53 protein-coding genes and 7 tRNA genes (2 of these 60 cut by a window edge) are annotated in these 56,055 nt (G+C 71.6%); 39 read left to right on the top strand and 21 right to left on the bottom strand.

All coding sequences use genetic code 11. The features are described from left to right. From ACIRDU_RS32400 to ACIRDU_RS32410, 3 genes are all read right to left on the bottom strand, one after another. A protein-coding gene (locus tag ACIRDU_RS32400) for a L,D-transpeptidase (protein ID WP_403586196.1) crosses the window boundary here: on the bottom strand, positions 1-191 show its beginning. Its footprint begins 511 nt before the window's first position; 191 of the gene's 702 nt are visible here — the first part of the coding sequence; its start codon is at positions 189-191; the stop codon falls past the left edge of the window. Between the two features lie 3 nt (positions 192-194). After that, on the bottom strand, positions 195-782 hold the full coding sequence (locus ACIRDU_RS32405; RefSeq protein ID WP_403586199.1) for a pyridoxamine 5'-phosphate oxidase family protein: 588 nt from the start codon (positions 780-782) through the stop codon (positions 195-197). A gap of 140 nt (positions 783-922) precedes the next feature. Beyond that, a complete protein-coding gene (locus tag ACIRDU_RS32410) occupies positions 923-1,783 on the bottom strand; it encodes a hypothetical protein (protein ID WP_403586202.1) in 861 nt (286 codons plus the stop codon). 292 nt (positions 1,784-2,075) lie between these two features. Here ACIRDU_RS32410 and argH point away from each other — a divergent pair, with 292 nt between their 5' ends. The 4 genes from argH (at position 2,076) to ACIRDU_RS32430 (ending at position 6,788) form a co-directional block, all read left to right on the top strand. Further along, positions 2,076-3,509, top strand: coding sequence for an argininosuccinate lyase (gene argH / locus ACIRDU_RS32415; RefSeq protein ID WP_403586205.1), 1,434 nt, complete (start codon positions 2,076-2,078; stop codon positions 3,507-3,509). Positions 3,510-3,643: 134 nt separating this feature from the next. Beyond that, complete coding sequence (locus ACIRDU_RS32420) at positions 3,644-4,615, top strand: aldo/keto reductase (RefSeq protein ID WP_403586207.1); 972 nt, start codon at positions 3,644-3,646, stop codon at positions 4,613-4,615. Positions 4,616-4,704: 89 nt separating this feature from the next. Continuing rightward, positions 4,705-5,256, top strand: coding sequence for a TetR/AcrR family transcriptional regulator (locus ACIRDU_RS32425; protein ID WP_403586209.1), 552 nt, complete (start codon positions 4,705-4,707; stop codon positions 5,254-5,256). After that, entirely contained in the window at positions 5,253-6,788 is a 1,536-nt protein-coding gene (locus ACIRDU_RS32430; protein ID WP_403586212.1) for an MFS transporter, read from the top strand. Before ACIRDU_RS32425 ends, ACIRDU_RS32430 begins: the two co-directional genes overlap by 4 nt. Positions 6,789-6,956: 168 nt before the next feature. On the opposite strand, the gene ACIRDU_RS32435 is transcribed toward ACIRDU_RS32430, so the two are convergent. Beyond that, positions 6,957-7,631, bottom strand: coding sequence for a lysophospholipid acyltransferase family protein (locus ACIRDU_RS32435; RefSeq protein ID WP_403586215.1), 675 nt, complete (start codon positions 7,629-7,631; stop codon positions 6,957-6,959). Between the two features lie 384 nt (positions 7,632-8,015). On the opposite strand from ACIRDU_RS32435, the gene ACIRDU_RS32440 reads away from it, so the two are divergent. The 3 genes from ACIRDU_RS32440 (at position 8,016) to ACIRDU_RS32450 (ending at position 10,332) form a co-directional block, all read left to right on the top strand. Next, the gene (locus ACIRDU_RS32440; protein WP_403586218.1) at positions 8,016-9,176 is read left to right on the top strand and encodes a glycerophosphodiester phosphodiesterase; all 1,161 of its coding nucleotides are present in this window, start codon (positions 8,016-8,018) and stop codon (positions 9,174-9,176) included. A 106-nt stretch (positions 9,177-9,282) separates the two neighbouring features. After that, positions 9,283-9,777 (top strand): sigma-70 family RNA polymerase sigma factor, encoded by a 495-nt coding sequence (locus tag ACIRDU_RS32445; RefSeq protein ID WP_403586221.1) that lies wholly within the window; start codon positions 9,283-9,285, stop codon positions 9,775-9,777. A gap of 57 nt (positions 9,778-9,834) precedes the next feature. Next, complete coding sequence (locus tag ACIRDU_RS32450) at positions 9,835-10,332, top strand: GNAT family N-acetyltransferase (RefSeq protein WP_403586356.1); 498 nt, start codon at positions 9,835-9,837, stop codon at positions 10,330-10,332. 68 nt (positions 10,333-10,400) lie between these two features. Here ACIRDU_RS32450 and ACIRDU_RS32455 read toward each other — a convergent pair whose 3' ends face one another. Both ACIRDU_RS32455 and ACIRDU_RS32460 read right to left on the bottom strand, forming a co-directional pair. Further along, positions 10,401-10,829 (bottom strand): hypothetical protein, encoded by a 429-nt coding sequence (locus ACIRDU_RS32455; protein ID WP_403586223.1) that lies wholly within the window; start codon positions 10,827-10,829, stop codon positions 10,401-10,403. Continuing rightward, positions 10,810-11,169 (bottom strand): hypothetical protein, encoded by a 360-nt coding sequence (locus ACIRDU_RS32460; RefSeq protein WP_391004754.1) that lies wholly within the window; start codon positions 11,167-11,169, stop codon positions 10,810-10,812. Before ACIRDU_RS32460 ends, ACIRDU_RS32455 begins: the two co-directional genes overlap by 20 nt. Positions 11,170-11,238: 69 nt before the next feature. On the opposite strand from ACIRDU_RS32460, the gene ACIRDU_RS32465 reads away from it, so the two are divergent. The 10 genes from ACIRDU_RS32465 to ACIRDU_RS32510 all read left to right on the top strand — a co-directional run bounded on the left by ACIRDU_RS32465 (position 11,239) and on the right by ACIRDU_RS32510 (position 24,172). Further along, positions 11,239-11,889 carry an HAD family hydrolase gene (locus tag ACIRDU_RS32465; RefSeq protein WP_403586226.1) on the top strand — a complete coding sequence of 217 codons (651 nt, stop codon included), beginning with the start codon at positions 11,239-11,241 and terminating at the stop codon, positions 11,887-11,889. A 377-nt stretch (positions 11,890-12,266) separates the two neighbouring features. After that, positions 12,267-13,301 carry a methionine ABC transporter ATP-binding protein gene (locus tag ACIRDU_RS32470; protein ID WP_403586229.1) on the top strand — a complete coding sequence of 345 codons (1,035 nt, stop codon included), beginning with the start codon at positions 12,267-12,269 and terminating at the stop codon, positions 13,299-13,301. Further along, positions 13,298-14,005: a methionine ABC transporter permease gene (locus tag ACIRDU_RS32475; RefSeq protein ID WP_403586231.1), complete on the top strand. Its 708-nt coding sequence runs from the start codon at positions 13,298-13,300 to the stop codon at positions 14,003-14,005. The genes ACIRDU_RS32470 and ACIRDU_RS32475 overlap by 4 nt, the downstream gene beginning before the upstream one ends. 117 nt (positions 14,006-14,122) lie before the next feature. Next, a complete protein-coding gene (locus ACIRDU_RS32480; RefSeq protein WP_403586234.1) occupies positions 14,123-14,941 on the top strand; it encodes a MetQ/NlpA family ABC transporter substrate-binding protein in 819 nt (272 codons plus the stop codon). Between the two features lie 141 nt (positions 14,942-15,082). Further along, on the top strand, positions 15,083-15,715 hold the full coding sequence (locus tag ACIRDU_RS32485) for a GNAT family N-acetyltransferase (protein ID WP_403586237.1): 633 nt from the start codon (positions 15,083-15,085) through the stop codon (positions 15,713-15,715). A gap of 144 nt (positions 15,716-15,859) precedes the next feature. Beyond that, complete coding sequence (cbiE, locus tag ACIRDU_RS32490) at positions 15,860-17,080, top strand: precorrin-6y C5,15-methyltransferase (decarboxylating) subunit CbiE (protein ID WP_403586240.1); 1,221 nt, start codon at positions 15,860-15,862, stop codon at positions 17,078-17,080. Positions 17,081-17,447: 367 nt separating this feature from the next. Then, complete coding sequence (gene cobT, locus ACIRDU_RS32495) at positions 17,448-21,545, top strand: nicotinate-nucleotide--dimethylbenzimidazole phosphoribosyltransferase (RefSeq protein WP_403586243.1); 4,098 nt, start codon at positions 17,448-17,450, stop codon at positions 21,543-21,545. A 183-nt stretch (positions 21,546-21,728) separates the two neighbouring features. Further along, positions 21,729-22,970 (top strand): uroporphyrinogen-III C-methyltransferase, encoded by a 1,242-nt coding sequence (cobA, locus tag ACIRDU_RS32500; RefSeq protein ID WP_403586246.1) that lies wholly within the window; start codon positions 21,729-21,731, stop codon positions 22,968-22,970. Between the two features lie 64 nt (positions 22,971-23,034). Next, a complete protein-coding gene (locus tag ACIRDU_RS32505) occupies positions 23,035-23,853 on the top strand; it encodes a TrmH family RNA methyltransferase (RefSeq protein ID WP_403586249.1) in 819 nt (272 codons plus the stop codon). A 10-nt stretch (positions 23,854-23,863) separates the two neighbouring features. Beyond that, a complete protein-coding gene (locus ACIRDU_RS32510; protein ID WP_403586251.1) occupies positions 23,864-24,172 on the top strand; it encodes an NUDIX domain-containing protein in 309 nt (102 codons plus the stop codon). A gap of 131 nt (positions 24,173-24,303) precedes the next feature. Here the strand turns inward: ACIRDU_RS32510 and ACIRDU_RS32515 are convergent, their stop codons facing one another. Beyond that, positions 24,304-25,758, bottom strand: a complete 1,455-nt coding sequence (locus tag ACIRDU_RS32515; RefSeq protein WP_403586254.1) for a protein kinase — start codon at positions 25,756-25,758, stop codon at positions 24,304-24,306. 195 nt (positions 25,759-25,953) lie between these two features. Between ACIRDU_RS32515 and ACIRDU_RS32520 the strand changes: the two genes are divergently transcribed. The 4 genes from ACIRDU_RS32520 (at position 25,954) to ACIRDU_RS32535 (ending at position 28,081) form a co-directional block, all read left to right on the top strand. After that, positions 25,954-26,244, top strand: a complete 291-nt coding sequence (locus ACIRDU_RS32520; RefSeq protein ID WP_403586359.1) for a hypothetical protein — start codon at positions 25,954-25,956, stop codon at positions 26,242-26,244. 117 nt (positions 26,245-26,361) lie between these two features. Beyond that, positions 26,362-26,568 carry a hypothetical protein gene (locus tag ACIRDU_RS32525; RefSeq protein ID WP_030842984.1) on the top strand — a complete coding sequence of 69 codons (207 nt, stop codon included), beginning with the start codon at positions 26,362-26,364 and terminating at the stop codon, positions 26,566-26,568. 201 nt (positions 26,569-26,769) lie between these two features. Beyond that, entirely contained in the window at positions 26,770-27,711 is a 942-nt protein-coding gene (locus ACIRDU_RS32530) for a phosphotransferase family protein (RefSeq protein ID WP_403586257.1), read from the top strand. A gap of 79 nt (positions 27,712-27,790) precedes the next feature. Then, positions 27,791-28,081: a zf-TFIIB domain-containing protein gene (locus ACIRDU_RS32535; protein ID WP_107458274.1), complete on the top strand. Its 291-nt coding sequence runs from the start codon at positions 27,791-27,793 to the stop codon at positions 28,079-28,081. A gap of 46 nt (positions 28,082-28,127) precedes the next feature. On the opposite strand, the gene ACIRDU_RS32540 is transcribed toward ACIRDU_RS32535, so the two are convergent. The 5 genes from ACIRDU_RS32540 to ACIRDU_RS32560 form a co-directional block, all read right to left on the bottom strand. After that, positions 28,128-28,199 (bottom strand) — tRNA-Val (locus ACIRDU_RS32540). A 43-nt stretch (positions 28,200-28,242) separates the two neighbouring features. Continuing rightward, positions 28,243-28,314 (bottom strand) — tRNA-Val (locus ACIRDU_RS32545). Between the two features lie 22 nt (positions 28,315-28,336). Further along, positions 28,337-28,408: transfer RNA gene (locus tag ACIRDU_RS32550), tRNA-Val, on the bottom strand. A 1-nt stretch (position 28,409) separates the two neighbouring features. Then, positions 28,410-28,483: transfer RNA gene (locus ACIRDU_RS32555), tRNA-Cys, on the bottom strand. Between the two features lie 37 nt (positions 28,484-28,520). Continuing rightward, positions 28,521-28,593: transfer RNA gene (locus tag ACIRDU_RS32560), tRNA-Gly, on the bottom strand. Positions 28,594-28,771: 178 nt separating this feature from the next. On the opposite strand from ACIRDU_RS32560, the gene ACIRDU_RS32565 reads away from it, so the two are divergent. From ACIRDU_RS32565 to ACIRDU_RS32575, 3 genes are all read left to right on the top strand, one after another. Continuing rightward, a complete protein-coding gene (locus tag ACIRDU_RS32565) occupies positions 28,772-29,815 on the top strand; it encodes a chorismate-binding protein (protein ID WP_403586260.1) in 1,044 nt (347 codons plus the stop codon). Beyond that, complete coding sequence (locus tag ACIRDU_RS32570) at positions 29,812-30,633, top strand: aminotransferase class IV (protein ID WP_403586262.1); 822 nt, start codon at positions 29,812-29,814, stop codon at positions 30,631-30,633. Before ACIRDU_RS32565 ends, ACIRDU_RS32570 begins: the two co-directional genes overlap by 4 nt. 68 nt (positions 30,634-30,701) lie before the next feature. Next, positions 30,702-31,526 (top strand): GNAT family N-acetyltransferase, encoded by an 825-nt coding sequence (locus ACIRDU_RS32575; protein ID WP_403586265.1) that lies wholly within the window; start codon positions 30,702-30,704, stop codon positions 31,524-31,526. Between the two features lie 32 nt (positions 31,527-31,558). Here ACIRDU_RS32575 and ACIRDU_RS32580 read toward each other — a convergent pair whose 3' ends face one another. Continuing rightward, entirely contained in the window at positions 31,559-32,083 is a 525-nt protein-coding gene (locus ACIRDU_RS32580) for a DsbA family protein (RefSeq protein WP_403586268.1), read from the bottom strand. 175 nt (positions 32,084-32,258) lie between these two features. Here ACIRDU_RS32580 and ACIRDU_RS32585 point away from each other — a divergent pair, with 175 nt between their 5' ends. Both ACIRDU_RS32585 and ACIRDU_RS32590 read left to right on the top strand, forming a co-directional pair. Next, positions 32,259-32,699 (top strand): hypothetical protein, encoded by a 441-nt coding sequence (locus tag ACIRDU_RS32585; protein ID WP_403586362.1) that lies wholly within the window; start codon positions 32,259-32,261, stop codon positions 32,697-32,699. A 158-nt stretch (positions 32,700-32,857) separates the two neighbouring features. Further along, positions 32,858-33,055: a hypothetical protein gene (locus ACIRDU_RS32590; protein ID WP_403586271.1), complete on the top strand. Its 198-nt coding sequence runs from the start codon at positions 32,858-32,860 to the stop codon at positions 33,053-33,055. An 83-nt stretch (positions 33,056-33,138) separates the two neighbouring features. On the opposite strand, the gene ACIRDU_RS32595 is transcribed toward ACIRDU_RS32590, so the two are convergent. Together ACIRDU_RS32595 and ACIRDU_RS32600 are read right to left on the bottom strand one after the other, a co-directional pair. Further along, a complete protein-coding gene (locus ACIRDU_RS32595) occupies positions 33,139-33,699 on the bottom strand; it encodes a CGNR zinc finger domain-containing protein (protein ID WP_403586274.1) in 561 nt (186 codons plus the stop codon). A 290-nt stretch (positions 33,700-33,989) separates the two neighbouring features. Beyond that, positions 33,990-34,403 (bottom strand): SsgA family sporulation/cell division regulator, encoded by a 414-nt coding sequence (locus ACIRDU_RS32600; RefSeq protein ID WP_004002642.1) that lies wholly within the window; start codon positions 34,401-34,403, stop codon positions 33,990-33,992. Between the two features lie 191 nt (positions 34,404-34,594). Here ACIRDU_RS32600 and ACIRDU_RS32605 point away from each other — a divergent pair, with 191 nt between their 5' ends. The 7 genes from ACIRDU_RS32605 (at position 34,595) to ACIRDU_RS32635 (ending at position 42,983) form a co-directional block, all read left to right on the top strand. After that, on the top strand, positions 34,595-35,053 hold the full coding sequence (locus ACIRDU_RS32605; RefSeq protein ID WP_403586277.1) for a TIGR02611 family protein: 459 nt from the start codon (positions 34,595-34,597) through the stop codon (positions 35,051-35,053). A gap of 46 nt (positions 35,054-35,099) precedes the next feature. Continuing rightward, positions 35,100-35,171 (top strand) — tRNA-Val (locus ACIRDU_RS32610). A 1,150-nt stretch (positions 35,172-36,321) separates the two neighbouring features. Next, on the top strand, positions 36,322-37,611 hold the full coding sequence (locus tag ACIRDU_RS32615; protein ID WP_403586280.1) for an ABC transporter substrate-binding protein: 1,290 nt from the start codon (positions 36,322-36,324) through the stop codon (positions 37,609-37,611). After that, positions 37,611-38,618, top strand: a complete 1,008-nt coding sequence (locus tag ACIRDU_RS32620; protein WP_403586282.1) for a carbohydrate ABC transporter permease — start codon at positions 37,611-37,613, stop codon at positions 38,616-38,618. Before ACIRDU_RS32615 ends, ACIRDU_RS32620 begins: the two co-directional genes overlap by 1 nt. After that, positions 38,615-39,538, top strand: coding sequence for a carbohydrate ABC transporter permease (locus ACIRDU_RS32625; RefSeq protein WP_403586285.1), 924 nt, complete (start codon positions 38,615-38,617; stop codon positions 39,536-39,538). The genes ACIRDU_RS32620 and ACIRDU_RS32625 overlap by 4 nt, the downstream gene beginning before the upstream one ends. A gap of 7 nt (positions 39,539-39,545) precedes the next feature. Next, positions 39,546-40,136 carry a hypothetical protein gene (locus tag ACIRDU_RS32630; RefSeq protein WP_403586287.1) on the top strand — a complete coding sequence of 197 codons (591 nt, stop codon included), beginning with the start codon at positions 39,546-39,548 and terminating at the stop codon, positions 40,134-40,136. Positions 40,137-40,247: 111 nt separating this feature from the next. After that, the gene (locus ACIRDU_RS32635) at positions 40,248-42,983 is read left to right on the top strand and encodes a Tat pathway signal sequence domain protein (protein ID WP_403586290.1); all 2,736 of its coding nucleotides are present in this window, start codon (positions 40,248-40,250) and stop codon (positions 42,981-42,983) included. A 55-nt stretch (positions 42,984-43,038) separates the two neighbouring features. Here ACIRDU_RS32635 and ACIRDU_RS32640 read toward each other — a convergent pair whose 3' ends face one another. The 4 genes from ACIRDU_RS32640 to ACIRDU_RS32655 all read right to left on the bottom strand — a co-directional run bounded on the left by ACIRDU_RS32640 (position 43,039) and on the right by ACIRDU_RS32655 (position 49,048). Beyond that, complete coding sequence (locus ACIRDU_RS32640) at positions 43,039-43,245, bottom strand: hypothetical protein (protein WP_391299414.1); 207 nt, start codon at positions 43,243-43,245, stop codon at positions 43,039-43,041. 11 nt (positions 43,246-43,256) lie between these two features. Beyond that, positions 43,257-44,612 carry a diaminopimelate decarboxylase gene (locus ACIRDU_RS32645; RefSeq protein ID WP_403586293.1) on the bottom strand — a complete coding sequence of 452 codons (1,356 nt, stop codon included), beginning with the start codon at positions 44,610-44,612 and terminating at the stop codon, positions 43,257-43,259. Between the two features lie 252 nt (positions 44,613-44,864). Then, a complete protein-coding gene (locus ACIRDU_RS32650; protein WP_403586296.1) occupies positions 44,865-46,526 on the bottom strand; it encodes a helix-turn-helix domain-containing protein in 1,662 nt (553 codons plus the stop codon). A 101-nt stretch (positions 46,527-46,627) separates the two neighbouring features. Beyond that, complete coding sequence (locus ACIRDU_RS32655; RefSeq protein WP_403586298.1) at positions 46,628-49,048, bottom strand: SCO7613 C-terminal domain-containing membrane protein; 2,421 nt, start codon at positions 49,046-49,048, stop codon at positions 46,628-46,630. A 62-nt stretch (positions 49,049-49,110) separates the two neighbouring features. Between ACIRDU_RS32655 and ACIRDU_RS32660 the strand changes: the two genes are divergently transcribed. Both ACIRDU_RS32660 and ACIRDU_RS32665 read left to right on the top strand, forming a co-directional pair. Beyond that, entirely contained in the window at positions 49,111-49,557 is a 447-nt protein-coding gene (locus tag ACIRDU_RS32660; protein WP_403586301.1) for an SRPBCC family protein, read from the top strand. A 39-nt stretch (positions 49,558-49,596) separates the two neighbouring features. Continuing rightward, a tRNA-Val gene (locus ACIRDU_RS32665) sits at positions 49,597-49,668 on the top strand. Between the two features lie 68 nt (positions 49,669-49,736). Here ACIRDU_RS32665 and ACIRDU_RS32670 read toward each other — a convergent pair. After that, complete coding sequence (locus tag ACIRDU_RS32670) at positions 49,737-50,465, bottom strand: 3'-5' exonuclease (protein WP_403586365.1); 729 nt, start codon at positions 50,463-50,465, stop codon at positions 49,737-49,739. A 170-nt stretch (positions 50,466-50,635) separates the two neighbouring features. On the opposite strand from ACIRDU_RS32670, the gene ACIRDU_RS32675 reads away from it, so the two are divergent. The 4 genes from ACIRDU_RS32675 to ACIRDU_RS32690 all read left to right on the top strand — a co-directional run bounded on the left by ACIRDU_RS32675 (position 50,636) and on the right by ACIRDU_RS32690 (position 55,124). Next, positions 50,636-51,202: a DUF4365 domain-containing protein gene (locus ACIRDU_RS32675; RefSeq protein WP_384168882.1), complete on the top strand. Its 567-nt coding sequence runs from the start codon at positions 50,636-50,638 to the stop codon at positions 51,200-51,202. Further along, a complete protein-coding gene (locus tag ACIRDU_RS32680; RefSeq protein ID WP_403586304.1) occupies positions 51,199-52,428 on the top strand; it encodes a hypothetical protein in 1,230 nt (409 codons plus the stop codon). Before ACIRDU_RS32675 ends, ACIRDU_RS32680 begins: the two co-directional genes overlap by 4 nt. A 92-nt stretch (positions 52,429-52,520) precedes the next feature. Continuing rightward, positions 52,521-54,497 (top strand): threonine--tRNA ligase, encoded by a 1,977-nt coding sequence (thrS, locus tag ACIRDU_RS32685; protein ID WP_403586307.1) that lies wholly within the window; start codon positions 52,521-52,523, stop codon positions 54,495-54,497. A gap of 66 nt (positions 54,498-54,563) precedes the next feature. Further along, a complete protein-coding gene (locus tag ACIRDU_RS32690; RefSeq protein WP_403586309.1) occupies positions 54,564-55,124 on the top strand; it encodes an HIT family protein in 561 nt (186 codons plus the stop codon). Between the two features lie 136 nt (positions 55,125-55,260). Here ACIRDU_RS32690 and ACIRDU_RS32695 read toward each other — a convergent pair whose 3' ends face one another. Next, positions 55,261-56,055, bottom strand: the final stretch of a protein-coding gene (locus tag ACIRDU_RS32695; RefSeq protein ID WP_403586311.1) for a hypothetical protein. The gene runs 873 nt beyond the window's last position; 795 of the gene's 1,668 nt are visible here — the last part of the coding sequence; its start codon lies beyond the right edge, outside the window; it ends in the stop codon at positions 55,261-55,263.

Below are 56,055 nucleotides of genomic sequence, written 5' to 3' on the forward strand. Positions count from 1 at the left end.
CCGTCCGGCCCGCGGTCCCACCAGGTGACCGTGCCGGTCGTCGAGGCCCGCCTCGGAGCCACCGCGGTGATCAGCTGGGTGCCGCCGCCGGTGTCCGCCATCCGGGACGGCAGCGCAGGCACGGGGGCGGGCGGCCCGGCGCCGAGCACCACGAGGGAGGAGACGGCGAGGGCGACGGCACCAGGGCGCATGCCTCAGACCGTAGAGGGGGGCAGCGGCAACGGCAGCCCGGGTAGTCCGTCCAGGCTGGTGGCGATGTGCTCCTTCTTGGTGAAGTACGCGCTCAGCGACGCGTCGTCCTCACGGGCGAACCGCTTGCCGTGCAGCTCGCGGTCCGCCTCGTACGCCATGAAGGGCACCGCGTAGCCACAGGAGTCACGGACGAGTTCGGCCGTGACGACGATGATCGCGCGCAGGCCGTGCCGCGTCGGGTCGATGTCCGGGAAGTGCGCGAGCAGTTCCGCGAAACGGGGGTCGTCGCGGAAGACCGGCTCGCCCCTGCCGTGCACGCGGACGATGTTCGGCGGGCCCTGGAAGGCACACCACATCAGGGTGATCCGACCGTTCTCCCGCAGATGGGCGATGGTCTCGGCAGTGGAACCGGCGAAGTCGAGGTAGGCCACCGTGAGCTCGTCGAGTACGGCGAAGGAGCCCCTGAGGCCCTTGGGGGAGAGGTTGACCGTGCCGTCGGCGGCCAGCGGGGCGGTGGCGGTGAAGAAGACCGGCTGCGCCTCGATGAAGGTGCGGAGCCGGCCGTCTATGCGCTCATGAGTCTTTCCCATGTCGAACGATTATGGTCGCAAGTCTTTCGACTGTCTAAGGAATTGCGGGATCCGGTCACCTCTGCCGGATCCCGCGTGCAGGCGCTTTCCGTGGCCGCCCCGGCCGGCGCTCCCACGGGGCGGCCACAGCGCCTGTCACCTCACTTGGTGAGCGTGCAGGCGGCGAGGGAGTCCAGGCCCTGCGGCTTGGCGGCGGTGCGGCCGATGGCGGTGGCGATGCGGTTGACGGTGGCGACGCGCTTGTCCTTGAGCGGGCCGAGGATGGCGTTCTGGACGAAGTTCGGGCCGCCCTGGCCGACGGTGTCGACCAGACGCTTGTTGGCCTCCTGGATCTGCGTGTTGAGCAGGGTCAGGTTGCGGTCGACCTCGGCCTTGGCGGAGGCGGGGACCGCCGGCAGCTTCGACCTCACGTCCGGGCAGGTGATCGTGCCTGCGGCGGTGTTGCCGCCGTTGCCCGCGTTGCCGCCGTTGCCCGCGTTGCCCGCGTTGCCCGCGTTGCCCGCGTTGCCGCCCGTCGGCGGCTTGGCGGCCGCGCCGCCGCCCGCGTTGGTGCCCGCGCCGTTGAGTGTGCAGGCGGCGAGGGAGTCCAGGCCCTGCGGCTTGGCGGCGGTGCGGCCGATGGCGGTGGCGATGCGGTTGACGGTGGCGACGCGCTTGTCCTTGAGCGGGCCGAGGATGGCGTTCTGGACGAAGTTCGGGCCGCCCTGGCCGACGGTGTCGACCAGACGCTTGTTGGCCTCCTGGAGCTGCGTGTTGAGCAGGGTCAGGTTGCGGTCGACCTCGGCCTTGGCGGAGGCGGGAACCGCCGGCAGCTTCGACCTCACGTCCGGGCAGGTGATCGTGCCGGGGCCCGCGAGCGTCCGGGCGCTGGTCCCGTTGCTCTTGGAGCCCTCCCCGGCGAGGGCGAACCCGGCGATCACCGTGCCGGACAGCGCCACCGCGGCGGCGCCGCCGATGAACGTGACGCGACGCTTGTTGTACTTCGGAAGAGCCCTGGACATGCGGATGCCTCACTAGGGGGTCGGGGAATTCGTCGGTCTCGAAACGCGGCGCCTGCGTTCGGCGAGAGGTACGGGTAAGCGGTTTCCCGTGTTCAACGGATCTTCAAATTCTTCTCGCGCCGTCCGGAATCCGACCCTCACTCCGAGGCAGATTGACGATTCATGCGGAGCTCTGCATACTCATGCATACCGATCGCGGCCGGGCGCGACCTCGCGCAAGCAGTAGCGTGACGACCGCCTCCCCGGTGCGGGGAAGCGGTGGCACATCCACACCCATAGAGGAGTGCAGCAGGTGAGCAGCAACAGCGGTGACGTCCGGCTCTGGGGCGGTCGATTCGCCGACGGTCCCGCCGAGGCCCTGGCGAAGCTGTCCGCGTCCGTCCACTTCGACTGGCGGCTCGCGCCGTACGACATCGCCGGTTCGCGTGCCCACGCGCGCGTGCTGCACAAGGCGGGCCTGCTCACGGACGACGAGCTGACCCGCATGATCGCCGGGCTCGACCAGCTGGAGGGGGACGTCGCCGACGGCTCCTTCATGGGCACGATCGCCGACGAGGACGTCCACACCGCCCTGGAGCGCGGCCTCCTGGAGCGCCTCGGCCCCGACCTCGGCGGCAAACTGCGCGCGGGCCGCTCCCGCAACGACCAGGTCGCCACGCTCTTCCGCATGTACCTGCGCGACCATGCCCGCATCGTCGGCGGTCTGATCGCCGAGCTCCAGGACGCGCTGATCGGCCTCGCCGAAGCGCATCCGGACGTGGCCATGCCCGGCCGCACGCACCTTCAGCACGCCCAGCCGGTCCTGTTCGCCCATCACGTCCTGGCCCACGTCCAGTCCCTCTCCCGGGACGCCGAGCGGCTGCGCCAGTGGGACGCGCGCACGGCGGTCTCGCCCTACGGCTCGGGCGCCCTGGCGGGCTCCTCCCTCGGCCTCGACCCGGAGGCGGTGGCGAAGGACCTCGGCTTTGAACACGGCTCGGCCGGCAACTCCATCGACGGCACGGCCTCCCGGGACTTCGTCGCCGAGTTCGCCTTCATCACGGCGATGATCGGGGTCAACCTCTCCCGGATCGCCGAGGAGGTCATCATCTGGAACACGAAGGAGTTCTCCTTCGTGACCCTGCACGACGCGTTCTCGACGGGCTCGTCGATCATGCCGCAGAAGAAGAACCCGGACATCGCGGAGCTGGCCCGCGGCAAGAGCGGCCGTCTCATCGGCAACCTGACGGGCCTCATGGCCACCCTCAAGGCCCTTCCGCTCGCGTACAACCGCGACCTCCAGGAGGACAAGGAGCCGGTCTTCGACTCCATCGACCAGCTGGAGGTCCTGCTCCCCGCCTTCACCGGCATGATGGCCACCCTCACCGTCCACCGTGAGCGCATGGAGGAACTGGCCCCGGCCGGCTTCTCCCTCGCCACGGACATCGCCGAGTGGCTGGTCAAGCAGGGCGTCCCGTTCCGCGTGGCCCACGAGGTCGCCGGCGAGTGCGTGAAGGTCGCCGAGGCCGAGGGCAAGGAACTGGACGAGCTGACGGACGAGCAGTTCGCCAAGATCTCCGCCCATCTGACCCCCGAGGTCCGCACGGTCCTCAACGTCCCCGGTGCCCTGGCCTCCCGCAACGGCCGGGGCGGCACGGCCCCGAGCGCGGTGGCGATCCAGCTGGCGGAGGTGAAGGCGGACGTGGCGGCCCAGCACGCCTGGGCAACGGCGCGGCAAGGTTCCTGAGGGACGCGGGGAACTGCGCGGGCAACCACGCACCACCTGCACCCGCCGCAACACAGGGAGTCCGAGCTCAGAGGCGAAGGTCATCGCGGGCGTTACGTTGGTCGAAAGCCACAGCCGACCGAACGGAGCCCCCGATGCCCTTCGCCCGCCTGGCCGCAGCCACAACCCCCACCTGCCACATCGGCCTCGGCCTCGCCGCAGTCGGACGCCCGGGCTACATCAACCTGGGGCGAGACGAGGACCTCCCTTCAGAGCGCACGGTCGACGCACTGCGCAACCGCACCCACGAACTCCTCGACGCCGCCTACGCCCAGGGCGTCCGCTACTTCGACGTCGCCCGCTCCTACGGCCGCTCGGAGGAGTTCCTCGCCGACTGGCTGAGAGGCAGGCCCGGCCTCGACGACATCGTCGTGGGCAGCAAGTGGGGCTACACCTACACCGCCGACTGGTCCACCGACGCCGAGCAGCACGAGGTCAAGGACCACACCCTCGCCACCTACGAGCGGCAGCGCGCGGAGAGCGACGCCCTGCTCGGCGACCGGCTCGACCTCTACCAGATCCACTCGGTGACCCCGGACAGCCCGGCCCTCACCGACAAGGAACTGCACGCCAAGCTCGCGGAAGCCGCCGCGCAGGGCCTCACGGTCGGCTTCTCCACCAGCGGCCCCGCCCAGGCGGAGGCGATCCGCGCGGCCCTCGCCGTGACGGTCGACGGCGAGCCCCTGTTCCGTACCGTGCAGTCCACGTACAACGCGCTGGAGACCTCCGCCGCCCCCGCCCTCGCCGACGCGCACGACGCCGGGCTCACCGTCATCGTCAAGGAGGGCATGGCCAACGGCCGCCTCGCCGGGCAGCACGCCCCGGACGCCCTGAAGGAGATCGCCGAGCAGACCGGACTGGGCTGCGACGCGGTCGCCCTGGCCGTGATCCTCAGGCAGCCCTGGGCCGGCGTCGTCCTCTCCGGCGCCGCCACCACGGGCCAGCTCGCCTCGAACCTGCACGCCGCGGTGGTCGACCTCGACGACGACCAGCTGACCCGCCTCGCCACGCTGGTGGAGGAGCCGCAGGCCTACTGGGAGCGGCGCGGGCAGCTGCCCTGGCACTGATCACCACGTTGCGCACGCCGACACGGCAGCCGTGAGTCACGCATGCCCAGGATGAGACACTCATGTCTCATATGGTTTATGGTTGTCTCATGGCTGTCGATCCTGAGCACGTGCTGCGCGCCGCCGCCGCCCTGCTGGCCCGCAAATCCACCGCGACGATGGACGAGGTCGCCAAGGCCGCCGGAATCAGCCGGGCCACGCTGCACCGGCACTTCGCCGGACGTGACGCCCTCGTCCGGGCGCTGGAGGCGCTCGGCATCGCGGAGTGCGAGGCCGCCCTGGACGCCGCCCGGCTCGACGAGGGCACGGCGAGCGAGGCCGTACGCCGGCTGGTCGGGGCCGTCGAGCCCGCCGCCGGGCTGCTCGCGTTCCTCTACACCGAGAACCAGCTGTTCGAGGGCGAGGAGCAGAACGCCGGCTGGGCCCTGATCGACGACCGGATCTCCGCCCTGTTCCGGCGCGGCCAGCTCAGCGGAGAGTTCCGCATCGACCTCACGCCTGCCTGGCTCACCGAGGCGCTGTACGGCCTGATGGCCTCCGGCGCCTGGATGGTGCACAGCGGCAAGGGCGCCCCCAAGGACTTCCAGCACATGATCGTCGAGCTGTTGCTCGGCGGCGCACTCAGAAGAGAGGAATCATGACCAGCACCCTGCAGCCGGCGGACCGTACCGAGGCGGTGGAGCGCCCGGGCCGCTGGCTCGCGCTCGGCGTTCTCGTGCTCGCCGTGCTGCTGGTGGCCGTCGACGCGACCGTTCTCGGTCTCGCGACCCCCTACATCAGCGAAGACCTCAAGCCCTCCGGCACGCAGCTGCTGTGGATCGGCGACGTCTACTCGTTCGTCATCGCCGGTCTGCTCGTCTCCATGGGCAGCCTCGGAGACCGGATCGGCCGCAAGCGGATCCTGCTGGTCGGTGCCACGGCGTTCGGCGCGATATCCGTGTTCAACGCTTACGCCACGACCCCCGAGACGATGATCGTCGCCCGGGCGCTGCTCGGCGTCGCCGGTGCGACCCTGATGCCGGCCACACTCGCCCTGATCCGCAACCTCTTCCACGACCCGCGCGAACGCAGTCTCGCCGTCGGCATCTGGGGCGCCACCGCCTCCGCCGGTACGGCCGTCGGCCCGATCGTCGGCGGATTCCTGCTGGAGCACTTCTGGTGGGGCTCGGTCTTCCTGATCAACCTGCCCGTGATGGCCGTGCTGGTCCTCGTCGGAATCAAGCTGCTGCCCGAGTCGCGCACCGCGAACCCCGGTCCCTGGGACGTGGTCAGTGTCGTGCTGTCGCTGGTCGGCATGATCGGCGTCGTGTACGCGATCAAGGAGGCCGCCACCCACGGCTTCGCGTGGAGCACCCTGGTCGCGGGTCTGCTGGGCGCGGCCGCCCTGTACGGCTTCGTCCGCCGGCAGCTCAGGCTGCCGACCCCGCTGCTGGACATGCGGCTGTTCCGCAACCGCGGCTTCAGCGGGGCGGTGCTGGCGGACCTGCTGACCATCCTCGGCCTGTCCGGCCTGGTGTTCTTCCTGTCCCAGTATCTGCAACTCGTCCAGGGCAGGCGCCCGTTCGAGGCCGGTCTGGCGGAACTGCCCGCGGCGGTCGGCGCGGTGGTGGCCGGACTGATCGCGGGGCGTGCGGCCCGGCGCTTCACGGTGCGGGCCGTCGTCTCCGGGGGGCTCGCGGCGATCGGCTTCGCGCTGGCCGCGCTCACGGTGCTGGGCCAGTCCACCGGCTATCCGCTGCTCGGGACCGCGCTGCTGGTGGTCGGCGTCGGCGCCGGCCTCTCGTTCACCGTGACCGCCGACGTGATCCTCTCCAGCGTGCCCAAGGAGCAGGCGGGCTCCGCGTCCGCCGTGTCCGAGACGGCGTACGAACTCGGCGCCGCGCTGGGTATCGCCGCGCTCGGCTCGATCGTGACCGGCGTCTACCGCGACTTCACCGGCCCCGCCGGCACACCGGCCGCGGCCCACGAGTCGCTGGGCGGCGCCGTCGAGGCGGCCGCGGGCATGCCGACGCGCAGCGCCGCCGTGATGCTGGACGCGGCCCGCACGTCCTTCGTCGACGGCCTGGCTCTCGCGGCAGGAGTGGGCGCGGCGGTCCTGCTGGCCGCGGCGGTGGCGGCGTGGTTCCTGCTACGAGGCCAGAAGCTGGAAGGCGGCGGAACGGAACACGCGTGAGGGTCACGCCTCAGGGGCGCGGGGAACTGCGCGACACGGGCACGGGGTTCCACACAGCCACGCCCTCGAGGGTCACGCCTTCGGGGGCGCGGGGACGCGACAAGCCCGCCACAACCCGCAGCCGCCCACGGTCCACGACCCCCCGAGCCCAGAGGCGCCCCGGAGAATCTACGCCGCTTCCTTCGCCTTGCTCGCGTACATGTCCACGTACTCCTGTCCGGACAGCCGCATGACCTCGGTCATCACCGAGTCCGTCACCGCCCGCAGCACATACCGGTCCCGGTCCATCCCCTCGTACCGGGAGAACTCCATCGCCTCACCGAACCGCACGGTGACCTTGCCGGGGCGGGGCAGTCCCGCCCCTCCCGGCTGCAGCTTGTCCGTGCCGATCATGGCGAAGGGCACCACCGGCGCACCCGTCATCAGGGTCAGCCGGGCGATCCCCGTCCGCCCCCGGTACAGACGCCCGTCGGGCGACCGCGTCCCCTCCGGGTAGATGCCGAACACGCGGCCTTCCTCCAGCACCCGCCGCCCCGTCATCAGGGCGGCCACACCGCCCCGGCCACCGTCACGATCCACCGGGATCATGCCGACGCCCGTGAAGAACCAGGCCATCAACCGGCCCTTGAGGCCCTTCCCGGTCACGTACTCGTCCTTGCCGATGAAGAAGACCTGACGGTCGCAGACCAGCGGAAGGATCATCGAGTCGATGAACGTCAGGTGGTTGCCGGCCAGAATCACCGGACCATGGCCGGGAATGTGCTCCGCACCTTCCACCTGTGGGCGGAACATCAGGCGCATGATCGGGCCGAGCACTGCCTTGATGAGCGCGAAGCGGGACAACGGACCCTCCGGTGTCAAGGGGTTCGATATGAGTATGTGCAGGTGAGGACGATACTCGTGGCCCCGGCCATCGCGCACATCGGGCACGGCGACTTCACCGAGGCCTTACGCACTGTTGACGCGTGTTTACCTGCGGTGGCGTGCCGCCGACGGTGTGTAACGCGGCCGACATGATGTGACGCACATCGCCCCGAGCACACCGCACGCGTTCCCAGAACGGGCGGACCGAATCGAAGGTTCACGACGAACCGTCAATTCGTCCTCCTCACCAGCCACTACGACATCCGACATCACCCGCGTGTTCCGCCCGGGGTCTCCCACCCGTCATGTACGCGCCCCTACGATCAGCCCGCACTGACGAGCCGAACGGCAGGGAGGACGCTCATGGGAACGCAGGAGTCGAACGAAGAAACGAGCGGTACCGGACGGCGGGCCCTGCTCGGCGCGGCCGTGCTCGGCGCCGGCGGAGCGGTCCTCGGCATGGCCGGCACGGCGCGAGCGGACGGCGCCCGGCACGGCGGCGGAGTGCGCGGCCTGCCCAAGCCGACGATCATCGGCCACCGCGGGGCCAGCGGCTACCGCCCGGAGCACACCTTCGGCTCCTACCAGCTGGCCCTCGACCTGGGTGCCGACATCGTCGAGGCGGGCGACCTGGTGCCGACCAAGGACGGGCACCTGGTCTGCCGTCACGAGCCGGAGATCGGCGGCACGACGGACGTCGCCGACCATCCCGGGTTCGCCGATCGCAAGAAGACCAAGCTGCTCGACGGCGTCTCCACCACCGGCTGGTTCACGGAGGACTTCACGCTCGCCGAGCTGAAGACGCTGCGCGCGGTGGAGCGCATCCCGGCCAACCGCCCCCACAACACCCTCTACAACGGCCGCTGGGAGATCCCCACCTTCGAAGAGGTCCTCAGGTGGCAGGACGAGCAGACCCGCAAGCGCGGCAAGCAGGTGTGGATCTACCCCGAGCTCAAGCACCCCACCTACTTCCGCAAGCAGGGTCTCCCGCTCGAGGAGCGCGTCGCCAAGCTGCTGCGCAAGTACCGCAAGGACCGGCGCACCTCCCCGGTCATCCTCCAGTCCTTCGAGCCGACCAGCATCCAGCGCCTGAACAAGCTGGTCGACAACCCGCTGGTCGTGCTGTTGTCGTCGGCCGATTCCCGCCCCTGGGACTTCGTCGAGACCGGCGACCCGCGCACGGTCGCCGACCTGGTCAAGCCGGCCGGCCTCAGGGAGATCGCCTCCTACGCGCAGGGCATCGGCCCGACCCTGGACCTGATCATCCCCCGCGACGCCCAGGGCAACCTCACCACGCCGACGACGCTGGTCTCCGACGCGCACAAGGTGGGCCTGATCCTGCACCCGTACACCCTGCGCAACGAGAACCCCTTCCTGCCCGCGAACTTCCGCAAGGGCTCGGAGGCGGACGCCTACGGTGACGTCTTCGGCGCGTACCGGGCGTACTTCGCGACCGGCATCGACGGCGTCTTCACGGACCAGCCCGACACGGGACTGCTGGCCCGGGCGGACTTCAACGGCTGAGCTCGTCCCCACCCGAGCGCGTCAACACCTGAGTTCACACCCCCCGGTCGAGTGAGCTTCGGCCGTCCGGGCAACCCGCCGCCCGGGCGGCCGCGTCGCTCCGCATATGACGCACGACCTGGTCACCGCCCTGCACCCGCTGCTCAGCGCCGAGGCCTCCGCGGAGGCACATTCCACCGGAACCGAGCCGGGCGACCTGGAACAGGCGGTCTGGCTCCGCCTGCTGGAGCGCCTCGACGCCGAGGGTCCGCCGCTCGACCCCGAGGAGTGGCTCCGCCGGGCCGTCCGCTCCGAGGCGCGCCGCACCCGCCGTACGAGCCGTCTCGAACGGCCGTACGCCGGTGAACCGGTCGACGCCGCAGACCACGACCCCGAAGAGCTCGCCCTCGCCGCCGCCCGCGGCCGGGCCCTGCGCGAAGCCGTGCGCCGCCTCCCGGGCCGCTGCCCCCGGCTGATGGAGGCCCTGCTCTCACCGAATGACCTGACATACCGGGAAATCGCAGGGGAGTTGGGTATCTCACAGGGGAGTCTTGGCCCGGAACGTTCCAGATGCCTGGGATGTCTGCGGAGATTGCTCACGCCGGAGGTTGCGGCCCGCTGAGGACGGGGATAGGAGTGAGGGACGACAGGTGATCAGATGAGCGGGAGGCGTGCGCACATGGGCATGAGCGTGACCATCTCTGCGGCGACCGAGCAGGACGCGGAGCAGATCTTCAGGCTGCAGTACCTGTGCTTCCAGCCGGAGGCGGCGCTGTACGGGAATTACCGCATCGACCCGCTCGTCCAAACCCTCGACTCGGTCCGCGAGGAGGTCACCCGCGACTGTGTCTTCGTGGCCAGGCTCGGCGAGGAGGTCGTCGGCTCGGTCCGAGGCTCGGTCACCGAGGACGGCGCCGCCGCCATCGGCAAGCTCTGCGTCCACCCCCGCCTCCAGGGCCACGGCATCGGCGCGCGCCTTCTGCGAGCGGCCGAGGCGGCCCTCGCCGGCCGGCACGGCGCCACCCGCTTCCGCCTCCACACCGGCCACCGCAGCGAGGGCAACCTCCGTCTCTACCGCAAGGTCGGCTACGAGACGGTGGGCACGTCCCAGGGCGCGGACGGCATCCCCATGATCATCCTGGAGAAGCCGGCCGGTACGTACGCGGCGACAGCTTGATCTTCGCCCTTTCCGGGGCGCGGGGACCCGCGCGCAACCAGTCACGGCCCGCGGCCGCCTGAGGAACCTCAGGCGCCGCCCTCCTCGGGCGCACCCTTCCGCAGCCAGTAGATGGCGGTCAGCGGGAGCAGTACGGGAATGAAGACGTACCCCATCCCGAAGTCCGACCACACGGTCGCGTCCGGAAACGCCGACGGCTCGATCAACGTCCACGTCCCCACCGTCAGCACCCCCACCAACTCCGCGACACAGCACGCCAGCGCAGCCTTCCGCGCCGTCTCCCCGCCCCGCACCAACGAGTACGTGATGAAGCCGTACACCACGCCCGCGACGGCCGACAGCGCGTACGCCAGCGGCGCCCGGTCGAACTCCGTTGCGATCTGATACGCGGAGCGCGACACCGCCCCCACGACCATCACGCCGTACAGCCACACCAGCAGCGTGCCCGGCCCACTCGTCAGCCGGCGCCGGCTCACCTCAGCCTCCCCAGATGTCATAGAGCCGCACCTCCAGCACCGCCAGCACGACACCGCCGGCGGCCACCGTCACCGAGCCCCACCGGGTCCGCTCGGCCAGCGACATGAACCCCGCCGCCGGGACGCACGCGAACGCCCCCAGCAGATACGCCACGAAGATCGTCGTGCCCTGTTCCGGCTTCTCGCCCTGCGCCAGCAGCACGATCCCCACCACCAGCTGGATCAGCGACAGCAGCGTGACCACGGCCATGCCGATGAAGTGCCAGTCCTTCGTAGGCTGGTCACGGTAGGCCGCCCAGCCGCACCAGGCGGCGAGCAGCAGCGCGGCGACGCCGGTCACCAGCGTCAGGGCATCAAGCATGCTGCGACCTTATTACGGCCGAAAAGGCCCGATGCTTCCGGCCCTGGCCTGCACCGTAGGGTCGACGGCATGACGATCCACGCGCAGGCCCTGCTCTTCGACAATGACGGAACCCTCGTCTCCTCCCTCGCCTCGGTGGACCGCTGCTGGACGCGGTGGGCCGGGGAGTACGGGATCACGGCCGAGGAGTTCGCGCGGGTCGAGCTGCACGGCCGGCCTGCCGCGGAGATAGCCGCCGACCTGCTCCCCGCGGAGGTCGTTCCTCAGGCAGTGGCGCGGATCGAGGACCTTGAGGTGGACGACGTACCCAACGGCGGTGTGCACCTGCTGCCGGGCACCCGGGCCTTCCTCGACGCCCTGCCCGCTGACCGCTGGGCCGTCGTCACCTCCGCCACCCGGCGGCTGGCCGAGGCCAGGCTCGACGCCGTCGGCATCCTGCCCAAGACGCTCGTCGCCGCCGACGACATCACGCGCGGCAAGCCCGACCCCGAGCCCTACCTGCTCGCCGCCCGCGCGCTCGGCGTGGACCCGGCGCACTGCGTCGTCTTCGAGGACGCTCCCGCGGGCCTGACGGCCGGCCGCGCCGCCGGTATGACCACCGTGGCGTTGACCACAACCCACCAGGCCCACGAACTCCACGCCGATCTGGTCGTCGAGAACCTGTCGGCCCTGTCCGCACTGGTCACCGAGCAGGGCGTGGAGATCTCCCTGCGCGGCTGATCGGCCCCCGGCCCTGTCCACCGCTGTCCAGCATCCGGACAGCGGAGGGCCGGTCAGGACCGTACGCGTGTTTTACTGACGGCATGACCACGACGAGCGACCGCATCCCCGCGACCGAGGCGACCCTGACGCCCGGTGCTCGTTGTATGTGTCGAATGTGCGCCTTCTAGAGGGCCCCCGCACCACCCCCTGAGCTCGCGCCCCGAAGCGAGACCGCGGCCTGTCCGCACGCCCTGAGCGCGGCGTGACGCGAAGCCGCCCCGCGCACATGTTCTCCCCGGTTCCACTTCCCAGCGAGAACCGTGTCGCGTCCCTGACCGAATGCACCTGTGCCCGGGCACACCCACGCCCGCGCACTCGACAGTGACGGAATCCCAGTGATCACCACCTCGGGCCTGACCAAGGTCTACCGTGCACGCGGCCGCGAGGTCACCGCCCTGGACGGCGTCGACCTGCACGTCCGCGAAGGCGAGGTGTACGGCGTCATCGGCCAGTCCGGCGCCGGCAAGTCCTCGCTCATCCGCTGCGTCAACCTGCTGGAACGCCCCACCTCCGGCACCGTGACCGTCGCCGGGCAGGACCTCACCGCCCTGGCCGGCCGCGGCCCGCGCGCCGGGAAGGAACTGCGACAGGCGCGCAGCCGTATCGGCATGGTGTTCCAGCACTTCAACCTGCTGTCCTCCCGGACCGTCCAGGACAACGTCGAGCTGCCGCTGGAGATCCTCGGAAAGTCCGGGAAGGAGCGCTCCCGCAAGGCGCTGGAGCTGCTCGACCTGGTCGGCCTCGCCGACAAGGCCAAGGCCTACCCGGCCCAGCTGTCCGGCGGTCAGAAGCAGCGCGTCGGCATCGCCCGGGCCCTGGCCGGCGACCCGAAGGTGCTGCTGTCCGACGAGGCCACCAGCGCCCTCGACCCGGAGACCACCCGCTCGATCCTGGCGCTGCTGCGCGACCTCAACCGCCAACTCGGCCTGACCGTCCTGCTCATCACCCACGAGATGGACGTCGTGAAGTCGGTCTGCGACTCGGCCGCGCTGATGGAGAACGGGCGCATCGTCGAGTCCGGCACGGTCAGCGAACTCCTCGCGACCCCCGGCTCCGAGCTGGCCGCCGCGCTGTTCCCGCTCGACGGCGAGGCCTCCGGCGAGGACCGCACCGTCCTGGACGTCACCTTCCAGGGCGAGAGCGCCACCCAGCCCGTCATCTCGCAGCTCGCCCGCACCTACAACATCGACATATCGATTCTCGGTGCCGCCATCGACACCGTGGGCGGCCTCCAGGTCGGCCGGATGCGCATCGAACTGCCCGGCCGCTACGAGGACAACGTCGTGCCGATCGGCTTCCTGCGCGAACAGGGCCTCCAGATCGACGTCCTGGGCCACGAGTCCGTACTGGTGAAGGAGAGTGCCAAGTGACCTGGTCCGAGATGCAGCCCCTGCTGGAGCAGGCGTGTTGGGACACGCTCTACATGGTCGGCTGGTCCACGCTCATCGCCGTCGTCGGCGGACTGCCGCTCGGCATCCTGCTGGTCCTCACCGACCGCGGCGGCCTCCTGCAGAACCTCGCCGCCAACAAGGTCATCGGGCAGATCGTGAACATCGCCCGCTCCCTGCCGTTCATCATCCTGATGGTCGCGCTGATGGGCTTCACCCGCTCCGTCACCGGTACGACCATCGGCGTCGAGGCGGCCATCGTGCCGCTCGCCGTCGGCGCCATCCCGTTCTTCGCGCGCCTGGTCGAGACGGCCGTCCGCGAAGTGGACCACGGGCTCGTCGAGGCCGTGCAGTCCATGGGCGGCAACACCTGGACCGTCGTCCGCAAGGTCCTCGTCCCCGAGTCCCTGCCGTCGCTGATCTCCAGCACCACCACCACGATCGTCGCCCTCATCGGCTACTCGGCCATGGCGGGCACCGTCGGCGCCGGAGGCCTGGGCGACATCGCCATCCGCTACGGCTACCAGCGCTTCGAGACCCAGCTGATGTGGATCACCGTCGCGATCCTCGCCGTCGTCATCTCGGTCATCCAGTTCGCCGGCGACTACGCGGCCCGCTCCCTGCACCGCCGCGGCGCCCACTCGGGCCCCGCGCCCCGGCTGCGGCTCCTCAAAGCCGCCTCCTGAACCCCCCGTTCGCCCACCCGTCGCCGACCACCACCCCTCACCGACGGCGCTTCGCGCCCACACCCCTTGATTCCAGGGGTCGCACCACTCGCAAGGTCATAAGGAAAGGCACTTTTCGTGCGTAACACCGCCAAGATCACCACCGCCGTCCTCGCCGCCGGAGCCCTCACCCTCGGGCTCAGCGCCTGCGGCGCCGGCAGCTCCGGCACCGACGGGCCCCTGATCGTCGCCGCCAGCCCCGTCCCGCACGCCGAGATCCTCACCTACGTCAAGGACAACCTGGCGAAGAAGGAGGGCCTCGACCTGCAGGTCAAGGAGTTCACCGACTACGTCACGCCGAACACGGCGACGCAGGACGGCTCCGTGGGCGCCAACTACTTCCAGAACAAGCCGTACCTCGACGACTTCAACAAGAAGAACGGCACCGACATCGTGCCCGTCGTCACGGTCCACCTGGAGCCGCTCGGCCTCTACTCCCACAAGGTCAAGAAGGCCGACGACCTGAAGAGCGGTGCGACCGTCGCCATCCCGAACGACACGGTCAACGAAGCCCGCGCCCTCAAGCTCCTCGCGGCCAACGGACTCATCACCCTCAAGGCGGGCGTCGGCAACGAGGCGACCCCCTCCGACATCACCAAGAACCCCAAGAACCTCAAGTTCAAGGAGCTGGAGGCGGCTCAGACCCCGCGCTCCCTCGACGACGTGGACGCCGCCGTGGTCAACGGCAACTACGCCATCGAGTCCGACCTCAAGCCGTCCAAGGACGCCCTCGTCCTGGAGTCCCCCAAGAACAACCCCTACGGCAACTTCCTCGCCGTGAAGAAGGGCAACGAGGACGACCCGCGCGTGAAGAAGCTCGCCAAGCTCCTCACCTCGCCCGAGGTGAAGAAGTTCATCCAGGACAAGTACGCCGGCTCCGTGCTCGCCTCCTTCTGAGCCCACGCCCGGCACCCGCGCACACGGGGCCCTTCCCCACCCGGTGGGGGGAGGGCCCCGTGATGCGGATGAGTGCTTTCATGCTGCATGCTGGGCAGTTCAGCATGCCCTGAAGGTTCACCGATGGTTACGGAGCGGCGGATGACGAGCACCTTCCCCAACATCTCCATCAGCACGGAGCGGTTGGTGCTGCGTCCCCTCGACGAAGACGACGTCGCCGCACTGGCCGCGATGATGAACGACGAGCAGGTGGCGGCCTGGACCTCCGTCCCCCAGCCCTTCACGGAGAGCGGCGCCCGCACCTGGATCACCGAGTACGCCCCCACGCAGCGCACCGAGGGACACGGAATCGACTTCGCCGTCACCGAATTCCTCACCCAGCGCCTGGTCGGCGTCATCCAGCTCGGCAGGACCAACTGGCATGTGCGCTCCACCGAACTGTCGTACATCATCGCCCCCTGGGCCCGCGGCGAGGGCTACGCCTCCGAGGCCGCCCTGGCCACCGCCCAGTGGCTCTTCGGGGACCAGAAGTTCGAGCGCATCGAACTGCGCACGGCGGCCGACAACACCGCCTCCCAGCAGGTCGCCCAGAAGATCGGCTGCATCAGCGAGGGTGTGCTGCGCAACGCCTGCATAGCCCGGGCCCGTGCCGAGGACGGCACATGGGCCGACGTACGCACGGACTTCATCGTCTGGAGCCTGCTCCCCGAGGACCTGGAGGGCGTCGGCGAGCAGCTCCGCGACGGCTTCACGTCCTTCGGCGACTGGAACTGACCGGAACCACCCGGAGGACGACGGCGACGACCACACCGGCGCCCCCTCCGACACCTCCACCGGGTACCCTCACGGAGCCCGCCCTTGGGCAGCTCCCCGCAACGACACGCAGACGACCTGCGAAAACCCCTGGAGACTGACGAGATGGCCGACCGGGTCACGGTGATCGGCTGGGACGGTTCGCCGCTGACCGCCGCGGCGAGCGCCGCCCTGGGTGCCGCCACCCTGGTGGCGGGTGCCGCCCACCACCTTGCGCTCCCCGAGGTACCGGCCGGCGCCGAGCGCATCCGCCTCGGCAGTGTCGCCCTCGCCGCCCGCCGCATCGCCGCCCACCGCGGCACGGCCGTCGTGCTCGCCGACGGCGACCCCGGCTTCTTCGGCGTCGTACGCACCCTGCGCGCCCCCGAGTTCGGCCTCGAGGTGGAGGTCGTGCCCGCCGTCTCCTCCGTCGCCGCCGCCTTCGCCCGCGCGGGCATGCCCTGGGACGACGCACAGGTGGTCGTCGCACACCCCCGCACCCTGCGACGCGCGGTGAACGTATGCCGCGCCCACACCAAGGTGGCGGTCCTCACCTCGCCCGGCGCCGGCCCCGCCGAACTCGGCCTGCTCCTCGAAGGAGTCCACCGCTCCTTCGTCATCTGCGAGGAACTCGGCACCGCCCGCGAACGCGTCTCCGTCGTCACCAGCGACAAGGCCGCCGACCACACCTGGCGCGACCCCAACGTCGTCATCGTCCTCGGCGGCCCGGCCGGACCCGGCACCGCGGGGGAGGCCGGCGGCTGGATCTCCGGCCGTGACCCGTCCGCCGGACCACGCGGCTGGACCCTGCCCGCCGACGCGTACGACGCGGACCTCGGCGAGGGGGAGAACCAGCTGCTGCGCGCCTCCCAACTCGCCCGCCTCGGGCCCCGCGTCGGCGACCTCGTGTGGGACATCGGCTGCGGCAGCGGCGCCTTCGCCGTAGAGGCCGCCCGCGCCGGCGCCGCCGTCCTCGCCGTCGACAGCGACCGGGCCGCCTGCGCCCGCACCGACGCCGCCGCCCGCCGCCTCGGCGTCCAGCTCCAGATCGTGCACGGCACCGCCCCGCACATCCTGGAAAACCTCCCCGAACCGGACGTCGTCCGCGTCGGAGGCGGGGGAGCGGCCGTCGTCTCGGCGGTCGCCGACCGCCGCCCGCAGCGCATCGTCACGCACGCCGCCACCCGCGACGCCGCCGAACTCATCGGCCGCGACCTGAACGAGCACGGCTACGGCGTCGAGTGCGCCCTCCTCCAGTCCGTCGAACTCGACACCAGGGCCTGGACGGAGAAGGAACGGAGCGTCGCGTTCCTGCTCAGCGGCGTACTGCCGAGGCGCGGCGCCTGACCTCGCGACCGTCCCCGTGATCGGTTTGTCGTACTGCGCGCGGTAGGCTGGCCGATCGCTGCACCGCACAAGGACGCCCGGCGCTTCGTCGGTCAATGTCCGGAAAAGCCGCCCGTTTTGGGGTGTGTGTGGTACGGCAGAACCGGAGGACGCGCAACGTGGCGCAGTCCACAGTGGAACCGTCGCGGATCAAGCTGCCGTGAGGGTGGTCCGGCCGCAACAATGCCAGTGAATGGCTTTGTCGCCTTTTTCGGACGGACCGTTCGTGCCGCTGGGGACGCACGCTCGTTCTTCACTGCGGGGCGGTCGGTGCGCCGTTCCGGGCGAGCTGGTCGTAGGAGCACTAACCGATGGGCGAGGGGTACGCATGACCGACACCGGCCAGGTCCCGGGCGAGGGACTGCCGGAGAGCGCAGGCATGGTGGAGCAGCCGGGCGCCCCCGCGCACGGTGCGTACACCTACCTCTCCGAGACCACCGCCGAGGACGACGACCTGCTGCTGTTGCCGGGCGCCCAGGGCGCCTGGGGCAACGAGGTCCCTCCGCCCGCGCCGGAACCGGTCCTCGAGACCGTGCACGAGCCGGGCCCGCACGAGATCTCCGGCCGCGACAGCGGCTCGGTCGACCTCGGCGGCGTCCGCCTGCCCGACCTGCCGCCGATCCCGCCCATCACCCCGCGCCGGCCCCTGCACCTCGGTCCGCCGCTGCCCGACAGCTCCGCCAGCCCGGTCCGCTCGCTCGCCGACCGCGGCCCCGCGGACGCGCCCGCACGACAGCCGGCACCGTCGTCGGCGGGCCCCGAGTACCTCGACGTCCCCCGCGCTCCCGAGATGCCCTCGCCTCCGGCCGCGCCCTGGGGCGCACAGGTCACGACCCCGGCCCCGGTGAGCGCCGGGGCGGCGCCTGCGGAAACGGTTGTTCCGGCAGCGGAACCGATGGAGACGTCCCAGGCTGTCGCGCCCCCCGCGACGACGGAGACGAGCCACACGACACCGCCGGCACCCGCCGAGGTCGGGCAGGCGGTGCCGGTGGAGGGGATGGCGGTCGGGGGAGACCCTGCCGCTGCGGGCGCCGGCCCGGCGGAGCACCAGTCGGCGGCCGCCGAGGCCGCTCACGTCGCCCCTGCGGCGGTCGCGGGCGACCCCGTGGGCAGGGGCGGTGTCCCGGCGGAAGGCCAGGCCGCTGCGGCCGACCCGGTTGCCGCGGGTGACCCCGCTGGTGTGAGCACCGGTCCGGACGCGGGCCAGGTGGCCGCTGCCGAGCCGATCCTGCCCGCGCAGGGACAAGACACAGCGGACGCGGCTGCCGGCCTGACAGAGGGTCAAGCGACCGTCGCCGAAACCGCCCTTGCCGTACCGGCTGACGCCGGTCACGGGGCCCAGGTGGCCGAGACCGGGCACGCCGGCCCTGAGCAGAGCGCGACCGCAGAGGCCGGAGCCGTAGCTGCTCCGGGAGTTGTCGGGCCGCCGGCTCCTGAGCCGGGGCCCGCCGTGGAGGAAGCCGCGCAGGGCGCTGAGGCTTCCGGGCCGGAGACCGCCGGCGAACAGGCTCCGGCGGCTGCTGCCGAGCAGGCCGTGGCCTCGGCTCCTGCCCCGGAGGCCGGCCAGGCCCCCGAAGCGATCCCGTTCCCGGAGGCCGCCTCCGGCCCGGAGCACTCCGTCGTGACCCCGCCCGAGGCCGCCCTCGAAGAGGCCCCCGCACAGGTACCGGGCGCTGCGGCCCCGGCCACTTCCGCTCCCGTGCCCGACGTGACCGCCCCCGAGGCCGTCGCGCAGGCACCGGCAGCGGGCGTTGGCCCGGAGGCCGCCGCCCCGGTCCCCGAAGCGACCGCCCCCGAGGCCGCCGCCCCGACCCCGGACATGACCGCCCCAGAGGCCGCCGCACCGGAGCCCGTCGTCGCCGCCGGAGAGGCTGCCCCCCAGCCCCCGGCGGCAATGGACGTCGCGCCGGCCGCGCAGCAGCCCGAGGCGACGGTTCCTCAGACCGCCACTCCTGGTCCGGGAGCGCCCGGCCAGGTCGCTGCCGCCCCGGCCCCCGAGTCGGAGCCGGACGGCCGGGAAACGGCCGCTCCCTCCGTCGAGGCCGCCGTCACCCCGGCCCCGGCCCCGGCCCCGGACGCCCAAGAGGTCGCCACCCAGGCGACGGACCCGGCCCCGACCGCCGAAGCAGCCGCGCCCGCCGAAGCAGCCGTGCCCGACGACGCACCCGCCGCGCCGGAGACCGCCCCGGAAGCACCCGCCCCGGCTCAGCCCTCCGCGGCACCGGCGCCCACCGAGGCCCCCGCCCCCGCCCCCGCTCAGACACCCGAGGCGCCTGTCCCTGACCCCGACCCCGCCGCCGACGCAGCGGCTGCGGCGCAGACCCACGAGCCGGTCGCGGCCGCCCCCGCCGCCGAGACCGTGGAGCCCGACCCCACCCCCGACACCCCGGCACCCACCGAGGACGTCACCGTCGTACTCCCGGCCCCGGTCCCGGCCCCGGTCGCGGCCCCGGTCGCGGACGAGCCGGCCGGGCAGCCCGTGCAAGGCCCGCAGCAGTCCCTGCCGGCACCGCCCGAGACGCTGGAGCCCCCCGCACCCATGACCACCGTGCCGGCACCCCGCGACGGCGACGCCGAACTCGCACAGAACGCCGACGACCTGGACACCCGGGCCGCCGAACAGGAAGACCTGGCCGACCAGGAACGCCGAGAAGAGAGCGCGGCCGCAGTGGCAGAAGCCCGACAGTCCACCGGCCCCGCGGCCCCCGGCTACGACCCCGCCGAGCGCGAGGCGGTACTGAAGGTCATGCGCGAACGCCGCGACATCCGCAACGGCTTCCGCAGCGACCCGATCCCGCACGAGGTGCTGCTCCGTGTCCTGGAGGCCGCCCACCACGCGCCCTCCGTCGGTCACTCGCAGCCGTGGGACTTCGTCGTCATCCGTTCCGCCGACACCCGGCGCGCGATGCACGAACTGGCCATGCGCCAGCGTGACGCCTACGCGAAGTCCCTCCCCAAGGGCCGGGCGAAGCAGTTCAAGGAACTGAAGATCGAGGCCATCCTCGACACACCGGTGAACATCGTCGTCACCGCCGATCCGACCCGCGGCGGCCGCCACACGCTCGGCCGCCACACCCAGCCCCAGATGGCGCCGTACTCGGCCGCCCTGGCCGTGGAGAACCTCTGGCTCGCCGCCCGTGCCGAAGGCCTCGGCGTCGGCTGGGTCAGCTTCTTCGACGAGCGCGAGATGGTCCGCGCCCTCGGCCTGCCCGAGCACCTCGAGATCATCGCCTACCTGTGCGTCGGCTACGTCGACGCGTTCCCGGACGAGCCCGAGCTGTTGCAGGCCGGCTGGTCCAAGCGCCGCCCGCTGTCCTGGGTCGTGCACGAAGAGACATACGGCCGCCGTGCCCTGCCCGGAGAGGAACCCCACGACCTGCTCGCCGAGACCGTCGCGCAGATCCGCCCGCTGGACGCCAAGGCGCTCGGCGAGGCGTGGGAGCGCCAGAAGCGTATGACCAAGCCGGCCGGTGCGCTGGGCATGCTGGAGATCATCTCCGCGCAGCTGTCCGGCCTGTCCCGCCAGTGCCCGCCGCCCATCCCGGAGCCCGCGGCCGTCGCCGTCTTCGCGGGCGACCACGGTGTGCACGCCCAGGGCGTCACCCCCTGGCCGCAGGAGGTCACGGCCCAGATGGTGGCCAACTTCCTCGGCGGCGGTGCCGTCTGCAACGCCTTCGCCACCCAGGTCGGCGCCGAGGTCTGCATCGTCGACGTGGGCGTCGCCGCCGACCTCCCGGCCACCCCGGGCCTGCTGCCCCGCAAGATCCGTGCCGGTACGTCCGACATGACGACCGGCCCGGCGATGACCCGCGAAGAGGCCAGGCAGGCCATCGAGGTCGGCATCGAGACCGCCCGCGACCTCGTCGCCGCCGGCAACAAGGCCCTGCTGACCGGTGAGATGGGCATCGCGAACACCACCGCGTCCGCCGCCCTGATCTCCGTGTTCACGGGTGCGGACCCGGCCGAGGTCACCGGCCGGGGCACCGGCATCAACGACGAGACCCTCGCCCGCAAGACCGAGGTCGTCCGCCGCGCCCTGGAACTCCACCAGCCGGACCCGGCCGACCCGATCGGCGTGCTCGCCGCGATCGGCGGCTTCGAGCACGCGGCCATCGTCGGCCTCCTCCTCGGCGGCGCCTCCCTGCGCACGCCGGTGATCCTGGACGGCGTCAGCGCCGGTGCCGCCGCCCTGGCCGCCCGCGCGATCGCGCCGGAGGTCCTGGCCGCGTGCATCGCGGGCCACCGCAGCGCCGAACCGGGCCATGTCGCCGCCCTCAACAAACTGGGTCTGCGCCCCCTGGTCGACCTCGATCTCCGCCTGGGCGAGGGCACCGGCGCCCTGCTCGCCCTCCCGCTGGTCCAGAGCACGGCCAGGGCGATGCACGAGGTGGCGACGTTCGATTCGGCGGGAGTGACGGAGAAGTAGGGCTCCCGTGGTCCCGTAGGTCCGTGGGCGGGCGTTCCGCAGGGCGGAGTGCCCGCCCACGGGCCACGCACCGGCAGACGGCCCGGGTGCCCAGCCACTGGACCACTCGCGCCGCCCTCCCGCCCGCCCATTAAAATCCGCACGTCAGGGCACTGAACACCGCCGCAACAGGAGCCGCACCTCATGGCCGAACACCCCGCCTACCCCGTAGGCCTCCGCCTCACCGGCCGCCGCGTGGTCGTCCTCGGCGGCGGCCAGGTCGCCCAGCGCCGCCTCCCGGCACTGATCGCGGCAGGCGCGGACATCCTCCTCGTGTCCCCGGAGGCCACCCCCTCCGTCGAGGCCATGGCGGACGCCGGTGAGATCACCTGGCACAAGCGCCCGTACGAGGAGGGCGACCTCGCGGACGCCTGGTACGCCCTGATCGCCACCGGCGACACGGAGGCGAACACCAGGGCATCGGCCGAGGCGGAGCGCCACCGCGTCTGGTGCGTCCGCTCCGACGACGCCGACCGCGCGACGGCCTGGACCCCGGCCACCGGCCACAGTGAGGGCGTCACCATCGCCGTCCTCACCACCGACGCCAAGGGGCGCGACCCCCGCCACACCGCCGCCATCCGCGACGCCGTCGTCGAGGGCCTGCGTGACGGCACGCTCGTCGCCCCGCACCACCGCACCCGCACGCCCGGAGTCGCCCTGGTCGGCGGCGGTCCCGGCGACCCGGACCTGATCACCGTGCGCGGCCGCCGTCTGCTCGCCGAGGCCGACGTGGTCATCACTGACCACCTCGGCCCGCGCGACCTGCTCGCCGAGCTGTCCCCGAGCGTCGAGGTGATCGACGCGGCGAAGCTGCCCTTCGGCAGGTTCATGGCTCAGGAAGCCATCAACGAAGCCCTGATCGAGTACGCCCGGCAGGGCAAGTCGGTCGTGCGGCTCAAGGGCGGCGACCCCTTCGTCTACGGGCGCGGCATGGAGGAGGTCCAAGCCCTGGCCGAAGCCGGCATCCCGTGCACGGTCGTGCCCGGCATCTCCAGCTCCATCTCCGTCCCGGGCGCCGCCGGCATCCCGGTCACCCACCGGGGCGTCGCCCACGAGTTCACCGTGGTCAGCGGCCACATCGCCCCCGACGACGAGCGCTCCCTGGTCGACTGGCCGTCCCTGGCGAAGCTGACCGGCACGCTGGTGATCCTCATGGGCGTCAGCACGATCGGCAAGGTCGCCGAGACGCTCATCGCCCACGGCAAGTCCCCGGACGCACCCGTCGCCCTGGTCCAGGAAGGCACGACGGCCGGCCAGCGCCGCGTCGACGCCACTCTCGCGACGGTCGCGGAGACCGTACGGACCGAGGACGTGAAGCCCCCGGCGGTCATCGTCATCGGCGAGGTCGTCAAGGTCGGACCCACGGCCGCGGCACCTCGCAAGTAACCCCGGGTAACACAACCCGTACCGAGCCGTTGGCACCGCACCCAGGACAAGGCAGTATCACCCTGTGGCCGATCTCATCACCGTTGACGATCCCGACGACCCGCGTCTGCGCGACTACACCGGCCTGACCGATGTGGAACTGCGCCGCAAGCGCGAACCCGCCGAGGGCCTGTTCATCGCCGAGGGCGAGAAGGTCATCAGACGGGCCAAGGAAGCCGGCTACGAGATGCGGTCCATGCTGCTCTCGGCCAAATGGGTCGACGTCATGCGCGACGTCATCGACGAACTCCCGGCCCCCGTCTACGCCGTCAGCCCGGAACTCGCCGAGCAGGTCACCGGCTACCACGTGCACCGCGGAGCGCTCGCCTCCATGCAGCGCAAACCCCTGCCCACGGCCGCCGACCTCCTCCGGACCACCCGCCGCGTCGTCATCATGGAGTCGGTCAACGACCACACCAACATCGGCGCGATCTTCCGCTCGGCCGCCGCCCTCGGCATGGACGCCGTCCTGCTCTCGCCGGACTGCGCCGACCCCCTCTACCGCCGCAGCGTGAAGGTCTCCATGGGCGCGGTCTTCTCCGTTCCGTACGCCCGCCTGGACACCTGGCCCAAGGGTCTGGAGTCGGTCCGCGAGGCGGGCTTCACCCTCCTCGCCCTCACCCCCGACGAGAAGGCCCGGCCCCTCGACGAGGCAGCACCGCACACCATGGACCGCGTGGCCCTCATGCTCGGCGCCGAGGGCGACGGCCTGTCCACCCAGGCCCTGGTCGCCGCCGACGAGTGGGTCCGCATCCCCATGTCCCACGGCGTCGACTCCCTCAACGTGGGCGCGGCGGCGGCCGTGGCCTTCTACGCCGTGGCCACCGGCCGGCCCCAGGTCTAGGGTCCCTGCCGTGGAGCAGCGCGAGGCCGTCGTCGCCGTGCTCCTGCGCGGCGAGCGCCTGCTCGCGATCCGGCGCGGACCGGCGGTCGTCCGCCCCGGCTACTGGCAGCCGCTCAGCGGCAAGGTCGAGCCGGGGGAGACCCAGGAGCAGGCGGTCGTCCGGGAGGTCCACGAGGAGGTCGGCCTCACCGTCGTGCCGGAGGCGAAGGTCTGGGAGTCGGAGACCGACGACCACCGCTACCGTCTCCACTGGTGGACCGCCCGCGCGGACACCGGCGAGGTGGTCCCCGACCCGCGCGAGGTCGCCGAGACCCGCTAGGTCACCCCCCGGGAGTTCCTGGCCCTGGACCCGGTCTTCGACGGCGACCGCGAGTTCTTCGAACGGATCCTGCCGGATCTGTGACACCCCGCCGACCGGCCGGTCGTCGCCCTGCGGCCGGTGGCTCGCGGCTAGGAGCCCCGCGGGCGGTCGTCCTGCTGGACGTGCTCCTGCCGAACGCCGCCCCCGTCGCCACCGAGCCCCCGGGCCGGGCCCTGGCAGCCCTGCACCAAGGCGATACCGACCGCCACCAGCAGCGTCACCACGACGAACACGAACAGCCGCTGCCGCAGCAACCGCGGGTTGGCGGGCCGCAGCCCGGTCCCCGTGTTCCTCGACGCCGGTCGCCCGGTGCCACTGTGCGGGGCGGGGCGGCTGCCACTGCCCGACCGGGTGCCGCGCCCGGTGGGTGTGGGCCGCGACCCGGACCGCGACGGGGCGCCGCCGCGCGAGGCACCGGGCCCGCGCACCGGAGTCCTGCCGCGGTTCCCGCCACCCGTCGGCCGGTTCCCGCCCCCGGTCGCCCGGGCTCCGCCCCGCCCGCCGGTCCCGCCCTGGGCAGCCGTACCGTCCGGCGGCGGATGGCCGTCCCGGGACGGCGAGGAACCCCGCGGCGGGGGAGTGCCCCGGCCCCGCTGCGCCCCGGACGCCCCCGCACCCTGCTGCCCCTGCGGACGCCTGGTCCGCTCGGGGTAGGTGTCGGCGGGCCGTTCGGTCTCGGCACCGCGCGGCGCGGGCGGCCGGACACCGGCGAGGTCCTGCGATTCCCGGGCGGCGATCTCCTTCAGCCGCAGCGACAGTTGAAGCGTGCTGGGCCGCTCCTCGGGGTCCTTCGCCAGGCACGCCCGGACGAGCGGAGCCAGCGCGTCGGGCACGCCGTGCAACTGCGGTTCCTCGTGCACCACGCGGTACAGCATCACCTCGGAACTGCCGTGCCCGAAGGGCGAGTCGCCCATCGAGGAGTACGCGAGCGTGGCACCGAGCGAGAACACGTCCGTGGCCGGGGTGACGGCGGCCCCGCGCACCTGCTCAGGCGCGAGGAAGCCGGGCGAGCCGACCGCCGTGCCGACATGGGTGAGCGTCGAGGCGCCGGTGGCCCAGGCGATGCCGAAGTCGATGATCCGCGGCCCCTTCGGGGACAGCAGGATGTTGGACGGCTTCAGATCCCGGTGCACCACCCCGGCCTCGTGCACGGCGACCAGGCCCTCCGACAGGGCGGCACCCACGGCCGCGACGTCGGCCGCGCCGAGTGGTCCCTCGGCCGCGACCTTGTCGTGCAGGGACGGGCCGGGCACGTACTGCGTGGCGAACCAGGGGCGGTCCGCGTCGAGGTCGGCGGCCACCAGCCGGGCCGTGCAGCCGCCGCGGATCCGCCGGGCCGCCGAGACCTCACGGGCGAACCGGGAGCGGAACTCCTGATCCTCCGCCAGGTCGGGACGGATGACCTTGAGCGCGACCCGCTGCCCCTTCTTGTCGGAGCCCAGGTAGACCACGCCCATCCCGCCCGCGCCGAGCCGTCTGTGAAGCTTGAACGAGCCGACGACGCGCGGGTCCTCGCGCCTCAGGCGCATCATCGCCATGTTCATCCCCGCTGCCCGGTCCTGTGACGAGCCACAGCTTACGTTTCCACGGCCGCCCGCGCGCAGAGGCCGCGCCCTCTCAGAGTGATGGATTGTCAGTGGTGGGTGGGAGACGTGAAAGGTGGTCAGGGAGGGCGCAAGGACGCGGACTTCGCATATCCCGTGCTCCCAACCACCTGTCGCAGAAGGGGGGTTGGTTCTGTGAAGGGTGATCGCGTGGAGAGGGCCGTGGACGCGGGGGACACGACGCGCACACGCGAGGTGGTGGCGAGCGGGGTGGGCCGCAGGGTGGAGACGGGGGCACGCCGAGGTGTCGTGGAAGTGAGCGAAGTCACCCGGTGGGGGTCCCCCAGGCCGTTCAGGCAGTGGGAACGAGCCGGGCGTCCCGTCGGGGAAGACCCTGAGACCCGCGTCCCCGTCTCCACCCAGGGGAGTACATCGCAGGTGGCGACTCATCCTCCGGGAGGCCCGGCAATCGGTACGAGGGCATGACGCCCGGGGAGGCCCGAACGCCTAGATTTGAGGTCAAGCGGCGGGTGCAGCACTCGTCCCCCGAGGTCAGACGCCCGCCGCTGCCAACGACAACTGAGAACGGTCAGGAGAGGGACCATGGCCCAGACGGCTCCGCGGACGCTGCTCCGCGAAGAGGGACGCAAGGTGTACGCCGCTGCGTTCCGCCGCCGGCAGGGCCGTCGCCACCCGGTGGTGGCGACGCTGATGGCCCTTCCCCTGGCGGTCCTGCTCCTCCTCGTCTTCGACGGGTGGGAGACAGTGGCCACACAGGCGTCGTCCGTGGGCGAGATGCTGGGGCGCTGAGCGGCGACCCCAGGCCCGGAAGAGCGGTCCGGGCGGGGACATCCCACCCATGAAACCCCGTGGGGACGGGGGTGCGGCGGACGGCAAAAATGCCGGCGCAGCTGGGGAGCTGCGCCGGCATTGCTTTTGTCCCGCGGGCGTCGAGCACCTGGAACGGACACTTCCCTACGGCGGGTCCCCGTCCGCACGTACTCTCGCCCGGTGAACTCCGCCCCCGGCCCGCTCCTGGCCGACCTCACCGCCAAGGCCCGAGCCGCTGCCCACGCACGCTCATCGGCCTGCCCCTGCGGCGCGGCCACGCTCGCCGACCGCCCCGACGGCCTGGTGGTGCGGCACGCGGACACCGTCGCGAAGGCCCACCCCCCGGACACCGACACCTCCGCACTCACCAGCCGCCTCGCCGTCGCCGCCCACCACCCCGGCATCCTCCTGCCCCCACTGAACCCGACCCCGGTCGCCCTGCACGGCCGCCTGGTGACCTTCTGGCCGTACGGCACCCCCGTGGATCCCGGCGATCCGGACGCCGCTCCCTGGGAGGCCGCCGCCACACTCCTCGCCCGCCTCCACCGCATCCCGGCCCCGGAGGACCTGCCGGCCATGCGCGGCCCCGCCAAGGCGGCCCGGGCCATCGACCGGCTCCGCGAGGCCGGCCCGCACCCCGCAGCCGCCCCCGTCCTGCGCGCCTGGGCCACCCTCCCGCCCTGGGCCCGTGCCGAGGCCCCGATGCCGCACTCCGGCACCCTCTGCCACGGCGATCTCCACCTCGGTCAGCTCGTACGCCACCCCGCCCCGGCAGGTCCCTGGCTGCTGATAGACGTGGACGACCTCGGCGTCGGCGTGCCCGCCTGGGATCTCGCCCGCCCCGCCGCCTGGTACGCCTGCGGTCTGCTCCCGCCCGACGCGTGGACCCGCTTCCTCACCGCCTACCGGGAGGCCGGCGGCCCGGCCGTCCCCGCCGGGGGCGATCCCTGGCCCGCCCTCGACGTCCCCGCCCGAGCCCTCACCGCGCAGACCGCGGCCCGCGCCGTCGCCAAGGCGGCCGCGGCGGGCCGCCCGCTGGACGAGGTGGAGCAGTCGGTCGTGGACGCCTGTGACCGAATGGCTACCGTCCCGCCGCAGTTGGCCCAGGAGCACGCGAAGTAGGGTGCAACCGACCACAGCGGGACAGAGTCTGTCCTGGCGAGATGTGAAGCAGGACCGACCGGCGAGGAGTTGAACGACCATGCAGTGTCCGAAGTGCCGTGCGCCGATGCACACGTACAACCGCAACGGTGTCCAGATCGAGCAGTGCAGCGGCTGCCGCGGGATCTTTCTCGACTACGGCGAGCTGGAATCGCTGACCCGCCTGGAGGCCCAGTGGTCCCAGGCCGCCCCGCCGCCCCCGCCCGCCCCACAGGCCTACCCGGCACCGCCGGCTCCCGCCTGGGGCGCCCCGCACGGCGGCCACGGCCACCACGGCCATCACGGTCACCACCGCAACAAGAGCTTCGGTCACATGCTGTTCTCGTCCTGACACGACAGGAGCCCCGGCTGCGAACAGCCGGGGCTCCTGTGGGGTGTGGACGATACTGGGATTGAACCAGTGACCTCTTCCGTGTCAGGGAAGCGCTCTCCCGCTGAGCTAATCGTCCTCGGGGCCATGACCACCGAGTGCGGCGGATCATGGGCACTGCGTGCGCGATACTGGGATTGAACCAGTGACCTCTTCCGTGTCAGGGAAGCGCTCTCCCGCTGAGCTAATCGCGCGGGGCGGATCTTCGAGATCCAGTGGACGATACTGGGATTGAACCAGTGACCTCTTCCGTGTCAGGGAAGCGCTCTCCCGCTGAGCTAATCGTCCTTGGAGGTGGAGACGGGATTTGAACCCGTGTAGACGGCTTTGCAGGCCGTTGCCTCGCCTCTCGGCCACTCCACCAGGAGTGTAGGGGACCGGGAAGCCCCCTCTTCCTACGAGCGGACGACGAGGTTCGAACTCGCGACCTCAACCTTGGCAAGGTTGCGCTCTACCAACTGAGCTACGTCCGCCTGTCGTTTCGGTCCGCTCTCGCGGCCCGGCGACGTGTTGAACTCTAGCGGATTCCGGGGCCAGTACAAAAACGCGTTTGTGCAGCGTGCTGCGCTTCCCCTGCTCAGCGACGTCACAGAGCCGCCCGAGGAGCCATGCCCCGGTCACCCGCGGGACACCCGCCATAGACTCGACTGCGTGCTCGACCTCCCTCCTCTCGCCCGCTTCGGCGACCGTGTCGCCACCGGGCTCCTCGACGTCACCGACGATCCCGAAGCCCTGGAGTCCAGCGGCTTCTGGGCCGTCTGCGCCGACTTCGAGGGCCGTCTGACCTGCGCCCGCTTCGCGCAGGTCCGGACGGCGGACGTGCCCGCGCCCGTGCCCGGGGCGTGGCGCGGACCGGCTGCCGGTGACTGGACGTCCTCGCTCGACCGCGGGGCGTACACGGACGCCGTGCGGCGGATCCGCGACCACATCGCGGCCGGCGAGGTCTACCAGGCGAACCTGTGCCGGGTGCTGTCCGCGCCCGTGTCGTCCGGCGCCGACGTGGACGACCTCACCGCACTCCTGGCCCGCGGCAACCCGGCCCCGTACGCAGGAACGATCCGCCTGCCCGGGCACGGCGTGGAGATCGCCACCGCGTCCCCCGAACTCTTCCTGCGGCGCGACGGCCGGACCGTCGAGTCCGGGCCGATCAAGGGCACCGGCAGGACCGAGGCGGACCTGCTGGAGAAGGACTACGCCGAGAACGTGATGATCGTGGACCTCGTCCGCAACGACATCGGGCGGGTGTGCGCCACGGGCAGTGTGACGGTGCCCGATCTGTGTGCCGTCGAGAAGCATCCCGGGCTGGTCCATCTCGTCTCGACGGTCCGCGGTGAGCTGGCCGACGGGGCCGGCTGGGCCGAGCTGCTCGGCGCCGCCTTCCCGCCCGGCTCGGTCACCGGCGCGCCCAAGTCCAGCGCGCTGCGGATCATCGACGCCCTGGAGACGGCGCCCAGAGGGCCGTACTGCGGCGGGATCGGCTGGGTCGACGCCGACCGGCGGGCCGGTGAGCTGGCCGTCGGCATCCGTACCTTCTGGATCGACCGGGCCGACGGCGTGCTGCGCTTCGGCACCGGCGCCGGCATCACCTGGGGCTCCGATCCCGAGGGGGAGTGGCGGGAGACCGAGCTGAAGGCGGCCCGGCTGCTCGCGATAGCGTCGGGAGCGTACGAGGTGAGTGGAGAGGACCTGACGTGAAGATCTGGCTCGACAGACGGCTTCAGGACATCGAGTCCGCCCGCGTCTCCGTCTTCGATCACGGCCTGACCGTGGGCGACGGCATCTTCGAGACGGTGAAGGCCGTGGACGGCCGGGCGTTCGCGCTCACCCGGCACCTCGACCGGCTGACCCGGTCCGCGCGCGGCCTCGGCCTGCCCGACCCGGACCACGACGAGGTACGCCGCGCCTGCGCCGCCGTCCTCGACGCCAACCCCGCGTCGCTCGGCCGTCTCCGCATCACCTACACCGGCGGCCACGGCCCGCTCGGTTCCGACCGCGGTGAGCACGGCCCGACCCTCGTCGTCGCCCTCGGCGAGACGACCCGCCGCCCCGATTCCACCGCCGTCATCACGGTCCCCTGGACCCGCAACGAGCGCGGCGCGCTCACCGGCCTGAAGACCACCTCGTACGCCGAGAACGTCGTCGCCCTCGCCCGGGCCCGTGAACAGGGTGCCTCCGAGGCCCTGTTCGGCAACACGGTGGGGCGGCTGTGCGAGGGCACCGGGTCGAACGTCTTCGTCGTCCTCGACGGCGAGCTCCACACGCCGCCGCTCGCCTCCGGCTGCCTCGCGGGCATCACGCGCGCGCTGACGGTCGAATGGACCGGCGCCGAGGAGACCGACCTGCCGCTGGACGTCCTGGAGCGGGCCGACGAGATCTTCCTGACGTCCACCCTGCGGGACGTGCAGGCCGTGCACCGCGTCGACGGCCGTGAGCTGCCCGGCGCGCCGGGCCCGGTGACCGCCAAGGCCATGCGGATCTTCGAGGAGCGGTCCGGGAACGACCTCGACCCCTGACGGCCCCCGTACCTTCACCCCCGGATATTCGGCTGAACAGGGCCGTGGTTGCGGGTAGAACACCCCTGATGACCACGACCCTGCGGCCGACCGAGCCGCTTCAGCAGAACGCCGACGGGACGCGCTCACGCCGCTACCAGGTGTGCGTGAACAGCCGTCCCGTGGGGGCGATACACCTCGGCACGCATCCCGTGTTCGGCGACGCGGTGGCCCGGATCATGAAGCTGCGCATCGACGAACCGGACCGCAGGCGTGGCCGGGGCACGGTGGCGGCGCTCGCCGCGGAGGAGGTGGCGCGCGGCTGGGGGTGCCGCCGCATCGAGGCGACGGTCCCCGCCGAATCCGAGGCAGGGCTCCGGCTCGCCACGGCGCTCGGCTACGTCGTCCGCAACCGCGGCATGGAGAAGCCGCTCGGCGACACCCCGCCGGACCTGCCGGAGGGCAGCCGCGCCCGGCCCATGACCGAGGCGGAGTTCGGCCCCTGGCTGGAGAAGGGCAAGGAGGACTACGCGCGCAGCTGGATCGAACGGGGCGTCCCGGAGGCCGAGGCCCGGGCCAAGTCGGAGCGCGACCACGCCACCCTCCTGCCCGACGGGCTCGCCACCCCCGGCATGCTCATCAGCGTCGTCGAGCACCTGGGCACACCGGTGGGCACGCTGTGGCTGGCGGTGCGCGAGGACAGCGCCTTCGTCTTCGACGTGGAGGCCGACGCCGCCCACCGGGGGAAGGGGCACGGCCGTACCCTCATGCTGCTGGCGGAGGCCCAGACGATCGCCGAGGGCAGGCGGACCCTCGGCCTCAACGTCTTCGCCGGCAACGCCCCGGCCGAACGGCTCTACGCGTCGCTCGGCTACGAGACGAAGCGGTACGCCGTGTACAAGCCGCTGTGGTAGCGGCCCGCAGCCGAGAAGCCGGGCGAGGGTGGTCAGTGCGCCTGCCCGGCCAGCAGCCGGTCCGCGATCTCCTCGATCCGCTCGCGCAGCCCCTCCTGGCTCTTGCCGCCGTCGAGCCGCTCACCGCCGATGACGTACGTGGGGGTGCCGCTCACACCGATCGCCTTGCCCTCGGCCTGGTCGGCGTCCACGATCAGGATGTGCCGGCCGTCGACCAGCGCGGTGTCGAACTCCTCGGCGTCCAGGTCCAGTTCGCGGGCCACCTCGACGAGGAAGGCTTCTCCCTCACGGGCCAGCTGCTCGACCCGTCCCAGCAGGGCCTCCACGTACGGCCACCCGCGGCCCTGCTCCCACGCCTCCTCGGCGGCCTGGGCGGCGGCGAAGGCGTGCTTGTTCTTCTCCAGCGGGAAGTGCCGCAGCCGCAGCTCCAGACGGTCGCCGTAGCGGGCGCGCAGGGCACGGAGATCGTCCAGTGCGGTGCGGCAGTCCGGGCACTGGAGATCGCACCAGATCTCGAGGACGGGGGCGGCGGAACGGTCGGAGGAGGAGTCGCTCATGCCGACAGTCTCCCAGCAGTCGTGGCCGGGGGCGCGGCCCGCACCGGCACCTGCGGAGGAGGTGACCCGGAGATGTCCCTGATGTCGGGCCGGAGCGTGGCCCGCCGGGGTACGGCGGGTGCAGGATGGAAGGGACGAAGTGCCCGACCTGACCGCGCCACGCCTGGAGGACCGGATGATTGCCGAGACCGTCTGCTCCGCCGTGTCCGCGGCAGGCCTGGGCCTTGCGATCGTCACGGCGTACCGCAAGCGCTACCTCGCCGCGGTCCGTATCGCGGCCTACTCCCTCGTCCCGATCGGCCTGGTGATGACGGGGATCGTCGAGTGGCTGGCCGACACCGCGTTCAGCCCGACGGCCTGGGCCGGGTTCGGGGTGCTCGGCGTCGCGTGGGTGCTCTTCATGACCACACGAGCCGTGGAGCGCCGCCGTGGCGGCACCCGCAAGGAGCGCCGGGCGGCGGCCCGTGCGGCGGACCGGCCGGAGGCAGCGGCTCCGGCGGCCTCGGCGCCCAGCCTGGGCCAGGGCTCCCGTCCGGAGACCCGGCCCGCCACCGCGTCCCGGGGGGACGACGACTTCAGCGACATCGAGGCCATCCTCAAGAAGCACGGCATATGACGGGGCCGCGCGCCCGGGGCTGAATCGTCACAGTCGGGTCCGCCGGTGCGCGGAAGTGATCAGAACCCGCACCGGACCTCACGAGATCGGCGCACTCCCGCACGGAACAAGGCCGCTGATCGCGTCGGGCGGGCCGACTGCGTCATCATCGCCGCGAGATGCTGGACACGACGAAACAGAGCGACCCCGTACCGCCGCAGAACGGGCCATGTTCCCCGCGGGACGAGCCACGCCCCCGGCAGGACGAGCCGCGCGGTTGCCTCTTCGCCCTATCCCAGCCACCGCTGATGATCTTCCTGGCGGTGATCGGGAGTCTGCTGCTCATGGCCTCGTTGCACGATCTGCTGTTGCTGTGAGCCTGACCCGCGGTACCCGGCGCCACCCGCCGGGGCCGCGTCGGCATCGACGTCTTCCGGCCCGTCGCGCCCGGCGCCGGCTGTCAGCCCGCCGCCTCCTTGCGGCGCGCCCGGTACGCGGCCACGTGCAGGCGGTTTCCGCAGGTGCGGCTGTCGCAGTACCGCCGCGAGCGGTTGCGGGAGAGATCGACGAAGGCGCGTCGGCAGTCGGGCGCCTCGCACCGCCGCAGCCGCTCCTGCTCCCCGGCGACCACGAAGAACGCCAGCGCCATCCCGCAGTCGGCGGCCAGATGATCGGCGACGGAGGCGCCGGGGGCGAAATAGTGCACATGCCAGTCGTAGCCGTCGTGGTCCGTGAGCCGGGGCGTGGTGCCGGCGGCCGCGACCAGCTCGTTGATCCGGCCGGCGGCGGTCCGGGCGTCGGGGGCGGCGAACACGGCGGCGAAGTGCCCGCGGATGGTGCGCACCGCGGAGAGGTCGAACTCCGAGAGCACCCCGACATCGCTGATCTCGTGGTTGCGCACGAAGTCCGCGAGGGCCGCCACGTCCGGCAGCCCGTCCGACGCCGTGTCGTCCTCCGGTGCGGTGTTCACCAGATCGACCACGGTGTCGAGGGCGCACCGGGTGTCGTGGGTGATCAGCACGATTCGCTCCCTGGCGTGAGGGTCGGGCGGGCGCCCGCCGATGCTGGCCGATGGTAACGGCTCCACCACCGCCGGACCGCCCTCATGCCCGCACATGGCTTCGAATAGAACGCTGCCGGGCCCGCCGGGGTTCCCGAGCGGCGACAGCGGGGGAGCGGTCCCCGCACGCGAACCGGCGCCGAGCCGCGTGAGCCGCGGTACCGGCGCCGGTGTCATCCCGTATGCGGTTGTCCAAGCCCGAGCCGTCTCCCCGAGTCGACGGCGCCGGGCGGCTTTGTGAGGGCCTCGCCCTAGCTTTCCGCCAGGATGTGCGAGAGCTCCTGATCGAGGTCGAAGTGCCGGTGTTCCGTGCCGGGCGGCACGGCGGCGTCGGTCCGCTTCAGGAAGGACTCCAGGGCCCGTGCCGGGGCCTCGAGCAGCGCCTCGCCCTCCGGGGAGCTCAGGGCGATGCACACGACGCCCTGACCGTGACTGCGCGACGGCCAGACGCGGACGTCGCCGGTGCCCGTAGGGCGGTGAAGTCCCTCGGCGAGCAGGTCGCGGGCGAACACCCACTCGACGGTTTCCTCGGCTCCGGTGTGGAAGGTGGCGTGCACGGCGTAGGGGTCGGCCGTGTCGTACCGCAGGCCTGCGGGGACAGGCAGGGAGGACTCGCTCGACACAACGAGGCGCAGGTGCAGCTCGCAGCTGACCGTGGTGTTCATAAGCGCCAGGGCCTTTCGCTCAGTGTGCGCTCGGGGATTCGCACGTCGGCGAAATCGACATGCCACCTACGGTGCCGTTGTAAACCCCTCTGAGTGTTTTGCGTGCCTTTACGTAACTCTTCCGGCCGAGAGATCGTAAGCGTCGTGCGTCCATTCCGGTGACTGGTTTCGCTCGGGTAGTGTTTGGCCGTATGAATACGGGGAGTAACGAGCCGGGCGAGGTGGCCGTGGCGTCGGACGAGACGGGGACGGGCGAGGTGCACGGCGAGCAGGATCGGGGCCTCGGCTCCCGCGCGCCGGAATTCATCAAGGCCCGTCGGGCGCTGCACGTGAGCTGGCAGGTCGGCGTTTTCATCATCGGCCTCGCGGTGGTCGTGACCGGCATCATCATGCTGCCCCTGCCCGGGCCGGGCTGGGTCGTGATCTTCGGCGGCATGGCGATCTGGGCGACGGAGTTCGTGTGGGCCCAGCTGGTGCTCCGCTGGACCAAGCGGAAGGTCACCGAGGCGGCCCAGCGCGCCCTCGACCCCAAGGTGCGGCGCCGCAACATCATCCTGACGTCGGTCGGGCTGGTGATCGTGGGCGCACTGGTCGGTTTCTACCTGTGGAAGTTCGGCATCGTCATGCCGTGGAAGATCAAGGACCAGTGAGCGTCACAGGCACCCGCTGACATGGGGTAATGTTCTTCCTGCGTCCGGGCGATTAGCTCAGTGGGAGAGCGCTTCGTTCACACCGAAGAGGTCACTGGTTCGAACCCAGTATCGCCCACCCGGACCGGCGGCCCACCTGCGCGTACGCAGGTGGGCCGCCGTCGTTGTCCTGCCAGCGCCTCGCCGCCTCGCCGCCTCGGCACGCTGAGCGGCTTGGGCGGTCCCACGGCGTGACCGGAACGCCACCGGTCGAGCCGCCCGCGCTGATGCCACGCCGTCCGTCGACCGCACACGCGCTGCGGAGACCTCCTGACTGACGGCTGCCGGGCCGCTGACCGAGGTGTGGCAGGAAAGCCCGCTGCAGCAGGTCGCTCATGCTGTCGACCGAGCCCCGGATCCGCCGCCGCCGGGCCCGCCCGGAGAGCCGGACGTACCAGGGCTCCCTGGTTGGCGGGGGCCTGCGATGAAGTGCCCCGTCGGACCAGCCGGCGCCGAGACCTCTTGTGCTGGGCGCCCCTGGGAGCCCGGGTGGCCCCTGCCCGGCGAGCCGCTTGCCCCGCTGAGATCCCGCTGCCGGGCCAGCCGGCGCAGGGGCCCGTGCGGGGCCGGGCGTACGGGCAGCCCCTGTCAGGCGGGCCGCCCGCGCCGCTGGTCGCCGGGTTCCAACCGGCTGCTGGTGAGGTCTGCCCGGGGCCGGGCGCGCCAGGGAACCCTGGTCGGCCGGAGTCGCCTGCGCTGTCGACCTGGCCCTCGTCGGACCAGCTCGCGCCGAGACCCGCCCTGTGCTGGGCGCCCGAGGCCCTGGCATCAGCTGCTCGGCGGGCCGCCCGCGCCGCCGAGATCCCTCCCAACCCCATGCACCACCCCCCACGAGCCCACCCGCCGGCTCACCTCGCCCACCCCTTCCGTCGCCCCGAGTCGCCGTCACCCCCACGACCCACCACCCCACCCCGACGCCACATGGCCAAGACCAACCCCCACCCCCATGCAGCCCCTCCCTCCACTCCACCGTCGTCTTTCGGTCGCGCCGGAAACCCGCCCGAACGGCCCCTCGGCGTTCGGCGCTTCGGCCGCACCGCCGTCACCAGCGACGTCGCCCGACCCCACCCCCAGCCCTGCCTCCTCGGTCCGCGCCGTTGCCTGCCTTCTCGGTAAGAAAATCTTGTCCGAATCATTGACGCACCCTCAGCCCCTCCGTAACTTGTGCCAGCAAGCGCTTACTTGAAACGATTCATGCGAGCGGGACGACGTGCGGGGAGGTCCAAGTCGTGGTGAACGGCAGGAATGTTGAGAGACGTACGATCCTCAAGGCGGCCGGGGCTACGGCAGCCACGCTGGGGCTGGCCGCGACGACCGGGTGCGGCGGCGACGGAGGGACCTCCTCGGACGGGACGGTGACGATCCGTTACGCGTGGTGGGGTGCGGAGGACCGCGCTCAGAGAATCAACAAGACCATCGCGCTCTTCGAGAAGAAGTACCCGAAGATCAAGGTGAAAACGGACTTCCAGCCTTATCTCGACTTCTGGAAGAAGTTCAACACCCAGGCCTCCGGCGGGAATCCGCCGGACGTGTTCCAGAATGCGATCGGCTTCCTCCGGAAATACGACGCGAAGAACGTGCTGCTCGATCTCAGCGAGCAGGCCAAGGCCGGCAACCTCCGGATGGAGGGATTCCGGGCGGGCCTGGAGAAGTTCGGCGAGATCGACGGCAAGCTCCTCGGCGTTCCGGTCGGTTCCAACTCGATGGCCCTCGTCATCGACAAGCCCGTCTACGCCCGCGCCGGCGTGAAGCCGGAGCAGGGCTGGACGTGGGACGACTTCGAAGCGGGCATGAAGAAGATCCGGGACAAGACCGGTCGTGCCGGCGACAGCGGCATGTACGGCACGATGTACCTCTACGACCTGTACCTGCGCCAGAACGGCAAGGCGTTCTTCACCGAGGACGGGCTCGGCTTCACCGAGGCCGATCTGACGGACTGGTGGACGAAGGCCAGGAAGGGCGTCGAGGAGGGCATCTACTCCGACCCGAAGAAGGTCGCCCAGATCAAGCCCAAGTCCGCGCTCGCCGCGGAGCTCTCGGGCAGCGAGTTCACCTGGGACAACTTCACCGTCCGCTACACCTCCGAGGGCAAGAGCGAGTACGGCCTGGCTCCCATCCCGACGACGGACGGCAAGAAGACCGGCCAGTACCTCGGCTCCCTCATGCTGAGCGCCTCCAAGCGCACCCAGCACCCGAAGGAAGTCGCCCAGTTCATCGACTTCATGGTGCACGACCCCGAGGTCGCCAAGATCATGGGCTACGACCGGGGCGTGCCCGCGACGCAGGCCCAGTTCGACGCGTACAAGCCGACCGACCCGGTCAACCAGGCGATAGCCGCCTACGAGCAGTCCATCGTCAAGGCCGGCGTCCTCGAGCCCATCACCCCGCACCCGAACGGCGCGGACATCTGCGAGTCGGCGTTCCTGCGCATCGCCGAGGAGATGGGCCTGGGCAAGAGGTCGGTGGACGAGGCCGTCAAGCAGTTCTTCACCGAGTCGAAGACGGCTCTCGGCACCTGATGGGAACCACCGTGACACACGCCCCTGCGATGGAGGGCCTGTCCGAGGACAAGGGCTCCGAGCCGCGGCACGGTCCGGTGAAGCCCGCGCGCCCCGCCGCCCTCAAGCGGCGGCGGCGCCGGGAGAACCTGGCCGGCTTTCTCTTCATGTCCCCGTGGATCGCCGGGTTCCTGCTGCTCACGGCGGGCCCGATGGTCGCCTCGCTCTACTTCGCCTTCACCGACTACAACCTGTTCGACGCGCCCAAGTGGATCGGCCTGGACAACTTCTCGGAGATGTTCGGCGATCCGCGCTGGCGCCACTCGGTCCAGGTGACGCTCTGGTACGTCGTCGTCGGCACACCGCTCAAGCTGCTCGCGGCCCTCGGCGTGGCGCTGCTGCTCGCCCAGAGCCGGCGGGGGCAGGCCTTCTACCGGGCCGCCTTCTACGCGCCGTCGCTGATCGGCGCGAGCGTCTCCGTCGCGATCGTCTGGAAGGCGATCTTCTCGGACGACGCGATCGTCGACCGTACCCAAAAGATCTTCGGCATCGACGTCGGCGGCTGGACCGGCGACCCGGACATGATCATCTACAGCCTGGTGGCGCTCACCGTGTGGCAGTTCGGCGCCCCCATGGTCATCTTCCTGGCCGGCCTCAAGCAGGTCCCGCGCGAGCTGTACGAGGCGGCCGAGGTCGACGGGGCGGGAACGTTCCGCCGGTTCTGGAACATCACCCTGCCGATGATCTCGCCGGTGCTCTTCTTCAACGTCCTGCTGGAGACGATCCACTCCTTCCAGATCTTCAGCTCGGCGTACATCGTCGGCGGTGGCGCGGGGAGCAACGCCTGCGGTCCGGCCGACGGCTCGATGGTCTACACCTGCTACCTCTACGTCCAGGGCTTCGAGAACAGCCGCATGGGTCTGGCCTCCGCGATGGCCTGGCTCCTGCTGGTCGCGGTCGCCCTGGTGACGGCGGTGCTGTTCTGGTCCCAGAAGCGCTGGGTGCACTACGAGGAGGGCGCCCGATGAGCTCCCCCGATCTCTCGACCCCGCTCGATCGGGGGGCACCCCCATCGGCCACCGGCACCAAGCCGTCCGGATCCGGGGCGCTCCGTCACAAGCTGCCCGGCTCCCTGGCCTGGCACATCGGCTCCCTGCTGATCCTCGCGGTGATCCTGTACCCCGTGATCTGGGTCCTCGGCGGGTCCTTCAAGAAGAGCGAGGACATCGTCGGCAGCCTGGACCTCTTCCCGGGCGACCCGATCATCGGCAACTACAAGAGCCTCGCCGACGGCATCGCCGACATCTCGATCTCCACGTTCTTCTTCAACTCGCTGTTCCTCGCGGTCGGTTCCGTGATCGGGATCCTGATCTCCTGCTCGCTGACGGCCTACGCCTTCGCGAAGATCAGGTTCGCGGGCCGCAATCTGCTCTTCACGCTGATGATCGGCACGCTCCTGCTGCCGTACCACGTGCTGCTGATCCCCCAGTACGTGCTGTTCCGCAACATGGAGATGATCAACACCTACACACCGCTGCTGCTCGGCAAGTACCTGGCCACCGAGGCGTTCTTCGTCTTCCTGATGGTGCAGTTCATGCGCAACATGCCCAGGGAACTGGACGAGGCGGCCCGTCTCGACGGCTGCGGGCACTTCCGGATCTACTGGTCGATCGTGCTGCCGCTGAGCCGGCCGGCCCTGATCACCAGTGCGATCTTCACCTTCATCAACTCCTGGAACGACTTCATGGGCCCGCTGATCTACCTCAACGAGCCCGACAAGTACACGGTCTCGCTGGGCCTGAAGATGTTCGTCGACCAGGAAGGGCTGGCCAACTACGGCGGCATGATCGCGATGTCGCTGGTCGCGCTGCTGCCGGTGCTCGCCTTCTTCCTCGCCTTCCAGCGCTATCTGATCGACGGCATGGCCACGTCGGGTCTGAAGGGCTGAGGCGGGCATGGCCGGGACATCGGTGAAGGCACGAGGCGAGTCGGCGCTTGCAGAGCGGTTCGCGGTGTTCGCCGAGTGTCTGCTGACCGGTGTGTGGATCGCGGTGGCCTCACTGGGAGTCGTGACCTACCTCGCCGCGTTCGCCGCCGGGGCGCGGCATCTGCGGCGCCGCACCGCCCACGCGGGCGGCGGCTGGAGGGAGTTCGTCGCGGACTTCCGTACGGCCCTGCGCGGCGGGTGGCTCGCCGGGCTCGCCGGGTGGGCGGCCGTGGGCGCGGTCTGGGTGGACGTGCAGGCGGCCCGGGCGGGGATTCCCGGCGGGCCGCTCGTCGGGGCCTTCGGTGTCGTCGCGCTGATCGGGCTCGTCGTCGCGGGACTGCGCGCCGCGGCGGTCTGGGCGCCGGGTGCCCGCTGGCGGACGCTGCTGGCCGAGGCCGCGCGGCGCACCGTACTCGATCCCGCCGGGTCCTTCCTCATCATCGGCGGGCTGGCCGTGGTGGCCGTGTCCGCCTGGTTCTCCGCGCCGCTGGCGGCCCCCGTCCTCGGGGCCGTCGCGGCGGCGGCCGTCGCCGTGGAGGAGCGGTACCGGCACCGCTGAACGGCGGTGCCCCCCTTCCAGGTCGGCGCTCGGCGCCGCATCTCTTCCTGTCATGCCCCTGACCAGCGCACGGATTCGCTTCCCGCACGGACAAGGAAAGGCAGCATCGCCATGTCTCCCATCCCCCGCAGGTCTCTCCTCAAGGCGGCCGCCGTCACCGGAGCCGCCGCCCAGTTCAGCTGGGCGCTGGGAGCCCAGGACGCCCAGGCCGCGCCCAGAGCCGAACCCGCCGACGCCGACCCGGTGACCCTGGACTGGCTGGAGGACGGCGGCCTCGGCGCCGCACCCGGCTCCACCGTCGGCGTGCCCTGGCCCAAGGGCGCGTACCAGAAGGACCAGACGTTCGCGCTGACGGACGCCGGCGGCAAGGCCGTCCCCGTGCAGTCCTGGCCGATCGCCTACTGGCCCGACGGATCCCTCAAGTGGACCGCACACGCGGTCGCCGGGGGCGACGGCAAGCTCACCCTCGCCGCCGGGACGCCCGCCGCACCCGAGAAGAAGGTCACCGTCGGCAAGCGCGGCGGCACCATCGACATCTCGACCGGCGTCATCACCGCGAAGATCGGCACGTCCGGCTCCACGATCGTCAAATCCGTCACCCGGGGCTCCACGGAGATCGCTAAGAACGGACGGCTCGTGCTGATCCGGCAGCCCGAGATCGAGGACGAGGACCAGGGCGCGGTCAAGACCGAGCGCTTCGACGGCGTGCTCTCCAAGGTCGAGGTCGAGCAGGCGGGCCCGGTGCGCGCGGTCGTCCGCATCGACGGCAAGCACCGCAAGGGCGGCCGCAGCTGGCTGCCGTTCTCCGTCAGGCTCTACTTCTACGCGGGCGCCGACTCCTTCCGCATGGTGCACACCATCACCTACGACGGCAAGCAGGAGCCGGGCAAGGCCAGTGGTGACTTCATCCGCGGCCTCGGCGTCCGCTTCACCGTGCCGATGCGGGACGAGTCGTACGACCGCCACATCCGCATCGGCGGCGACGGCACCGGACTGCTGCGCGAGGCCGTCAAGGGCATCACCGGACTGCGCCGGGACCCGGGCGCGGCCGTGCAGGCGGCCCAGTTCGAGGGCAAGAAGCTGCCCGACCCCGCCACCTGGGACCAGCGGGTGACGACCCGGCTGCAGTACATCCCCGAGTGGGGCGACTACACCCTCTCCCAGCTCTCCGCCGACGGCTTCACACTGCGCAAGCGCACCAAGAAGGGCCACGGCTGGGTCGCCGCGGGCGGTGGCCGGCGCGCCTCCGGCTTCGGCTACGTCGGCGGCGCGAGCGGCGGGTTCTCCTTCGGGCTGCGCGACTTCTGGGAGAAGTTCCCCGCCCAGCTCGACATCCGGGACGCCCACACCGACGAGGCCGAGGTCACCCTGTGGCTCTGGTCGCCCGAGGCGCAGCCCATGGACATGCGCTTCTACCACGACGGCATGGGCCAGGACACCTACCCGGAGCAGATCGAAGGCCTCAACATCACGTACGAGGACTACGAGCCGGAGTTCGGCACCCCGTACGGCATCGCCCGCACCTCCGAACTCCTCTTCTGGGCCAACGAGTCGACGCCGAGCCCGGACCGGCTCGCCGAGCAGGTCGAGGCCGTCCGTGTGCTGCCGCAGCTGGCCGCCCCGCCCAGGCAGCTCATCAAGGCCAAGGTCTTCGGACCGGGCCTGTACTCCGAGCCCGACCGCTCCACCCCCGCCAAGGCCAAGATCGAGGACCACCTCGACTTCCTCTTCACCTACTACAAGGACCAGGTGGAGCAGCGCCGCTGGTACGGCTTCTGGGACTACGGCGACATCATGCACACCTACGACACGTTCCGGCATCAGTGGCGGTACGACATCGGCGGCTACGCCTGGGACAACTCCGAGCTGTCGCCGGACCTGTGGCTCTGGTTCGCCTACCTGCGCTCCGGCCGCGCCGACATCTTCCGCTTCGCCGAGGCCATGACCCGGCACACCGGCGAGGTCGACGTCTACCACCTGGGCAAATGGGCGGGCCTCGGCACCCGGCACGGTGTACAGCACTTCGCCGACAGCGCCAAACAGCAGCGCATCGCCAACACCACCTACCGGCGCTACTACTACTTCCTCACGGCGGACGAACGCGTCGGCGACCTCATGCACGCCAACGTCGACTCCGACGAGACGTTCCTCGCCCTCGACCCGCTGCGCAAGATCCGCACCGAGCCGTACACCCCCGACCGGCACGCCCTGTCGATCGGCTTCGGCACGGACTGGAGCGGCCTGGTGTCGGCCTGGCTGACGGAGTGGGAGCGCAAGGGCCCCAAGTGGGAGAAGGCCAAGGCCCGCGTGCTGTCGACGATGGAGACCATCGCCGCCCAGCCCAACGGTTTCGTCCAGGGCAGCGGCCTGTACGACCTGGACACGGGCAAGTTCGCCGTCGCCGGGGCCCCCAAGGTGGAGGTCTCGCACCTGTCGGCCGTCTTCGGCCTCAACGAGCTGTGCGCCGAGCTCATCGACCTCGTCGACATGCCGAAGTTCAACGAGGCGTACTTCGACTACTGCCGCTACTTCAACGCCACCAAGGCCGAACAGGCGGCACGCTACGGCTCCAACTTCGGCAACCTGCTGCTCTTCCAGGGCCACTCGCGCCTCGACGCGTACGCGGCTGTGAAGACCGGTGACGAGAAGCTTGCCAAGCGGGCGTGGGAGAAGTTCTACAACTCCGACGGCTACAAGGAGTCCGCTCCCTGGAAGACGGAGAAGCTGAGCGGCCCGGTCGCGCTGGTGCCGGGCAGCGAGGCCACCTGGGTGTCCACGAACGACACCGCGCTGTACGGCCTCGCCGCCATCGAGAACCTGGCGCTGCTCGGCGACAAGATGCCGTAGCGGGAAGCCGAACGAGCGGTTCCCGTGGCGACGCCGAGGGAACCGCTCGCTCGTCCTAGTCGATGATCTGGTTGAAGAACAGGACGGCCGGGGCCACCACCCCGCCTCCGACGCTCACGGCGACGGGCCACACGTTGCCGGCCAGCGCCGCCAGAACAGTGGCACCGATGCCCACCAGGGCTGCCAGCAGGAAGACGATCGCGGTGCGCTGACTGAGGAGCGGTCCGTCCCCGCCGGGCCGCCGACGGTTGGCCTGTGCCACCTCGGTGCCCCTTACCCGACGCCGTGAACGGGTGCGTACTCCCGCTGTCGCCCGGGGACGCCGTGGCCGTCCAGGCCCGGCACGTCCCACGGATCCTGTGCGGGACGCAGGAGTTCGAAGCGGACACCGCCGCCGTCACCGCTCGTCCGGACCCCGTGCACGGCGGGTTCGGGCAGGCTGTTGTAGTGGAAGGGCGTCGAGAAGTAGTAGGCGCCAGTGTCCGGGACGGTGATGAGGTCGCCGGGTTCCAGGAGCGGCAGCGCTCGGTCACGTGCCAGCAGGTCCCCGGCGAAGCAGGCGGGTCCCGCGATGTCCTGGCGGACCGGTCCGCCCCGCTTGGCCCTGCCGCTTGCGTCGTGCGCCTCGATCCGCAGCGGCCAGGCGTCGGGGTTGAACACCGTCCGGGTGGCCACCTGCACACCCGCGTGGGTGACCGCGATCGGCCGGCCGCCCATGTTCTTCGTGTACTCGACGTACGCGGCGGTGAACCCGTTCTTGGCGAGGACGGAACGCCCGAACTCGGTGACGATCTCGTACGCGCCGGAGAACAACGCGGGTGCCTGGGCGCGCAGCTGCCGGACGTACGTGTCGAAGGTCGGCGTGGTCTCGTCGTCGGCGAAGTTGACGGGCAGTCCGCCGCCGATGTCGATGCCGACGACCTGGCGCCGTCCGAGCGAGGCGTTGACCTCCTCGGCGAACGCCACGGCCTGCGCGACCCCGCCGGCCATGAGGTCGAGCGGGCAGCCCTGCGAACCGGCATGCGTGTGCACCCAGGTCAGCCACGGGTGGTCGTGGTAGGCGCGCAGCAGACGCTGCCGGCTTCCCGGGTCCGCCAGGGGGACGCCGAACTTCGAGGTGCTCGTCGCCGTGCTCATCGCGGCGATGCTGCCGCCGCCGAGCTGGGAGTTGACGCGCACCCCGATCCGTGAGACCGGGACGCGGTCGCCCAGTGCCCGGTCGATCCTCGCCAGTTCCTGGTAGTTGTCCGCGTTGACGGCCACACCGAGGTCGAGGGCGTGCCGCAGTTCGGCCTCCGTCTTGGCCGGGGAGTCGAAGACGATCCGGTCCGGTGCGAATCCGGCTGCCAGCGAGCGGGCCAGCTCACCCGCGGTGGCCACCTCGCAGCCCATGCCGAGCCGCCGCAGCTCCGCCAGCACCGGCACCAGACAGTTCGCCTTGGCGGCGAACGCGTGCAGCACACGCGGCGAAGAGGGGAAGGCGCGGTGCAGGGACGCGACGGTCGCTGCGACGCCGTCGAGGTCGACGAAGGCGGCCAGCTGGGACCGCCCGGCGTCCAGCAGTCCCTGCCGCACCGCTTCCTGGAGGATCAGTTCGCGCCGCTCGGCGGCGGGGGTCAGTCCGGTCATGGTCGAGCCTTCCGGTGTCGTGAGCGCGGCGCCCGGGACCGCCCCGGGGTGGAACACCAGGCTGCTGTCCGCACCGGTAGGGCGTCTTCGTCGAGTCGTCAAAGACGCCGGCCTCACCCACGGCGTCGGGACGCAACAACTCCTCTTCCGGGCTCACGCGTTGTGCGGAACGACAAAAGGGAGGACCCTCGATGGTGGCCCCGGCCGAACGGCGGACGGCACGGCGCCCGGTCGCGCCTCGGTGCCGGTCGCTCAGGGGCGTGCGCCGTCGGCGTCTTCCCCCAGACGCAACTGGACCTGGGCGAGCAGCCGGGCGTCAGGACTCTCCAGGTCCAGCCCCGACACCTGCGTGATCCGGCGCAACCGGTAGCGCAGGCTGTTGGAATGCACGCCCAGCGCCCGCGAAGCGGCGGACACGTCACCGAAGTGGTCGAGGTAGGCGCGCAGGGTCTCCACCAGGCAACTGCCGCCGTGATCGGCGTCGAACTCCCTCAGCCGGGCCACCGAGGTCCGCGGGGGCAGCGCCACCTCGCGCAGGGCGTCGACGACCTGAAGGATGCCCACGGTGTCGGCGACGTCCTCGCTCCGCGCGACGGTGTGCGGCCCGGTGGCCGCGATGAGCGCCTGCAGGGTCCGCTCGGCCGACCGGCGTGATGCGGGCGCCTGTGCCAGGCCGGGGACCACGTCGCCGAGCCCCACCTTCACGGCCGAGCCGATCGTCGCCGACAGCTGCTCGGCCAGTGCAGTGCCGAGCCGCCTCACCTGGCCGTCGGCCCGCCCCGGGTCGCGCTCCAGCCCGCTCAGCAGCACCAAGGTCCTGCCGCCCGCCGGGACCACCACGACTCGGTGGCCCAGGGCCGCGCAGTGCAAGGTCAGCAGGCCGTACAGCCCGGACGGGTCGTCGTCCCCGTGGCGGCCCGCCCCCGTTCCCACGGCCAGTACGGCACAAGGCTCCCGCGGCGGCAGCGAGGCCCGCTCCGCGAGCACCTCGACGGATCCTCGGTCCTCCAGCAGCGCCCGGGCCGCATCCTCCACCAGACGGCTGTCCGAGCTGTGGGTGCGGTGATGCAGCAGGTGGGCGGCGGCGGCCCGGGCCGCCGCGCGCAGCGTCTCCGCGGCGTTCGGCGACAGCGGGCGGCCGGCCACCGCCGCCACCCAGATGGACCCCAGCGCCTCTCCGCCCGCCCGCACAGCGCCGACCAGACGCTCCGGATCCTGTCCGTGGGCGGGCCGGTGCAGCACATCGTCCGCACCCCACAGCGCCTGGAAGAACCCCGCCTCCCGCATGGCCGCCACCCGCCAGGGCGGCACACGACGGCCGAGGATGGTCAGCCGGCGCATCTCGTCCACGTTCTCCTCGGTGGAGGAGTACGCCAGCACCCGCGACTCCGTGTCCTCGATCGTCACCGAGCCTCCCACCAGGGCGGCCACCGCATCGGCCAGTGAGTCCAGATCGCCCAGGCGCACGCCGCTGGTGGCGGGCATCGGGGGCACACCCGCCGCGGCCAGCCCCGCCCTCAGCACCCCCACGAGCTGTGCCCACGTGCACCAGGCGGTACGGAAGAGCACCGCCGTGCCGCTCTCCTCCGCGGCTGCCTGCAACGCCCGCGCGGCGGGCTCCGGCCGCCCCGGGCCGAACACCACACCCGCCGCACCGGCCTCACCGGCCCGGCGCACCACGTCGACCGCGTGTGCCGAGCGCGGGTCGACGCCGACCGCGAGCAGTAACTCCCGCGGCCTGATCACGGGTTCCAGGGCGTCCAGCACATGGACACCGGTGACGCTCGTCCGCAGTCCCTCCGGGGCCGTGTGCAGCTCCACGGCTCCCACCCCCACCACCGAGAGCAGGCGCTCCAGTGTCCCCTGGCCCTCGGCGCCCGTGCCCCGGCCCGACGATCCCCCCAGGTCCGTCATGATGCCTCCCCGGTCCCCGGCCCGACCGTGCCCCTCGCAGCGGCCGACCGGAGAACGTATGACATCACGGGCGTTGTCCGCCGTCGAGACGGCCTTGACATCTAGTGCATCCTCCCCAGAACCTCCCGCACCCGCCGGACGTCCCGGATGCGGTGCTCGTACGTCGCCCCGAGTGCGAGCAGCAGGAGTCCGGCGAGGGCGGGAGGGGCCCAGCGGGGGAGTGCCCCCGTCACCTGCACCACGTACGGGGCGAGTTCGTGCAGGGTGACCAGGGCCAGCACCGAGCCGCCGAGCACCAGCGGCGCCTGGAGGCGGTGCCGGGCACCGAGCAGGGTGACCAGCAGCGCCGCGCCGCCGAGCAGGAGGGGCCGCGTCCAGTGCGGATCGGCCCAGGCGGCGACCAGGCTCGGCAGCAGCGTGGCGGCGAGTCCGGGGCCGTACGCCGTCCAGGACGACGCCTGCGGATCGCGGCGCCGGCGCAGGGCTCCGACGAGCAGCCCCGGGACGGTCACCGGGAGCGTGTACGCCTCGGGTGTGCCGACGTCCCAGGCGGCCAGACGGACCCAGGCGGCCAGCACGAACAGGGCCGTGGCCGCGTAGCCCACGGGACGGCGCTCGGCACGCAGGGCCGTGCCCGCGGCGATCACCCCGCACAGGGCCAGCACCAGGGCGAGCACCGGCGGGTCGGTGACGGCGAGAGCCACGGCGAACAGACCGAGGGCGGCTCCCACGGCCTCGACGGACACTGTCGTCCGCGGACTGTCCGCTCGCGCCGCCAGCAGCGCGGCGGCAGCGGCAACCACCAGCACCATCAAGGCGGTTCGGGCCGGTGGCCAGTCCGCGGCGGCACCGGACGCCGAGGCCAGCGCGGCGGCGTACACGAGAGCCGCCGGAGCAGTGAAGGGGGCGACGCCCGTCCGCCACGAGGCCGCTGCGAACAGCACCGTGAGCGCGGACAGCGCGACGAGGGTCGCCGACTGGGACGCGAGGGAGACCAGGGTGAGGCCGGCGGCCGTGACCAGAGCGAGGACGAGGGCCGTGACCCGCGCGGCCGACGCCGTGATCCGGCACGCGTACAGCGCGACCGCCGTCATGACGCCCAGAACCAGCATCCCCGCGAGGTACGGGACCTCGAGGACCGCCGGGAGCATCGCAGCCGTGGCCCAGAGCAGACCCACGGAACCCAGCCGGGCACGCCCACGCCACTCCTGCGCGCGGACCCCCAGGGCGAGAACGGCGGCGACAGCCACCAGCACCAGGGGAGCCATTGCCGCGTACGGCGGCCAGGGCACCTCCACGGCCACCGCCGCACGGGCGTCGGAAGGAGCACCGCTCCACACCCGGTGCAGCCGGCCGGCCGGCCCCAGCAGCACCACGGCGACGACGGGCAGCGTCCACAGCACGGACAGCGCCTGTACGGCACCGGAGGCCCAGGCGAAGCCCAGCCGCATCGCGTCCGGCAGCCGTTCGACCCGTACCGCCGCCAACAGGGCGATGGCCACGACCAGATGAGCCGGAACCGCCCAGTGCGACGGCACCCCGGAACGGGCCACCCCGCCGAGCGCGGCCACCACGAGCAGCCCGGACGTGAGCGCGAGGCCGAGGGCGTGCCGCGTGCCCGGCCCCCACCAGGCCGCACCCAGGGCGATCCCCGCAGCGAGAAGCAGCAGTGCCCCGGCACGCAAGGCGTCACCAGGGCCGTCGGCCGTCAAGCACAGCCGGCCGGCGCCCAGGACACCCCAGCCGCCCATGCCGTACGCGCTCACGACGGCGGTGATCCGTACGGGCCCGGCCTTCAACCGCACCACCGACACCGCGTCGAACCCGGCCGTCACCAGCAGCGCGGCCGTGATCACGTACGGATCCGCACCGGTGGCCAGGGCCCACAGCAGCAAGGGGAGCTGGGCCGCTGCCAGGGCGCAGGGCAGGGGCAGGCGCAGCGCGGCCGTGGCCGGCAGCAGGCCGTACGCCGACCAGGTCGCCGCCAGCACCGCCGAGGCGGCGGCCGCGTACCCGGTGCCGTCCGCCCCGGACACGGCCGCCGCGTGCAGTGCGTAGGCGTCGAGGACCGTCAGGGCGAGCCCGAGGCCCGCCAGGGACTCGGCCGTCGACCGCAGCCCGCGCTTGAGCAGTGCCGCGGGCGCGGCGAGCGTGGCCACTGTAACCCCGCCGAGCACCAGCGCACGCCCGGCGATCCCCATGTGCCCCCAGCTGACCAGGGTGAACACCGCCGCCGCGAGGGTGAGCAGGACACCGCCGAGGACCAGCAGCAGGTTCTGCACGCTGGGCGCGGCCGTCTCCGGGCGGGGCGGTGCGGTGGGCGGCGGCTGTGTCGATGCCTGGGCGCGCGGCTGCTGCTGCGTCTGGTGCAGCGCCGCGACCAGCCAGGCGCGACGGGCCAGCAACTGGGCGCGCCGGGCGTCCAGTTGCCACAGTTCGGCGTCGAGGAGCCGCAATTCCTCGGCCGGGGGCGGAAGGTGGTTCATGGATCGCAGTGTGGTCCGCGTCACCTCGCACGGCATGAGTCCGGATACTCAGGCCCGTACTCATACAGCCCCACGCCGCCAGTGGGCAGACTGCCGGCATGGACTGGAACCATTACCGCTTCCGCAGTCTGTGGGCCCTGCCCGCACCCCCCGCGACCGTGTACGACGTGCTGGCACGCCCCGAGGACTATCCGCACTGGTGGCGCCAGGTGCGGGAGGCGACCCGGCTCGACGGCACCACCGGGGTGATCCGCATCCGCTCCGTCCTGCCGTACGACATGACCTGCACGGCGCGGGAGGTGCGGCGCGACCGCGCGGCCGGAGTGCTGGAGACCGCGTTGTCCGGGGACATCGAGGGCTGGGCGCGCTGGACGGTCACGCCGCACGGGACGGGCAGTGTCGCGCGGTACGACCAGGTCGTCAGCGTGCACAAGCCACTGCTGCGGCGGCTTGCCGTACCGGGACGGCCCGTCTTCCGCGTCAACCACGCGCTGATGATGCGGTCCGGGCGGCGCGGACTCCTCAGGCACCTCCAAGCGGTTTGAAGGAAGCGTCCCCGGACCTGTATGGTTCAGTGCGTTCCCGGGCGATTAGCTCAGTGGGAGAGCGCTTCGTTCACACCGAAGAGGTCACTGGTTCGAACCCAGTATCGCCCACCGGAAACAGCCGGTCCGTCTCAGACGGACCGGTTTTTTCATGCCCTCGCGGGCCCCGCGCCGGGTGCTCAGGCCGCCGCCGGCAGGTCCGGACGCAGCGGCCAGGCCGGGTCGACCGCCTCGTCCACACCGCTGCGCGCGAACCACGCCTGAAGGCCCCGCGCCTGCGCCGCGTGCCAGACCGCCTGAAGGGTGTGCAGCTCACCCGGGGCGAGACGCTCCAGCCGGGACGCGAAGCGGCGGCCCACCGCCCGCGTGACCTCCAGCGCCGCCACGGCGTCCGCCGCCGCGTCGTGCGCGCCCTCCAGGGTGACGCCGTAGTGCGCGCACAGGTCGGTCAGGGTGCGGCGGCCCTTGCGGTAGCGGTCCAGATGCTTGTCCAGGACCCGCGGGTCCAGTACGGACAGCGGCGCCGACTCGAACCAGCGGCCGAGCGCCGAGGCGCGGTGGCGACGCAACTCCCGGTCCAGCATGGTCAGATCGAACGGAGCGTTCATCACCACGACCGGCCGCCCGGCGTGCGCCTGCTCGGCCAGCGCCTGCGCTATCTCGTACATCACCGGCGCCGGCCACCGGCCGTTGCGCTGGAGGTGTTCCTCCGTCAGTCCGTGCACCGCCGTCGCCTCGGCGGGCACCGGCACCCCCGGGTTCACCAGCCAGCGGCTCACCCGCGGCCGGATGCCCGGGGCATCCTGGACGACGACGGCGGCCGACACGATCCGGTCGGTCTCGACGTCCACGCCCGTCGTCTCCGTGTCGAAGGCGGCCAGCGGCCCCTCGTACCAGCACGTCGTCATAGCCACCACAACCCCTCGTTCAACTTCGGCAGTTGACGCACCGTCCGCTGCCCGATCCGGTGATACCCGGGCTGTTTGCGCCGTACGCCGGAAGGAGACAACAGGAGTACGGGTTGATGCAGTTCAGCGGCCCGCAGCGGGGAATCACTTGTTCTGGAAGGCTGTTGGCCATGGCCATTGCGCAGCCCGAACGGGGCGGGCTGCTGCCCGAGCGCACGGCTCCCTCTCGCGGCACACTCGCCACCACCGCCTGCATGGAGACACTGCAGGTCGGTTATCTGCACGCCGTCGCGGCAGCCGCCGGCTGCTCACTGTCCCAGCCCTTTCCCGACAACGGCATCGACTGGCACGTCAGCCACAGCGCCCCCGGGCACACGGTCGACGACGAGGTCACCATCAAGGTGCAGCTCAAGGCCACCTACCAGGTGCCGCCCAGCCCCCCGGGCCGCACCTTCTCCTTCACGCTCGACAACGACCACCTGGCGAAGCTCGCCCGCACCCCCGTGTCGGTGCACAAGATCCTGGTGGTGATGCTGGTGCCGCGCTCCCAGGACGACTGGCTGCGCGCCGGCCACGACCGGCTCGACCTGAGGCACTGCTGCTACTGGACCAACCTCGCCGGACAGCCGATCACCGGCCGCCGCCGCACCACCGTGCGCATACCGACCTCACGCATCTTCGACGACCGGGCCCTGTGCGAGATCATGACGCGGGTCGGGACGGGAGGGAAACCGTGACGCACCGCCCGACCGAGGAGCCACTGAGGCAGGTCCGGCCGCACCCCGTCGAGACACCGGGGCGGAACGGCCGCCCGCCCGAGCCCACCGATGTCGACCCGGCCGTGCTGAGCGCCCTGCTGCGCCGGCACGGCTGGCAGCGGCGCGGCGGCGCCCCGGGACGCTACGGCCGCTGGACCCCGCCCGGCCCCGGCGGCGCCGGCACCAGCCTCCTGGTGCCGGAGAGCCGCGCCTTCCCTGACAGCGACGACCTGCTCGGCGAGGCCCTGCTCGCCCTGTCCCGCAGCGGCACGCCGTCCGCCCGCGAGGTCCTGGTCTCCCTCGCCGTGCCCAGTGACGAGATCCGCTGGTGGCACGACGTCCCCGCCGGGCCCGCCGGCGCGGCGTCCTGGACCGCCGAGGACCGGCTGCGCGGCGCCGCCCGCCGGATGCTGCTCGCGGCGGCCCTCGCCACCCGCGCACGGGCCGGCTACCACGGCGCCCGCCACCGGCGCTCCGCCGCCGCGGCCCTGCGCGACGTCCTGGTCGGCTCCGCCACCGACGGCCGGCTCACCGCCTTCGTGCCGGTCACCGGCGGCCGCCCCCTGGCCGTACGCCTCCACCAGGCCCTGTTCGCCGCCCGGGAGGCCATCGACTACCAGCGAGCCACCGGCGGCATGGACGCCTTCGACGCGGCGGTCGAGGCCGGAGTGAGCCACGAGCTCACCGAGGCCCTCGTCGCCCTCGTCCGGGGCACGGAGGGCGCCCGGATCGCTGTCGAATGGGCCCCGGCGGCCGGTGTGCCAGAGGGCTGCGCGCCCTGCGCCGAGCCCGTCGAGTTCTCACCCGGCGATCTGGCCGTGCTGCGCGACGCGAGCGCCCGCTACCTGCGCGAGGAACCCGCCGTGCCGGTGCGGATCACGGGAGCGGTGGTACGGCTGCGCCGGTCCGGGCCGCGCGGCGACGGCACCGTACGGCTGCGCGTGCTGGCCGGGGCCGACGTACCGAACGTCCGGATCACCCTGGACGAGGAGGCGTACCGGATCGCCGGGCACGCCCACCTCGTCGGGCTCCCGGTGCGGGTGCAGGGGCGGCTCGAGAGCAGGGGCGGATTCCGCCGCCTGACCGGCGCCCACGGCGTCGTACCCGTGCAGGTCGACGACGCCGACCGGGACCGGCTGATGAAGGAGCTCCAGGAGAACCTGGACTTCTTCGAGGAGGCCTGCGGAGGGGACTGCGGGGACTGATTTCGCGAAGGGTGGTCCCGGGTCGGTACGATCCTTACTCGTGCGCGCGCTCCGGTATGGCGCCCGCGGCCCCCTTCAGTCAGGAGAGACCGGTGTCAGACGTCCGTGTGATCATCCAGCGCGATTCCGAGCGGGAAGAACGCGTGGTGACGACGGGCACTACGGCCGCCGAGCTCTTCGCCGGCGAGCGCTCGATCATCGCCGCCCGCGTGGCCGGCGAACTCAGGGACCTGTCGTACGCCCTGTCCGAGGGCGACGAGGTCGAGGGCGTCGAGATCTCCTCCGAGGACGGCCTCAACATCCTGCGCCACTCCACCGCGCACGTCATGGCGCAGGCCGTGCAGGAGCTCTTCCCCGAGGCCAAGCTCGGCATCGGCCCGCCCGTCAAGGACGGCTTCTACTACGACTTCGACGTCGAGAAGCCGTTCACGCCGGAGGATCTCAAGGCCATCGAGAAGAAGATGCAGGAGATCCAGAAGCGGGGGCAGCGCTTCTCCCGCCGCGTGGTCACCGACGAGGCCGCCCGCGAGGAGCTGGCCGGCGAGCCCTACAAACTGGAGCTGATCGGCCTCAAGGGCTCCGCCTCCAGCGACGACGGCGCGGACGTCGAGGTCGGCGCCGGTGAGCTGACGATCTACGACAACCTGGACGCCAAGACCGGCGACCTGTGCTGGAAGGACCTCTGCCGAGGCCCCCACCTGCCGTCGACCCGTGCGATCCCGGCCTTCAAGCTGATGCGCAACGCGGCCGCCTACTGGCGCGGCAGCGAGAAGAACCCCATGCTCCAGCGCATCTACGGCACCGCCTGGCCCACCAAGGACGAGCTGAAGGCGCACCTGGAGTTCCTCGCCGAGGCCGAGAAGCGCGACCACCGCAAGCTGGGCAGCGAGCTCGACCTGTTCTCCGTCCCCGAGCAGATCGGCTCCGGCCTCGCCGTCTTCCACCCCAAGGGCGGCGTCATCCGCCGGGTCATGGAGGACTACTCGCGGCGCCGCCACGAGGAAGAGGGCTACGAGTTCGTCTACACCCCGCACGCCACCAAGGGGAAGCTCTTCGAGACCTCGGGCCACCTGGACTGGTACGCCGACGGCATGTACCCGCCCATGCAGCTCGACGAGGGCGTGGACTACTACCTCAAGCCCATGAACTGCCCGATGCACAACCTGATCTTCGACGCGCGCGGGCGTTCCTACCGGGAACTGCCGCTGCGCCTCTTCGAGTTCGGGACGGTGTATCGCTACGAGAAGTCGGGCGTCGTGCACGGCCTGACCCGGGCCCGCGGCTTCACCCAGGACGACGCGCACATCTACTGCACCCGCGAGCAGATGTCGGAGGAGCTCGACAAGACGCTCACCTTCGTCCTCGGCCTGCTGCGCGACTACGGACTGACCGACTTCTACCTGGAGCTGTCCACCAAGGACCCGGAGAAGTTCGTCGGCTCGGACGAGGCCTGGGAGGAGGCCACGGAGACGCTGCGCCAGGTCGCCGAGAAGCAGGGCCTGCCCCTGGTGCCCGACCCGGGCGGTGCCGCCTTCTACGGTCCGAAGATCTCCGTGCAGACCAAGGACGCCATCGGCCGCACCTGGCAGATGTCGACCATCCAGCTCGACTTCAACCTGCCGGAGCGCTTCGACCTGGAGTACACGGGTCCCGACGGCTCCAAGCAGCGCCCCGTCATGATCCACCGCGCGCTGTTCGGCTCCATCGAGCGCTTCTTCGCGGTGCTCCTGGAGCACTACGCGGGTGCCTTCCCGGCGTGGCTGGCGCCGGTCCAGGCGGTCGGCATCCCGATCGGCGACGCCCACGTGGAGTACCTACAGAAGTTCGCCGCCGCGGCCAGGAAGAAGGGCCTGCGCGTCGAGGTCGACTCCTCCTCCGACCGCATGCAGAAGAAGATCCGCAACGCCCAGAAGCAGAAGGTGCCCTTCATGGTCATCGCGGGTGACGAGGACATGTCCCACGAGTCCGTGTCCTTCCGCTACCGCGACGGCTCGCAGGAGAACGGCATCCCCTTCGACGAGGCCATCGCGAAGATCCTGAAGGTCGTCGAGGAGCGCGCTCAGGTCTGATCTCACGGTGCACGGGCCCCCGGGGAGCTCCCGGGGGCCTTTGCCGTCCCCCCAGCTCGACGCCATATGCTGCACTGCATGACGAGTGAGCCGGAGCAGCAGCTGGGAGTGGGGACGCAGGACGCGTTCCAGCGTCTGTGGACGCCGCATCGGATGGCCTACATCCAGGGCGAGAACAAGCCGACCGGCCCGGGCGCCGGAGACGGCTGCCCCTTCTGCTCGATCCCGGCCAAGTCCGACGAGGACGGGCTCGTCGTCCGGCGCGGCGAGCAGGTCTACGCGGTGCTCAACCTCTACCCGTACAACGGCGGGCACCTGATGACCGTGCCGTACCGGCACGTCGCCGACTACACCGACCTGACGGCGGGGGAGACCGCCGAGCTCGGCGAGCTCACCAAGCAGGCGATGACGGCCCTGCGCACGGCCTCCGGCGCACACGGCTTCAACATCGGCATGAACCAGGGCTCGGTCGCCGGCGCGGGCATCGCCGCGCACCTGCACCAGCACATCGTGCCGCGCTGGGGCGGGGACACGAACTTCATGCCGGTGGTGGGACACACACGGGTGCTGCCGCAGCTGCTGGCCGACACGAGGAAGATGCTGGCGGAGTCCTGGCCGACCGGTTGATTCCGGCGGGTCCGGCACTCCCAGCCCGTCCGCGTTCGAGGACGAGGCCGTTCAGGCCGACGGGGGTCGGGGGGCGCAGCCCCCAGGAACACCAGCCACCGCCGGTCCACGGCGGATCGGTTCGACCGCCGGAGGCCTACGCATCGTAGACATCCGCCTTCTTCGGCGAAGCCTCCTGAACCGCCCCGCTGAGCGCCGCCGACCGGGACCCGAACTTCTCCACGTCCACCCCGTTCTCCCGCAGCACCTTCAGCGCCGCCGTATGCACCACCCGCAGCACGGGCGTGGCCGCCCGCAGCGCGTCGTCGGCCATGAACCGGTGCCGCCACGGCTGATCGGCCCACGCATGCCGCAGACCGAACGGCTCCGGCAGCGTCAGACTGCCGCCGAGCCAGTTCAGCAGCGGCGGATACCAGCTCAGCGGGGCACGCGCGGCCAGCCGGACCACCTCGTCCGCGTCGATGAGGGGCATCTTCACGGTGCGGGTCTCCCAGAACCGGAAGGCCTTCTGCACCGTCTTCTCCCGGGCCGCGGGCTTCTCGTTGAACAGCGAGTTGACCGGGCCCAGGGCATGCCCGGTGACCTCGATGCGCAGCGTGTCATGCAGCACGGTCACCGTGATCAGCATCGTGATCACCAGGTGGCCGTCCCACAGAGTCCACTGCACACCCAGGTAGTGCCGGTCGCCGCTGCCGAACTGCTGCTTGTTGCAGATGTCCTGGATGGCGTGCGTCCGGACCGTGTACGCGTCGACGTCCGTGCCGCTCGGCCGGGACACCTCCGTCGCCTTCTCGCCGATCGGCGTGACGACCCAGTGCGTGATGGACGGCTTGGGGAAGCCGCCGGTGTTGATGGAGGTGCGCTCCAGCATGCCCAGACCGCCCTGGATCGCCACGATGACGTCCCAGCTGCGGAAGGGGTGGAACTCCTT

The sequence above is a fragment of the Streptomyces sp. NPDC093598 genome (assembly GCF_044764825.1).
Lineage (GTDB): Bacteria > Actinomycetota > Actinomycetes > Streptomycetales > Streptomycetaceae > Streptomyces.

Coding starts and splice junctions, on each gene's coding strand:
- ACIRDU_RS32525 (WP_030842984.1), top strand. CDS start 26,362: ATGGCCCAGACGGCTCCGCGGACGCTGCTCCGCGAAGAGGGACGCAAG.
- ACIRDU_RS32630 (WP_403586287.1), top strand. CDS start 39,546: ATGGCCGGGACATCGGTGAAGGCACGAGGCGAGTCGGCGCTTGCAGAG.
- ACIRDU_RS32660 (WP_403586301.1), top strand. CDS start 49,111: ATGGACTGGAACCATTACCGCTTCCGCAGTCTGTGGGCCCTGCCCGCA.
- ACIRDU_RS32600 (WP_004002642.1), bottom strand. CDS start 34,403: ATGAACACCACGGTCAGCTGCGAGCTGCACCTGCGCCTCGTTGTGTCG.
- ACIRDU_RS32620 (WP_403586282.1), top strand. CDS start 37,611: ATGGGAACCACCGTGACACACGCCCCTGCGATGGAGGGCCTGTCCGAG.
- ACIRDU_RS32485 (WP_403586237.1), top strand. CDS start 15,083: ATGACGAGCACCTTCCCCAACATCTCCATCAGCACGGAGCGGTTGGTG.
- ACIRDU_RS32575 (WP_403586265.1), top strand. CDS start 30,702: ATGACCACGACCCTGCGGCCGACCGAGCCGCTTCAGCAGAACGCCGAC.
- ACIRDU_RS32430 (WP_403586212.1), top strand. CDS start 5,253: ATGACCAGCACCCTGCAGCCGGCGGACCGTACCGAGGCGGTGGAGCGC.
- ACIRDU_RS32625 (WP_403586285.1), top strand. CDS start 38,615: ATGAGCTCCCCCGATCTCTCGACCCCGCTCGATCGGGGGGCACCCCCA.
- cobA (WP_403586246.1), top strand. CDS start 21,729: ATGGCCGAACACCCCGCCTACCCCGTAGGCCTCCGCCTCACCGGCCGC.
- ACIRDU_RS32515 (WP_403586254.1), bottom strand. CDS start 25,758: ATGAACATGGCGATGATGCGCCTGAGGCGCGAGGACCCGCGCGTCGTC.
- ACIRDU_RS32650 (WP_403586296.1), bottom strand. CDS start 46,526: ATGACGGACCTGGGGGGATCGTCGGGCCGGGGCACGGGCGCCGAGGGC.
- ACIRDU_RS32445 (WP_403586221.1), top strand. CDS start 9,283: ATGACGCACGACCTGGTCACCGCCCTGCACCCGCTGCTCAGCGCCGAG.
- cobT (WP_403586243.1), top strand. CDS start 17,448: ATGACCGACACCGGCCAGGTCCCGGGCGAGGGACTGCCGGAGAGCGCA.
- ACIRDU_RS32440 (WP_403586218.1), top strand. CDS start 8,016: ATGGGAACGCAGGAGTCGAACGAAGAAACGAGCGGTACCGGACGGCGG.
- ACIRDU_RS32535 (WP_107458274.1), top strand. CDS start 27,791: ATGCAGTGTCCGAAGTGCCGTGCGCCGATGCACACGTACAACCGCAAC.
- ACIRDU_RS32580 (WP_403586268.1), bottom strand. CDS start 32,083: ATGAGCGACTCCTCCTCCGACCGTTCCGCCGCCCCCGTCCTCGAGATC.
- ACIRDU_RS32690 (WP_403586309.1), top strand. CDS start 54,564: ATGCTGCACTGCATGACGAGTGAGCCGGAGCAGCAGCTGGGAGTGGGG.
- ACIRDU_RS32420 (WP_403586207.1), top strand. CDS start 3,644: ATGCCCTTCGCCCGCCTGGCCGCAGCCACAACCCCCACCTGCCACATC.
- ACIRDU_RS32605 (WP_403586277.1), top strand. CDS start 34,595: ATGAATACGGGGAGTAACGAGCCGGGCGAGGTGGCCGTGGCGTCGGAC.
- ACIRDU_RS32670 (WP_403586365.1), bottom strand. CDS start 50,465: ATGACGACGTGCTGGTACGAGGGGCCGCTGGCCGCCTTCGACACGGAG.
- cbiE (WP_403586240.1), top strand. CDS start 15,860: ATGGCCGACCGGGTCACGGTGATCGGCTGGGACGGTTCGCCGCTGACC.
- ACIRDU_RS32655 (WP_403586298.1), bottom strand. CDS start 49,048: ATGCCGTGCGAGGTGACGCGGACCACACTGCGATCCATGAACCACCTT.
- ACIRDU_RS32465 (WP_403586226.1), top strand. CDS start 11,239: ATGACGATCCACGCGCAGGCCCTGCTCTTCGACAATGACGGAACCCTC.
- ACIRDU_RS32645 (WP_403586293.1), bottom strand. CDS start 44,612: ATGACCGGACTGACCCCCGCCGCCGAGCGGCGCGAACTGATCCTCCAG.
- ACIRDU_RS32410 (WP_403586202.1), bottom strand. CDS start 1,783: ATGTCCAGGGCTCTTCCGAAGTACAACAAGCGTCGCGTCACGTTCATC.
- ACIRDU_RS32455 (WP_403586223.1), bottom strand. CDS start 10,829: ATGACATCTGGGGAGGCTGAGGTGAGCCGGCGCCGGCTGACGAGTGGG.
- ACIRDU_RS32425 (WP_403586209.1), top strand. CDS start 4,705: ATGGCTGTCGATCCTGAGCACGTGCTGCGCGCCGCCGCCGCCCTGCTG.
- ACIRDU_RS32405 (WP_403586199.1), bottom strand. CDS start 782: ATGGGAAAGACTCATGAGCGCATAGACGGCCGGCTCCGCACCTTCATC.
- ACIRDU_RS32585 (WP_403586362.1), top strand. CDS start 32,259: ATGATTGCCGAGACCGTCTGCTCCGCCGTGTCCGCGGCAGGCCTGGGC.
- ACIRDU_RS32590 (WP_403586271.1), top strand. CDS start 32,858: ATGCTGGACACGACGAAACAGAGCGACCCCGTACCGCCGCAGAACGGG.
- ACIRDU_RS32635 (WP_403586290.1), top strand. CDS start 40,248: ATGTCTCCCATCCCCCGCAGGTCTCTCCTCAAGGCGGCCGCCGTCACC.
- ACIRDU_RS32675 (WP_384168882.1), top strand. CDS start 50,636: ATGGCCATTGCGCAGCCCGAACGGGGCGGGCTGCTGCCCGAGCGCACG.
- ACIRDU_RS32450 (WP_403586356.1), top strand. CDS start 9,835: ATGGGCATGAGCGTGACCATCTCTGCGGCGACCGAGCAGGACGCGGAG.
- ACIRDU_RS32460 (WP_391004754.1), bottom strand. CDS start 11,169: ATGCTTGATGCCCTGACGCTGGTGACCGGCGTCGCCGCGCTGCTGCTC.